The 54,459-nt window shown below is 37.6% G+C and carries 62 protein-coding genes and 4 pseudogenes; 47 read left to right on the top strand and 19 right to left on the bottom strand.

The window, feature by feature from the left end:
• Nucleotides 1-129: 129 nt before the first annotated feature.
• The 6 genes and pseudogenes from J7J00_RS19840 to J7J00_RS19820 form a co-directional block, all read left to right on the top strand.
• Nucleotides 130-388, top strand: a pseudogene (locus J7J00_RS19840) (alpha/beta hydrolase); the annotation flags it as partial.
• Nucleotides 387-1,028 (top strand): annotated as a pseudogene (locus J7J00_RS19835) (sensor histidine kinase); the annotation flags it as partial. The pseudogenes J7J00_RS19840 and J7J00_RS19835, both read left to right, overlap by 2 nt.
• Before the next feature lie 206 nt (nucleotides 1,029-1,234).
• Complete coding sequence (locus tag J7J00_RS19830) at nucleotides 1,235-2,104, top strand: cation diffusion facilitator family transporter (protein ID WP_214793890.1); 870 nt, start codon at nucleotides 1,235-1,237, stop codon at nucleotides 2,102-2,104.
• 453 nt (nucleotides 2,105-2,557) lie between these two features.
• Nucleotides 2,558-3,115: an ATP-binding cassette domain-containing protein gene (locus tag J7J00_RS28310; RefSeq protein ID WP_286201481.1), complete on the top strand. Its 558-nt coding sequence runs from the start codon at nucleotides 2,558-2,560 to the stop codon at nucleotides 3,113-3,115.
• Nucleotides 3,116-3,235: 120 nt separating this feature from the next.
• Nucleotides 3,236-4,186: an ATP-binding cassette domain-containing protein gene (locus tag J7J00_RS28305; RefSeq protein ID WP_286201480.1), complete on the top strand. Its 951-nt coding sequence runs from the start codon at nucleotides 3,236-3,238 to the stop codon at nucleotides 4,184-4,186.
• A gap of 466 nt (nucleotides 4,187-4,652) precedes the next feature.
• Nucleotides 4,653-5,078, top strand: a complete 426-nt coding sequence (locus J7J00_RS19820) for a VOC family protein (RefSeq protein WP_214793887.1) — start codon at nucleotides 4,653-4,655, stop codon at nucleotides 5,076-5,078.
• A gap of 357 nt (nucleotides 5,079-5,435) precedes the next feature.
• Here the strand turns inward: J7J00_RS19820 and J7J00_RS19815 are convergent, their stop codons facing one another.
• Nucleotides 5,436-5,699 carry a ribbon-helix-helix domain-containing protein gene (locus J7J00_RS19815; protein ID WP_309487212.1) on the bottom strand — a complete coding sequence of 88 codons (264 nt, stop codon included), beginning with the start codon at nucleotides 5,697-5,699 and terminating at the stop codon, nucleotides 5,436-5,438.
• 249 nt (nucleotides 5,700-5,948) lie between these two features.
• Between J7J00_RS19815 and J7J00_RS19810 the strand changes: the two genes are divergently transcribed.
• The 6 genes from J7J00_RS19810 (at nucleotide 5,949) to J7J00_RS19785 (ending at nucleotide 10,527) form a co-directional block, all read left to right on the top strand.
• Complete coding sequence (locus J7J00_RS19810; protein ID WP_214793881.1) at nucleotides 5,949-7,277, top strand: PTS sugar transporter subunit IIC; 1,329 nt, start codon at nucleotides 5,949-5,951, stop codon at nucleotides 7,275-7,277.
• Nucleotides 7,270-7,545 (top strand): hypothetical protein, encoded by a 276-nt coding sequence (locus J7J00_RS19805; RefSeq protein ID WP_214793878.1) that lies wholly within the window; start codon nucleotides 7,270-7,272, stop codon nucleotides 7,543-7,545. Before J7J00_RS19810 ends, J7J00_RS19805 begins: the two co-directional genes overlap by 8 nt.
• 16 nt (nucleotides 7,546-7,561) lie before the next feature.
• A complete protein-coding gene (locus tag J7J00_RS19800; protein WP_214793875.1) occupies nucleotides 7,562-8,644 on the top strand; it encodes a DUF871 domain-containing protein in 1,083 nt (360 codons plus the stop codon).
• A 31-nt stretch (nucleotides 8,645-8,675) separates the two neighbouring features.
• Nucleotides 8,676-8,981 (top strand): PTS sugar transporter subunit IIB, encoded by a 306-nt coding sequence (locus J7J00_RS19795; RefSeq protein WP_214793873.1) that lies wholly within the window; start codon nucleotides 8,676-8,678, stop codon nucleotides 8,979-8,981.
• 24 nt (nucleotides 8,982-9,005) lie between these two features.
• A complete protein-coding gene (locus tag J7J00_RS19790) occupies nucleotides 9,006-9,332 on the top strand; it encodes a PTS sugar transporter subunit IIA (protein WP_214793870.1) in 327 nt (108 codons plus the stop codon).
• A gap of 292 nt (nucleotides 9,333-9,624) precedes the next feature.
• Entirely contained in the window at nucleotides 9,625-10,527 is a 903-nt protein-coding gene (locus J7J00_RS19785) for an aldo/keto reductase (protein ID WP_214793867.1), read from the top strand.
• A gap of 282 nt (nucleotides 10,528-10,809) precedes the next feature.
• On the opposite strand, the gene J7J00_RS19780 is transcribed toward J7J00_RS19785, so the two are convergent.
• Both J7J00_RS19780 and J7J00_RS19775 read right to left on the bottom strand, forming a co-directional pair.
• Nucleotides 10,810-10,986, bottom strand: coding sequence for a hypothetical protein (locus J7J00_RS19780; protein WP_214793864.1), 177 nt, complete (start codon nucleotides 10,984-10,986; stop codon nucleotides 10,810-10,812).
• 391 nt (nucleotides 10,987-11,377) lie between these two features.
• Nucleotides 11,378-11,731: a cell surface protein gene (locus tag J7J00_RS19775; protein WP_214793861.1), complete on the bottom strand. Its 354-nt coding sequence runs from the start codon at nucleotides 11,729-11,731 to the stop codon at nucleotides 11,378-11,380.
• A gap of 281 nt (nucleotides 11,732-12,012) precedes the next feature.
• Between J7J00_RS19775 and J7J00_RS19770 the strand changes: the two genes are divergently transcribed.
• The 4 genes from J7J00_RS19770 (at nucleotide 12,013) to treR (ending at nucleotide 17,415) form a co-directional block, all read left to right on the top strand.
• The gene (locus J7J00_RS19770; RefSeq protein ID WP_214793858.1) at nucleotides 12,013-13,125 is read left to right on the top strand and encodes a DNA alkylation repair protein; all 1,113 of its coding nucleotides are present in this window, start codon (nucleotides 12,013-12,015) and stop codon (nucleotides 13,123-13,125) included.
• 342 nt (nucleotides 13,126-13,467) lie between these two features.
• Nucleotides 13,468-14,919, top strand: a complete 1,452-nt coding sequence (gene treP / locus J7J00_RS19765; protein ID WP_214793855.1) for a PTS system trehalose-specific EIIBC component — start codon at nucleotides 13,468-13,470, stop codon at nucleotides 14,917-14,919.
• 80 nt (nucleotides 14,920-14,999) lie between these two features.
• Nucleotides 15,000-16,670, top strand: coding sequence for an alpha,alpha-phosphotrehalase (gene treC, locus J7J00_RS19760; RefSeq protein ID WP_286201479.1), 1,671 nt, complete (start codon nucleotides 15,000-15,002; stop codon nucleotides 16,668-16,670).
• A 31-nt stretch (nucleotides 16,671-16,701) separates the two neighbouring features.
• Nucleotides 16,702-17,415, top strand: a complete 714-nt coding sequence (treR, locus tag J7J00_RS19755; protein WP_214793852.1) for a trehalose operon repressor — start codon at nucleotides 16,702-16,704, stop codon at nucleotides 17,413-17,415.
• A gap of 132 nt (nucleotides 17,416-17,547) precedes the next feature.
• Here treR and J7J00_RS19750 read toward each other — a convergent pair whose 3' ends face one another.
• Both J7J00_RS19750 and J7J00_RS19745 read right to left on the bottom strand, forming a co-directional pair.
• Nucleotides 17,548-17,895: a DMT family transporter gene (locus tag J7J00_RS19750; protein WP_214793849.1), complete on the bottom strand. Its 348-nt coding sequence runs from the start codon at nucleotides 17,893-17,895 to the stop codon at nucleotides 17,548-17,550.
• A gap of 25 nt (nucleotides 17,896-17,920) precedes the next feature.
• Nucleotides 17,921-18,247 (bottom strand): DMT family transporter, encoded by a 327-nt coding sequence (locus tag J7J00_RS19745; protein WP_286201478.1) that lies wholly within the window; start codon nucleotides 18,245-18,247, stop codon nucleotides 17,921-17,923.
• Nucleotides 18,248-18,510: 263 nt separating this feature from the next.
• On the opposite strand from J7J00_RS19745, the gene J7J00_RS28300 reads away from it, so the two are divergent.
• The 3 genes and pseudogenes from J7J00_RS28300 to J7J00_RS28680 all read left to right on the top strand — a co-directional run bounded on the left by J7J00_RS28300 (nucleotide 18,511) and on the right by J7J00_RS28680 (nucleotide 20,165).
• On the top strand, nucleotides 18,511-18,687 hold the full coding sequence (locus J7J00_RS28300) for a hypothetical protein (protein ID WP_286201477.1): 177 nt from the start codon (nucleotides 18,511-18,513) through the stop codon (nucleotides 18,685-18,687).
• 20 nt (nucleotides 18,688-18,707) lie between these two features.
• Nucleotides 18,708-19,237, top strand: a pseudogene (dnaN, locus tag J7J00_RS28295) (DNA polymerase III subunit beta).
• Between the two features lie 784 nt (nucleotides 19,238-20,021).
• The gene (locus J7J00_RS28680; RefSeq protein WP_214793847.1) at nucleotides 20,022-20,165 is read left to right on the top strand and encodes a DUF3956 family protein; all 144 of its coding nucleotides are present in this window, start codon (nucleotides 20,022-20,024) and stop codon (nucleotides 20,163-20,165) included.
• 339 nt (nucleotides 20,166-20,504) lie between these two features.
• On the opposite strand, the gene J7J00_RS19730 is transcribed toward J7J00_RS28680, so the two are convergent.
• Entirely contained in the window at nucleotides 20,505-20,999 is a 495-nt protein-coding gene (locus tag J7J00_RS19730) for an AAA family ATPase (RefSeq protein ID WP_214793845.1), read from the bottom strand.
• A 244-nt stretch (nucleotides 21,000-21,243) separates the two neighbouring features.
• On the opposite strand from J7J00_RS19730, the gene J7J00_RS19725 reads away from it, so the two are divergent.
• A complete protein-coding gene (locus tag J7J00_RS19725) occupies nucleotides 21,244-21,705 on the top strand; it encodes a GNAT family N-acetyltransferase (RefSeq protein WP_214793843.1) in 462 nt (153 codons plus the stop codon).
• Nucleotides 21,706-21,777: 72 nt separating this feature from the next.
• Here the strand turns inward: J7J00_RS19725 and J7J00_RS19720 are convergent, their stop codons facing one another.
• The gene (locus tag J7J00_RS19720) at nucleotides 21,778-22,011 is read right to left on the bottom strand and encodes a CotD family spore coat protein (protein WP_286201486.1); all 234 of its coding nucleotides are present in this window, start codon (nucleotides 22,009-22,011) and stop codon (nucleotides 21,778-21,780) included.
• Between the two features lie 179 nt (nucleotides 22,012-22,190).
• Complete coding sequence (locus tag J7J00_RS19715) at nucleotides 22,191-23,111, bottom strand: aminoglycoside phosphotransferase family protein (RefSeq protein ID WP_214793839.1); 921 nt, start codon at nucleotides 23,109-23,111, stop codon at nucleotides 22,191-22,193.
• 162 nt (nucleotides 23,112-23,273) lie between these two features.
• On the opposite strand from J7J00_RS19715, the gene J7J00_RS28280 reads away from it, so the two are divergent.
• The 3 genes from J7J00_RS28280 to J7J00_RS19705 all read left to right on the top strand — a co-directional run bounded on the left by J7J00_RS28280 (nucleotide 23,274) and on the right by J7J00_RS19705 (nucleotide 25,056).
• Nucleotides 23,274-23,573, top strand: a complete 300-nt coding sequence (locus J7J00_RS28280) for an alpha/beta fold hydrolase (protein ID WP_286201474.1) — start codon at nucleotides 23,274-23,276, stop codon at nucleotides 23,571-23,573.
• Complete coding sequence (locus J7J00_RS28275; RefSeq protein ID WP_309487211.1) at nucleotides 23,558-23,854, top strand: alpha/beta hydrolase family protein; 297 nt, start codon at nucleotides 23,558-23,560, stop codon at nucleotides 23,852-23,854. Before J7J00_RS28280 ends, J7J00_RS28275 begins: the two co-directional genes overlap by 16 nt.
• A gap of 512 nt (nucleotides 23,855-24,366) precedes the next feature.
• Nucleotides 24,367-25,056 (top strand): N-acetylmuramoyl-L-alanine amidase family protein, encoded by a 690-nt coding sequence (locus tag J7J00_RS19705; RefSeq protein WP_214793837.1) that lies wholly within the window; start codon nucleotides 24,367-24,369, stop codon nucleotides 25,054-25,056.
• A gap of 913 nt (nucleotides 25,057-25,969) precedes the next feature.
• Here the strand turns inward: J7J00_RS19705 and J7J00_RS19700 are convergent.
• Complete coding sequence (locus J7J00_RS19700; protein WP_214793834.1) at nucleotides 25,970-26,608, bottom strand: LexA family protein; 639 nt, start codon at nucleotides 26,606-26,608, stop codon at nucleotides 25,970-25,972.
• A gap of 134 nt (nucleotides 26,609-26,742) precedes the next feature.
• On the opposite strand from J7J00_RS19700, the gene J7J00_RS19695 reads away from it, so the two are divergent.
• The 3 genes from J7J00_RS19695 (at nucleotide 26,743) to J7J00_RS19685 (ending at nucleotide 29,397) form a co-directional block, all read left to right on the top strand.
• Complete coding sequence (locus tag J7J00_RS19695; RefSeq protein WP_214793830.1) at nucleotides 26,743-26,967, top strand: helix-turn-helix transcriptional regulator; 225 nt, start codon at nucleotides 26,743-26,745, stop codon at nucleotides 26,965-26,967.
• A gap of 79 nt (nucleotides 26,968-27,046) precedes the next feature.
• A complete protein-coding gene (locus J7J00_RS19690; protein WP_214793827.1) occupies nucleotides 27,047-27,268 on the top strand; it encodes a hypothetical protein in 222 nt (73 codons plus the stop codon).
• Between the two features lie 596 nt (nucleotides 27,269-27,864).
• Nucleotides 27,865-29,397, top strand: a complete 1,533-nt coding sequence (locus J7J00_RS19685) for an esterase/lipase family protein (RefSeq protein WP_286201485.1) — start codon at nucleotides 27,865-27,867, stop codon at nucleotides 29,395-29,397.
• Between the two features lie 359 nt (nucleotides 29,398-29,756).
• Here J7J00_RS19685 and J7J00_RS19680 read toward each other — a convergent pair whose 3' ends face one another.
• Nucleotides 29,757-30,044 carry a hypothetical protein gene (locus J7J00_RS19680; protein WP_214793821.1) on the bottom strand — a complete coding sequence of 96 codons (288 nt, stop codon included), beginning with the start codon at nucleotides 30,042-30,044 and terminating at the stop codon, nucleotides 29,757-29,759.
• Nucleotides 30,045-30,424: 380 nt separating this feature from the next.
• Between J7J00_RS19680 and J7J00_RS19675 the strand changes: the two genes are divergently transcribed.
• Nucleotides 30,425-30,847 carry a glycoside hydrolase family 73 protein gene (locus J7J00_RS19675; protein WP_214793818.1) on the top strand — a complete coding sequence of 141 codons (423 nt, stop codon included), beginning with the start codon at nucleotides 30,425-30,427 and terminating at the stop codon, nucleotides 30,845-30,847.
• A complete protein-coding gene (locus J7J00_RS19670; protein ID WP_214793815.1) occupies nucleotides 30,844-31,038 on the top strand; it encodes a LysM peptidoglycan-binding domain-containing protein in 195 nt (64 codons plus the stop codon). Before J7J00_RS19675 ends, J7J00_RS19670 begins: the two co-directional genes overlap by 4 nt.
• A gap of 231 nt (nucleotides 31,039-31,269) precedes the next feature.
• On the opposite strand, the gene lexA is transcribed toward J7J00_RS19670, so the two are convergent.
• Nucleotides 31,270-31,893 (bottom strand): transcriptional repressor LexA, encoded by a 624-nt coding sequence (gene lexA / locus J7J00_RS19665; RefSeq protein ID WP_098372919.1) that lies wholly within the window; start codon nucleotides 31,891-31,893, stop codon nucleotides 31,270-31,272.
• A gap of 155 nt (nucleotides 31,894-32,048) precedes the next feature.
• Here lexA and yneA point away from each other — a divergent pair, with 155 nt between their 5' ends.
• The 10 genes from yneA (at nucleotide 32,049) to J7J00_RS19615 (ending at nucleotide 39,934) form a co-directional block, all read left to right on the top strand.
• Nucleotides 32,049-32,360 carry a cell division suppressor protein YneA gene (gene yneA, locus J7J00_RS19660; protein WP_098372920.1) on the top strand — a complete coding sequence of 104 codons (312 nt, stop codon included), beginning with the start codon at nucleotides 32,049-32,051 and terminating at the stop codon, nucleotides 32,358-32,360.
• Between the two features lie 19 nt (nucleotides 32,361-32,379).
• Nucleotides 32,380-33,036: a YneB family resolvase-like protein gene (locus tag J7J00_RS19655; protein ID WP_141995055.1), complete on the top strand. Its 657-nt coding sequence runs from the start codon at nucleotides 32,380-32,382 to the stop codon at nucleotides 33,034-33,036.
• A gap of 65 nt (nucleotides 33,037-33,101) precedes the next feature.
• A complete protein-coding gene (locus tag J7J00_RS19650; RefSeq protein WP_076368840.1) occupies nucleotides 33,102-33,335 on the top strand; it encodes a DUF896 domain-containing protein in 234 nt (77 codons plus the stop codon).
• A 234-nt stretch (nucleotides 33,336-33,569) separates the two neighbouring features.
• Entirely contained in the window at nucleotides 33,570-35,573 is a 2,004-nt protein-coding gene (tkt, locus tag J7J00_RS19645) for a transketolase (RefSeq protein ID WP_214793812.1), read from the top strand.
• Between the two features lie 298 nt (nucleotides 35,574-35,871).
• Complete coding sequence (gene sirA / locus J7J00_RS19640) at nucleotides 35,872-36,312, top strand: sporulation inhibitor of replication protein SirA (RefSeq protein WP_214793809.1); 441 nt, start codon at nucleotides 35,872-35,874, stop codon at nucleotides 36,310-36,312.
• Nucleotides 36,313-36,396: 84 nt separating this feature from the next.
• On the top strand, nucleotides 36,397-36,612 hold the full coding sequence (locus J7J00_RS19635; RefSeq protein WP_034312934.1) for a YneF family protein: 216 nt from the start codon (nucleotides 36,397-36,399) through the stop codon (nucleotides 36,610-36,612).
• 847 nt (nucleotides 36,613-37,459) lie between these two features.
• On the top strand, nucleotides 37,460-37,879 hold the full coding sequence (locus tag J7J00_RS19630) for an RrF2 family transcriptional regulator (RefSeq protein WP_214793806.1): 420 nt from the start codon (nucleotides 37,460-37,462) through the stop codon (nucleotides 37,877-37,879).
• 99 nt (nucleotides 37,880-37,978) lie between these two features.
• Nucleotides 37,979-38,365: an IDEAL domain-containing protein gene (locus J7J00_RS19625; protein ID WP_214793803.1), complete on the top strand. Its 387-nt coding sequence runs from the start codon at nucleotides 37,979-37,981 to the stop codon at nucleotides 38,363-38,365.
• A 47-nt stretch (nucleotides 38,366-38,412) separates the two neighbouring features.
• Nucleotides 38,413-38,739: a thioredoxin gene (trxA, locus tag J7J00_RS19620; RefSeq protein ID WP_214793800.1), complete on the top strand. Its 327-nt coding sequence runs from the start codon at nucleotides 38,413-38,415 to the stop codon at nucleotides 38,737-38,739.
• A 73-nt stretch (nucleotides 38,740-38,812) separates the two neighbouring features.
• Nucleotides 38,813-39,934 (top strand): NADH-dependent flavin oxidoreductase, encoded by a 1,122-nt coding sequence (locus J7J00_RS19615; protein WP_214793797.1) that lies wholly within the window; start codon nucleotides 38,813-38,815, stop codon nucleotides 39,932-39,934.
• Nucleotides 39,935-40,937: 1,003 nt separating this feature from the next.
• On the opposite strand, the gene J7J00_RS19610 is transcribed toward J7J00_RS19615, so the two are convergent.
• The 3 genes from J7J00_RS19610 to J7J00_RS19605 all read right to left on the bottom strand — a co-directional run bounded on the left by J7J00_RS19610 (nucleotide 40,938) and on the right by J7J00_RS19605 (nucleotide 42,492).
• Nucleotides 40,938-41,336 (bottom strand): DoxX family protein, encoded by a 399-nt coding sequence (locus J7J00_RS19610; protein WP_214793794.1) that lies wholly within the window; start codon nucleotides 41,334-41,336, stop codon nucleotides 40,938-40,940.
• A 320-nt stretch (nucleotides 41,337-41,656) separates the two neighbouring features.
• Nucleotides 41,657-41,878 (bottom strand): DUF4183 domain-containing protein, encoded by a 222-nt coding sequence (locus J7J00_RS29065; protein WP_483861522.1) that lies wholly within the window; start codon nucleotides 41,876-41,878, stop codon nucleotides 41,657-41,659.
• 440 nt (nucleotides 41,879-42,318) lie between these two features.
• Complete coding sequence (locus tag J7J00_RS19605) at nucleotides 42,319-42,492, bottom strand: aspartyl-phosphate phosphatase Spo0E family protein (protein WP_098372928.1); 174 nt, start codon at nucleotides 42,490-42,492, stop codon at nucleotides 42,319-42,321.
• A 243-nt stretch (nucleotides 42,493-42,735) separates the two neighbouring features.
• Between J7J00_RS19605 and J7J00_RS19600 the strand changes: the two genes are divergently transcribed.
• From J7J00_RS19600 to J7J00_RS19560, 9 genes and pseudogenes are all read left to right on the top strand, one after another.
• Nucleotides 42,736-43,443 carry a cytochrome c biogenesis protein CcdA gene (locus tag J7J00_RS19600; protein WP_214793791.1) on the top strand — a complete coding sequence of 236 codons (708 nt, stop codon included), beginning with the start codon at nucleotides 42,736-42,738 and terminating at the stop codon, nucleotides 43,441-43,443.
• Nucleotides 43,444-43,558: 115 nt separating this feature from the next.
• Nucleotides 43,559-43,881, top strand: a pseudogene (locus J7J00_RS19595) (response regulator).
• Between the two features lie 141 nt (nucleotides 43,882-44,022).
• Nucleotides 44,023-44,499 (top strand): CcdC family protein, encoded by a 477-nt coding sequence (locus tag J7J00_RS19590; RefSeq protein ID WP_214793789.1) that lies wholly within the window; start codon nucleotides 44,023-44,025, stop codon nucleotides 44,497-44,499.
• Nucleotides 44,500-44,683: 184 nt separating this feature from the next.
• Nucleotides 44,684-45,739: a YeeE/YedE family protein gene (locus J7J00_RS19585; RefSeq protein WP_214793786.1), complete on the top strand. Its 1,056-nt coding sequence runs from the start codon at nucleotides 44,684-44,686 to the stop codon at nucleotides 45,737-45,739.
• A 41-nt stretch (nucleotides 45,740-45,780) separates the two neighbouring features.
• Entirely contained in the window at nucleotides 45,781-46,008 is a 228-nt protein-coding gene (locus J7J00_RS19580) for a sulfurtransferase TusA family protein (RefSeq protein ID WP_214793784.1), read from the top strand.
• A 130-nt stretch (nucleotides 46,009-46,138) separates the two neighbouring features.
• Nucleotides 46,139-46,444 (top strand): DUF3219 family protein, encoded by a 306-nt coding sequence (locus tag J7J00_RS19575; protein ID WP_098372930.1) that lies wholly within the window; start codon nucleotides 46,139-46,141, stop codon nucleotides 46,442-46,444.
• An 80-nt stretch (nucleotides 46,445-46,524) separates the two neighbouring features.
• On the top strand, nucleotides 46,525-46,953 hold the full coding sequence (locus J7J00_RS19570; RefSeq protein ID WP_214793781.1) for a DUF2621 domain-containing protein: 429 nt from the start codon (nucleotides 46,525-46,527) through the stop codon (nucleotides 46,951-46,953).
• Between the two features lie 162 nt (nucleotides 46,954-47,115).
• Nucleotides 47,116-48,261, top strand: a complete 1,146-nt coding sequence (locus J7J00_RS19565) for an exonuclease SbcCD subunit D (protein WP_214793778.1) — start codon at nucleotides 47,116-47,118, stop codon at nucleotides 48,259-48,261.
• Complete coding sequence (locus J7J00_RS19560) at nucleotides 48,258-51,389, top strand: AAA family ATPase (RefSeq protein WP_214793775.1); 3,132 nt, start codon at nucleotides 48,258-48,260, stop codon at nucleotides 51,387-51,389. Before J7J00_RS19565 ends, J7J00_RS19560 begins: the two co-directional genes overlap by 4 nt.
• Nucleotides 51,390-51,613: 224 nt before the next feature.
• On the opposite strand, the gene J7J00_RS19555 is transcribed toward J7J00_RS19560, so the two are convergent.
• The 5 genes from J7J00_RS19555 to J7J00_RS19535 all read right to left on the bottom strand — a co-directional run bounded on the left by J7J00_RS19555 (nucleotide 51,614) and on the right by J7J00_RS19535 (nucleotide 54,306).
• Nucleotides 51,614-51,832, bottom strand: a complete 219-nt coding sequence (locus J7J00_RS19555; protein WP_214793772.1) for a helix-turn-helix domain-containing protein — start codon at nucleotides 51,830-51,832, stop codon at nucleotides 51,614-51,616.
• Nucleotides 51,833-51,842: 10 nt separating this feature from the next.
• Complete coding sequence (locus J7J00_RS19550) at nucleotides 51,843-52,325, bottom strand: DUF2975 domain-containing protein (protein WP_214793769.1); 483 nt, start codon at nucleotides 52,323-52,325, stop codon at nucleotides 51,843-51,845.
• Nucleotides 52,326-52,572: 247 nt separating this feature from the next.
• Nucleotides 52,573-53,160, bottom strand: coding sequence for a hypothetical protein (locus J7J00_RS19545; protein WP_214793766.1), 588 nt, complete (start codon nucleotides 53,158-53,160; stop codon nucleotides 52,573-52,575).
• A 236-nt stretch (nucleotides 53,161-53,396) separates the two neighbouring features.
• Nucleotides 53,397-53,648 (bottom strand): hypothetical protein, encoded by a 252-nt coding sequence (locus J7J00_RS19540; RefSeq protein WP_034670468.1) that lies wholly within the window; start codon nucleotides 53,646-53,648, stop codon nucleotides 53,397-53,399.
• A 250-nt stretch (nucleotides 53,649-53,898) separates the two neighbouring features.
• A complete protein-coding gene (locus J7J00_RS19535; RefSeq protein WP_214793763.1) occupies nucleotides 53,899-54,306 on the bottom strand; it encodes an Hsp20/alpha crystallin family protein in 408 nt (135 codons plus the stop codon).
• Nucleotides 54,307-54,459: the final 153 nt, after the last annotated feature.

Below are 54,459 nucleotides of genomic sequence, written 5' to 3'. Positions count from 1 at the left end.
CGCCTCCTCCTACTCGATTAATGAAATTCACTATTATTAAAAGTAAAAGTGAAAATATACAAAGAAAATTAATTAGAAATTTATTTTTAACATATATCCTTTCAGTATCACTTGAAAGGAGTTTTCTCTATGAGGAAAATGTTGAAAGTATCAAAGAATATATTTTTTACCTTGATTGCTATTATCATATTTGTAGCAATAGCTGTTTTTATTTACCATAATTATCAAAAGGGCAAGGAGTCTTCATTAATTAGTGAAGGAATATCCGTTAATTTTAATAACAAAGAAATTAATTAATGTATATACGGAAGGCAGCGGTGAGGATACATACGTTTTTATGTCCGGTTCCGGGATTGCTGCTCCTGTTTACGAATTGAAAGGATTATATAGAAAGAACGACCTATCGGGAATTGGAACTAAAACAACAGGAGGAAATGAAAAAGGAACTCTTAAATAAATTAAGGCATGACATCAATACACCTTTAACAGCAATAAGATTACAATTGTTTTATTTAGAAGGTCAATATACGGATCAAGTTCCACTTTTACAATCACTATATCAACAAATTGATTATATTTCCGAATTAACAAATGAATATAATATTCAATCCACAGATGCGTTAGATAATTCTTATATCTTAAATGATGAAGTGAACATGCACGATTTAATAGAAATGATGATTTAAAAATGGGGTTATTTGTATAACATGCATGGTATTGAATTAATTTATCATCCATTAAATGGAGAGTAGGAATGGATAAGTAATGACTTGTGGCTTCAAAGATTATTCGATAACGTTTTCCAAAATGTGTTGAATCACTCGAGGGCTGATAAACTTGTGATAACCATTGAAAATAATGGAGTCAGTATCAAGGATAATGGAATTGGTTTTGATATCGATAGTAAAAGTAAGGGGCTTGGCTTAAAAATAATTGAGGATATAGCTAAGACACTACATATAAAATATAATTTGCAATCAAACGAAAGCGGAACTTTATTTAGTTTTACAGTCGAAAAAACGATATAAATCTCACTTAATTCGTTATTTTTGCGGCATTAACATCCGGGGATTTTGTCAAGGATTCATCAATATTATTCTTTTCAGATAGTTTGCCTTATGCAACATAGTTATATATCACTTACTTATATAAAGCGATACAAAAAGGTTGCTATAGACCCACCCATTTTTAAGTTGTTATGATATTCAGGTACTTAATTGTGGGGGGAAGTTGAATGGAAGAACAAAAATATAATGACCTCAAATTAGGCGAACGTGGTGCAATCATTAGTATAATTGCTTATATTTGTCTATCAATAATGAAACTGGTTATAGGATACATAAGCGACTCAGCGGCCTTGAAAGCGGATGGTTTGAACAACACGACTGATATTATCGCGTCCATTGCCGTGCTGATCGGTTTAAGGCTAGCTCAAAGACCCCCCGATAAAGATCATGGTTATGGTCATTGGAAAAGCGAAACGATTGCTTCGATGGTAGCTTCATTCATCATGTTTGCTGTTGGTGTACAAGTTTTAATAGATGCCGTTGCTTCCATGCTTAAAGGTGGGAAGGAATCACCTGACATTATTGCAGGGTATGTAGGTGTTTTATCAGCAATAGCCATGTATTTTGTATACCGATATAATAAAAAGCTTGCAATAAAAATTAATAGTAAAGCCGTTATGGCAGCTTCAAAAGATAATATCTCGGATGCTTGGGTAAGTATCGGAACAGCTATTGGGATTTTTGGTTCCCAATTAAATATGCCTTGGTTGGATTCCCTTACTGCCATCATTGTTGGATTATTAATATGCAAAACAGCCTGGGAGATTTTCATTCAAGCCTCACATGAACTTTCTGACGGATTTGATGAAAATAAAATTCATCTATATAAAGATGTAATTACAAATGTGGATGGAGTCAAGGGGATAAAAGAAATTAAAGGGAGAAATTACGGGAATAATGAAGTGATTGATGTTGTCATCCTTGTCAATTCTACCTTGGATATTAAAGAAGCACATGATATAGCGACGCATGTAGAGAAAGTGATGATGAAAGATCATGGAGTATATGATGTTCATGTCCATGTTGAGCCCAATTAATTCTCTCTCTTTTTTATGAACATTAATAAAAAAGGAATAAAATGGCTTTACAAAAATATGAATAATATGCAATCATTAATTCATTACATTGGAAGGAAAAGGTACCTTATACAATGAAGCAGTAATCTTATCAAATAAACAGTAAATCTAAATCTATATCAATGGGTTTAATCGGCTAATTATGTTCAATGAAAATACGCGTTACTTTGTTTGCTTACCGGATTTATTGGTGAGTAAAGTGAATCACTATTTCATTTGAACAAGACTCTTTTTAGATACCCTTGTGAGATTTTATATGATTATGTTTAGAGATGGGATTCGTCTGTTCGTTTATAGGTACTAATTTATATACAACTGCTTTATCTGTTATCAAATCAGGTGAGGTATATTTGGTTTTGTATATTAATTTAGTAACAGGCGATCTCTCTCTAGAAAAATAGAGGGGGATTTTTCATGTTATTTTTAAAAGCGAATGATTTAAAGAAAAGTTACGGGAACCGTGAAGTTCTTTCCGTTGATTCACTTCATCTTTACAGCCATGACCGTGTTGGTTTGGTTGGTAGGAATGGAGAAGGTAAAACGACCTTGCTTTCTATTCTTGCGGGCATGAGGGAACCCGATACCGGTCATATAGAGAGCTATGGAACAGTCGGCTATATCCCGCAAATTGAAGAAACTGAACAAGAAATAAGCGGGGAGTTAACGAGCATATGGAAACTGCCCAATGAGAATCAAGAAATCATAAGCGGCGGCGAACTTACCCGAAGAAAAATCGCCGCAGCACTGTCTTCCAATGCGGATGTATTAATTGCGGATGAACCTACCAGTCACTTGGATATATATGGAATTCGACAATTGGAAAAGGATTTAAAGTCTTTTAATGGCGCTATTTTGCTTACTTCACATGATAAAGCTTTCTTAAATCACCTGTGTACAACAATATGGGAAGTCGAGCAAGGCAAGGTAACTGTATATGAAGGGAATTACGAAGCGTATATCAAACAAAAGTAAGCAAAAACTGAAAAAGAAAATAAACTATATGAAGAGTACAACCGTGAAAAGAATCGGTTAAAACAGGCTGCCCAAAACCTCCAAGCCAAATCTGATTCGATTAGGAAAGCCCCTAAACGAATGGGCAATTCAGAAGCAAGGCTCCATAAACGGAGCTCCGGGAAACAGAAGGCGAAATTGAACCGTTCCGCTGAAGCAATTGAAACTAGAATCGAAAAATTAGCAAAAAAAGAAAAACCGAGGGAAGATCTCCCTATAATCTTTGATATTTCAGAATTTCCATCTTTGCATAGCAAAAAGGCCATTCGATTTAATGGCTGTTCCCTGAAAGTCGGGTCAACAATGCTGAAACAACATATTTTTGGAGATGTCCCCCTAGCTTGCAGACTCGCCATCAATGGTCAAAATGGTTCAGGAAAAACGACATTATTGAAAAAGATAGTGGAACGGCACCCAGATTTATATGTCGCGAAGCCAGCAAAGATTGGATTTTTTGCGCAAAAACAAGAAAATTTGAATGAAAGTAAAACGGTACTTGAAAATATATTGGAGGACAGTCCCTACAATCAAGCCTTTATTCGTACGTTATTATCACGATTAGCTTTTAAAGGAAATGATGTTCACAAACAAGTAGCACTTTTAAGCGGTGGGGAAAGAGTCAGGGCTTCCCTAGCAAAAGTTTTTTTGGGAAACTATAATGTATTGGTTTTGGATGAACCTACAAATTACCTGGATATTCAAACTAAAGAGGCTTTAACCGAAGTGTTAAAAGCATATCCAGGAACCATCGTTTTTGTGACTCATGATCGTTCATTGATCCAATCGCTTGCAACACATTCACTTACATTTGAAGATGAACCTCCGAGAGTATGTGCCATCAATCAGAAATCAACTAAATCGGTTACGCTTAAAGATGGTATTCAAGATAAACAGGCTGAACTTCTTATGATTGAAGTGCAAATCATCGAGACACTTGGGAAGCTGTCCAGTGTTATGAAGGAAGAGGAAAAAGAGGAATTGGATAGGGAATACCTCCAACTCTTGAACAAGAAAAAGGAGCTTGAAGATTAAGTGCCATCCATAATTAAAGGCCCTTCTTAATCAAGAGGGGCCTTTTGATGGATAAAGAGCGGTTAAAGTAGGTGAAGATAAAATAGCAATAAAATGGATTAATCCTAATTAATCTTGATTGGTACTAAATGGAGATTTTATCAAATGGCAGTTTTTCCGACGAACAATCCCCATCCCGGACTTCATAGTAATATACTTTCGATGACGCTATAGGGGAAAGGAGGAAATTACGAATAAAATCAGTAATCCTTATCCTGCCACGGCTAGACTTGTGATCAAAACAACTGAAGAAAATCAATACATAGAGGAATAAAATCAAGCTCGATATCAGGATATTTCAGTTAATTATTCTACTATACAAGAATTCCTATTAGATTGACAAAAAAACATATTAATTTTAATCTGGTATGAACTAAAAGCGTTGGTAACCAATAGAAGGTGAAAGTAAGTAAGAAGGAGGTCAATCATGAAACCACGTATTACTGTCATAACATTAGGTGTGGAAGATTTGGAAAAATCGCTGAAATTCTATCGGGATGGCCTGGGATTTCAAACAGAAGGAATAGTGGGCAAAGAATTTGAGCATGGAGCTGTTGCCTTTTTCGACCTGCAAGATGGCTTAAAGCTTGCCATATGGAATCGAAGGGATATAGCTCATGAGGCCAAGGTTCCTTTGTCTCCGATAAGTCCTACTGAATTTACCCTTGGTCACAATGTAGGTAGTAAAGAGGAAGTGAATATTGTGTTGGAAAAAGCAAAAAAAGCTGGCGCGATCATAACCGATCCGGCACATGACACTTTCTGGGGGGGATACTCTGCACACTTTCAAGACCCTGATGGACACCTTTGGGAAGTTGTTTGGAATCCGCAGTGGGACATCATGGAATCATGAATGTGATCCATTTCAAGTTGATCTCGCTGAATAGCATCATGTTTTAGAAAGCATCCACATCACCTCAAGTTTAATCATTCTGTTTTAATATAAAAAAGACAGTAGGCAATAGGAGTTATATCCAAATGTTAAGACAAAGTTGATTGGAACGGAAGGTGCGAGACTCCTGCGGGAAAAGCGAGTCCAGGGGAGACCCCACAGGCGTAAAGACGCCGAGGAGGCTCCCGGACCGCCCGCGGAAAGCGCGTGCCTGGAGTGAATCAACGTTTAAATTGTAAAAGCCATAAAAAAAACTGTAGGCAAACTCGATTTTCTTCGAGTTTGCCTACAGTATGAAGAAGCACTTTACCTAGGGGTTTAGTGCTTTTTTTTATTAATGAATTCTTTACTTTTTTCAATCATTTCTTTATTCTTTTCTATCGCTTCGTTATTACTGTATTTCACCTGATTAACGGTCTCATTATCTTCCATGTATTCAAGCAACAAGTCTACAGCTTTATCCATCAGTCTTTCGATGGGGATACTTCTTTCTTCAGCCAGATTAGCGAGTCTATTAGACAAGTACGGGTTGAGAGTAATGTTTATTGGTTTTCTCGTTTCAGAATTAATAAGTCGTTCCACCTACAGTCTTTTTATCTATCATATACCTTTGATCGAAGTTAAACAAATATGTATAGGCTTGTAAGAGGCAGGGAGCTTTCTTTTTTGCTGTTCTAGGTGAAGCAAGGATTTTACACTACTAGATTTAAAAGTTTGTAACATAAACCATATTTTCAATAAAAATATTGACATAATCAATATAACGTTATAATGTTTATTTGTTGGAATTGTTTGTTTTTTTGGACTCTTATTCAAAAGGGGGAAAGGTTATTGAATAATTTTATGGGTTTACTCGAAATGAAAGTGCTTCCAGTTGCAAACAGGATTGGTTCACAAAGACATCTGCTGGCAATCAGGCACGGTGTTCTAGCAACACTTCCATTGACGATCATTGGATCATTCTTTGTTATTTTGTTGAATTTTCCGATTGATGGATATGATGAATGGATTGCACCTTATCGTGCTGCTTTGGATGTTCCGTTTCGGTTTACAGTGGGAGCAATGGCTTTATATGCAGCTTTCGGGGTGGGGTCAGCGCTTGCTGGCCATTATAAATTAGATCAGCTCAGTGCAGGCCTTCTATCAGTCCTAGCATTTCTGATTACATGTGTTGTGCCTACCCAAGTCATGGAATCAGTTCCAGGGGTGATAGAAGCGGGTCGCTGGTTACCTATCAGCTCTTTGAGCGCAGCCTCTTTATTCGGTGCAATCGTAACATCGCTGATTTCCGTTGAAATTTTTCATTTTTTAATTAAACGCGATATAAAAATCAAATTACCGGAAAGCGTTCCGCCAATGGTTTCGAATTCCTTTGCAGCCCTTATTCCAACATTGGTAGTGGTCCTTCTTTTCTGGGGTATTCGTTATGGTTTAGGCTTTGACATTAACTCGATCATCACTACTTTGGTGTCTCCTCTCAAAAATTTATTGGTAGGCAATAGTTTAATAGGTGGTCTGCTTACAGTCTTTCTCATCGTTTTCTTTTGGTCGCTGGGCATTCATGGGCCGGCAATATTAGGTCCGATCATACGGCCAATGTGGGATTCGGCAATTCTCGAAAATATGGATACATTTGCAAGGACGGGTAATGCGGCAAATTTGCCCAACTTATTTACCGAACAGTTCATTCAATGGTTCGTTTGGATTGGTGGGGCAGGATCGACTTTATCGCTTGTTGTACTGTTCTTATTTTCAAAATCGAAGTATTTGAAAGAACTGGGTAAACTTTCATTTGTTCCAGGGATTTTTAATATTAACGAACCTATCATTTTTGGAGCGCCAATTGTCATGAACCCCATTTTAATGGTTCCGTTCATTGTTGCCCCCTTGGTAAATGTCATAGTTTCCTATACATTCTTTCAATTAGGGTTGATACCGATGATAATGGCTAAGCTGCCGTTTACAGTCTTTAGTCCAATTGCGGCTGTCATCAGTACAAATTGGACGATCATGGCCGGGGTTCTGGTTTTATTGAATTTCGTCATCTCATTAATGATCTACTTTCCATTTTTTAAGATGTTCGAGAAGCAACATTTACGTGATGAAAATAAAATAGAAGCTGGACCAGAGGATAAAAAGGCGGGCATTAAATATGCTTGAAATAATTTTCGCAACCCTATCATTTGTAGGGGCCCAAATCATTTTTTCTCGTACCGGTCTAGGTGAAAAATTAACACCATGGAAAGCGGTTGGCCTTTCTATTGTAATCATTGGCTTTTCAATCATTCTGTTTAGCGCAATGGGATCAACTTATTATTTAATTGTCATTGTACCGACAGTTATTTGTTCTGTAATGGTATCCTCACGCTACCGTGACTATTTAATGGGTTTACAGGCCAAGAGGGCTCAATGGAAAGAAAGTAAGTAAGGAGGAATGATAGGTTATGAGAAGATTGGGTATTTCAATTTATCCGGAACACTCCACACCGGAAAAAGACAGGGAATATATTAAACTTGCCCATGGTTATGGTTTTGAACGAATTTTCACATGTTTATTATCGGTTTCAAAACCTTATGAAATTGTTATGGAAGAATATAAAAATATTATTTCTTATGCGAAAACATTACATATGGAAGTCATTCTTGATGTTGCTCCAGCTGTTTTCGACAAGTTTGATATCAGTTATGATGATCTGAGTTTTTTCGCAGAAATGGGAGCTGACGGTGTTCGTCTAGATCTTGGTTTCGATGGCTTGAAAGAAGCTAAAATGACATATAATCCTTATGGATTGAAAATCGAATTGAATATGAGTAATGATGTTGATTATTTATCGAATATTCTGACTCATCAGGGGAATAAAAATCAAATGATTGGCTGTCATAATTTCTATCCCCAAAAATTCACAGGTCTCCCTTATGACTTCTTCGTTTCCTGCAGTAAACGTTTTAAAGAACATGGCATTCGTACAGCTGCCTTTGTTACTTCACAAACTGGTGATATAGGTCCTTGGAGTATTAATGATGGATTATGCACATTAGAACAGCACCGAGAACTTTCAATTGATGTACAAGCCAAGCATCTATGGGCAACTGGTTTAATTGATGATGTCATTATCGGAAATGCTTACGCGAGTGAAGAGGAATTAAGTATGCTAGGATCATTGCAGCGAGACATGATCGAGTTGAAGGTGGAATTCCATTCGGATGCGTCACCAATTGAGCAAAAGGTTGTATTGGATGAATTACACCTTCGCCGTGGTGATATCAGTGAATATATGGTCCGTTCAGTGGAGGTTAGGAAAAAATATGCGAACGAAGACTTTGCAATCCGGGAAAGTATCCCACAGCGAAAAGGGTCCGTTTTCATCGGCAATGATTCTTTTGGTAAGTACAAAGGGGAACTTCAAGTCATTTTAAAGGATATGCCATTGGATGAACGAAAAAATGCGGTCGCCCATGTAGTAAAAGAAGAACATTTTTTATTGGACTATATTAAACCATGGAGCACATTTAAATTGATTAAATAACCTGTACCTAATTTTTAAAGGAGGAATACGGATGAATATACTATTATGCTGTTCTGCAGGAATGTCCACTAGCCTATTGGTCAATAAGATGGAGAAAGCGGCGGCGGAAGAGGGATTGAACGTGAAAATTCAGGCGATTGCCACTATGGAAGTAAGAAACCATATTGACGAGGTGGATGTTATTCTTTTAGGCCCTCAAGTTCGTTATTTACTTAATGATATAAAGAAAATAGGGGATGAAAAAGGAGTGCCGGTAGATACGATAAATCCAATGCATTATGGATCATGTAATGGCAAGGAAGTATTGCGTACGGCCCTCCAATTAATTTCAAAATAACATACTATCAAAAGGGGTGTTAATATGGCGAAAACAAAAGAGGATTTATCTGAATTATCATTTCAATTAATTCTTCATAGCGGGAATGCCCGCAGCTGTGCAATGGAAGCCATCGCCTTGCAAAAACAAGGTAAATCAGGCGATGCCCAGGATAAATTAAAGGAAGCGGAACATGAGTTTGTTGCTGCACATAAAATCCAAACCGCATTGATTCAACAAGAAGTGAACGGTGAGAAATTCGAAATTCCAATGCTCCTGATCCATGCTCAAGATCACCTGATGACATCCATGACAACAAAAGATTTAGCGATAGAAATCGTGGAATTACACGAGAAAACACAAAGGAACTAATGAAGTGATTCATGCTGGTAGGGGGGGGGGGAAGAGGTTGCTACGGCAGCCTTTTTCTTATGGACAAAACGGATGAAATTGCATGACAAGATTTCTTCAGCATAGGTTCATGAACCTATGCTCCGGGATATAAGGGTCACTCAAGATTAGGATTCTCCGAAATTTTAAATTATACTAATGTTCATGGCAGTAGCAATGATACTGACATAAATTAACGAAGGATAATCATGATGGAAAACTGAACAAACAACTGATTAGTAAGATTAATCATGGTATAAAAGGGGAGAAAAACATGCAAAGAGTCAATCTAACTGAAGATTTTAGTCTTTCACGCATTGTACACGGTATGTGGAGGTTGGCAGATTGGAGATTTCCTACAGAGGAAATCCTATCTCTTATTGAACATGGAATGGAGCGGGGCATCACTACATATGATCACGCCGATATATATGGCAGCTATACGTGTGAGGAGATTTTTGGGAAAGCCCTTTCATTAAAGCCATCTTTACGCGATAAAATGGAGATCGTTACGAAATGTGGCATAGTTCTTAAATCAGAAAACCGTCCTTCTCATAAAAGTCACCATTATGACACTAGTAAAACCCATATAATAAAGTCTATTGAACAATCTCTTATGAATCTTAAAACGGATTATATTGATTTATTGCTTATCCATCGTCCGGATCCCCTGATGGACCCGGCGGAAACAGCTGAGGCGTTTAATCAATTAAAAGAATCAGGAAAGGTCCGTAACTTTGGCGTATCGAACTTCAAAAAAACGCAATGGGATATGCTTCAATCTTACCTTGAATATCCCCTTGTGACGAATCAACTGGAACTTTCCGCATATAATCTTGAAAACTTCGAGGACGGAACCGTTAATCTATGTCAACAAGCGGGCGTGGCTCCTATGGCATGGTCACCTCTTGCAGGAGGAAGCATCTTTGAGGAATCGAATGAAAAGGCTGTCCGCTTAAGGAAAACGTTAGAAATCGTAAAAGAAGAAATCGGTGCTAACGGAATAGATGAAGTGATGTATGCATGGCTATTGAGACATCCTGCAAAAATCATTCCGATTGTTGGATCCGGTAAGAAAGAACGACTGGACAGCGCCATTGATTCATTAAACCTAAGCATGGAAAATGAACAATGGTTTAACATTTTAACCAGCTCGATGGGACATGATATCCCGTAATGATCATACAGTTGATTCAAAAAGAATGGGACGAGAGCCCATTCTTTTTGAATTATAAGAATCATTGGGAATCAAATAAGCAGTAAACAAGAGGGTGTTTATACCAAATTTCTAATGACATTTCTCCGAACCGTTCCTCAAAGTCTAACCTTAATGGAGCAATCAATTCAAGAACATTTCCGTCTGGGGTTATTAGCGAGAACTAAGGTTGTTGTAAATTAAAGAATGGCAGGATGTCAATTCCTCTATATTTCAGCCAATCTTTTACCGATGGCATGTCACCTAATCAATTTGTAAAGCCGCATGACGGATGGAAGGACGATAGGGAATTTCCACTTGGTTTGTTTTCCTAGGACCAAGCCCACTTTTCCCTTTCTCTAGCCAGAAGTAAACGACCCTCCCGCTTCGATAGGCAAGCTCTAAATCAAGTTTACAGTAAAATTCAATTGACCTTGGCATATGAATCTGGTAAATGCGCTTCAGCCTCCCGGAGTGGGAGGTGGTGGGGTAGATCTTTCTATGGCCAACCAAGGGTCCGGTACTGTTGACAGACGCCCAAAATAGTTCTCTACACTCTTTTTATTGTAACGTAATTATATAAATACAGAAAAATCAAAGCAAAGAAAGCTAAAATGAAGCTCTCAAAGTCATTTGGAGATTGAAAGTTATATATTTGTTGAAAAAAAACTAAAAAACAAAAAGGACGCTGTGCTACATAATCATCTATCTTTTATTCCTCATACTTTGATTTCGATCTTTCACGATTTGTCTTCACTTCATTTTTAACTGCATTTTTATATTTTTTTATTCTTTAGAACATACAATTTCACTCTTTTTATTTACATCTATTTCAATTAAACTTTATAGTTCCTACAGAAGATGTAACGCCAGCTGTTTGACTTACTTGAGAGTAATCAGATATTTTGACATCTTGTATGGTACTTGCCGTATCCTTTCGAATAACCCCTGATTTATAGTTATTCCACACGGAAACTCCTGAGGTGAAATTTGTTGAATATTTTGAGCTACCGCCCCAATCCATATGTCTTCCTGAATCCACTAAGTCCCATGTTAATGTTTTAACAATTACAGTTGCAGCATCTGGTTCTTTAGATGATATAGAAGCGAATATTGAAAATGAAATTATGATCAGTGCAACTACAACAACAGTTATTTTTTTCTTTAAAAGTATGTATGTTTCCATAGGCTACCAATCTCTCCCTTATAATTTAATAATCTATCAATTCCATAACAAACAAACTTTATTCGTAAAGGATTCCAAATATGGAATGATTTATATAGAAAATGATTCTCCTTGATTTAAGGGTGGAGAATGACAAGGGAAGCTAAAGGATTATTTTTGATATGATTATCAAGGATGTTATGTGTTCAGGGTATTGCGTTAACTCCTTGTTATATGATAGGGGAAAATGCTATGGTTGAGTTACATTAGCAAGTCCAATATGAAGAAAAGATGTGAAATAAATGGCTGAGCCCTTAAAGGATCTATATAATGAAACGTTCATTCGTGAATTCGGTGAAAAAGTAAAGCGTGTCCATCCGTCCTTCACTACTGAATCGTTTGTAGAGGAAGTGATTGATGAGGATTGGGACAATAGAAAGTTAAAAGAACGAATTAGACATATTTCGATTACCCTTGGTATGCATCTTCCTGGTGATTATCAAGAGGCATTGGATATTTTGTATCGAATTGATAAGGATTGTGAAGGGTTTAGATATTTATTTTTCCCGGACTTTGTCGAGGTGCATGGATTGAATAAGGAAGATTGGCCGTTATCGCTAGATGCGTTGGAGCGTTTTACTGCAAGGTCATCTTCTGAATTTGCAATCCGTGCTTTTATCATGCTTGATCCCGTTTTAATGATCGAGAAGATGAAGGAATGGACCAAGCATGATGATGAGCATGTCCGCAGGCTGGCAAGTGAAGGATGCAGGCCAAGGTTACCTTGGGGACAAGCTTTACCGATGTTCAAATCCGATCCGACACCTGTATTGGAATTGCTTGAGAACCTGAAAAGCGATCCGTCTCTTTATGTACGAAAAAGTGTGGCAAATAACTTGAATGATATAGCGAGAGATCATTCAAATGCCGTAATAGAAACTGCCAAGCGCTGGCATGAAAGCGGAGATCCTAACACGATTTGGATTGTCCGACGGGGATGCAGGACTCTAGTTCGTCAGGGAGATCCAGAAGTCCTTTCAATATTTGGATACACGGATGTATTGAATAATCCGAATATCATTACAAACGCATTTGTTAGAAATGAACCTGACTCGATTTTTATTGGGGAAACCAGTGAACTTCATTTCGGCTTTCAAGTGCATGCGAAGAATACAGCGAAACTTCGCATTGAGTATGCCATCGATTTCGTAAAAGCCAATCAGAAAACGTCCCGTCAAATTTTCCTTTTGGCAGATAGGGATTTCTCAGATGGTGAAGGAGTTGAAAGGGTGAGGATTCACAATTGGAAAGACCTGACGACTCGTCGACATTACATGGGAATCCATCGAATCTCCCTTCTCATAAACGGAGTGGAATTTGCAGAAACGCAAGTCAAACTAAACGCTGATGGATAAAGGATCTTAAAAAGTATGGGAGTTCTTAATTAATTACGGAGTACCAGCACTTATAACTAACAAAAACGAGGAGCTGAGAGCTCCTCGTTTTTATTTATTTCCTGATAGTGAAAGATTGCAAATCATTCATTAATGCAAGGAAAACGTTTATCACAGCAACAGTTAAAACAGGTGAAACATCTATATTGTCAATAACAGTTGATAATCAATCCTTTTAATGTGAGGGAAATAGTTCTTGACAGAACCTGTACGTACAGGATAATATGAAAGCGTATACAGAACCTATACGTACAGGTTATAAAAACAACTATATTTTGCTTTCTAGGGAAAGGAAGTAGTGAAATGGGTAAATACACAGAACCAGCAACGGATTTGCTTCAACATGTCGGAGGGAAAGAGAATATTGCGACGGTTACGCATTGTGCGACAAGAATGCGTTTTGCTTTGAAAGACCCCTCCAAGGCGGATGTAACGAATATCGAATCGATTAAGCTTGTGAAAGGAACGTTTACACAAGCTGGCCAGTTCCAGGTCATAATCGGGAACGAAGTATCATCGTTTTATAATGAATTCGTTTCCATAGCTGGACTTCAGGAAGCGTCAAAAGAAGATGTGAAAGAAGCAGCTAAACAGAATATGAGCTGGCTGCAGCGTATGATTGCCCATCTTGCGGATATTTTTACCCCGCTGATTCCTGCCATAGTCGTTGGCGGACTCATTCTTGGATTCCGCAATATCATTGGCGATATTAAAATGTTCGATGATAGCACAAAGACCCTTGTGGATATTTCACAATTTTGGTCAGGAGTACATGCCTTCCTTTGGCTGATAGGTGAAGCGATTTTTCATTTTCTTCCTGTTGGGATCACATGGTCAATCTCGAAGAAAATGGGCACGACTCAAATTCTCGGCATCGTCCTTGGTTTGACCCTGGTTTCCCCACAACTTCTTAATGCATATGCAGTGGCAAACACAAAGGCAAGTGACATACCTTTTTGGGATTTCGGTTTTGCCCAGGTCAATATGATCGGCTATCAGGCTCAAGTCATCCCAGCGATACTTGCAGGGTTCGTCTTGGCATATTTAGAACGGTTCTTGAGAGATAAAGTGCACAATTCCATTTCCATGATCGTCGTTCCATTTTTTGCTTTACTTCCAACTGTTATCATTGCCCACACCATTCTGGGGCCTTTAGGCTGGAAAATCGGTTCTGTCATTTCTACGGTTGTATATTCCGGATTGAATTCATCAGTTGGCTGGCTATTTGCTGCAGTTTTCGGCTTTGCCTATGCACCGCTTGTCATCACGGGACTGCATCACATGACAAACGCAATCGATCTTCAGCTTATGAGTGAACTTGGCGGTACGAACCTATGGCCGATGATCGCATTATCCAATATTGCACAAGGAACGGCAGTGCTTGCGATGATTTACATCAACAGAAAGGACCAGGAGGAAAGACAAGTTTCCATACCCGCTACGATTTCATGTTATCTCGGTGTAACCGAGCCAGCCATGTTCGGGATTAACCTGAAATACGGCTTTCCGTTCTTAGCCGGTATGATCGGTTCACTTTTCGCAGGCATCGTTTCAGTCGGATCTGGAGTAATGGCAAATTCCATCGGTGTTGGAGGGATCCCGGGTATCCTATCCATCCAGCCACAGTACATGGGAATGTTTGCACTCGCGATGTTGGTTGCTTTCGTTGTGCCATTCATTTTGACTATCGTATTCTCCAAACGTCCTAAAATGAATTTGAAAACAAGAACGAAAACAACGAAATTAAATGCTTAATAACGTGGAGGGAGAGAATTCTCCCTCTTTTTTACCATACTTGCAAAAGAGACATCAGGGATAGCAGAGGAGGAATCACAATGAAGGATTTTAAAAAAAGTACCATCTATCAAATTTATCCGAAGTCATTTAAGGATTCGAACGGTGACGGCATCGGGGATATAAATGGCGTTATTGAAAAACTTGATTATCTGAAAGAACTGGGAGTGGATTATATTTGGCTTACCCCTTTTTATCGTTCACCTCAGAATGATAATGGATATGATGTAGCGGATTATACATCCATTGATCCTGTTTTCGGGACGATGGATGATTTCGAAAGATTGGTGAAGGAAGCTAATTCGCGGGATATCCAAATCATGCTGGATATGGTATTCAACCATACATCAACAGAGCATGAATGGTTCCAAAAAGCATTGGCTGGAGAGAAAGAATATAAGGACTATTATATTTTCAAGAAATCGAAAGATGGAGAGCCCCCTACCAATTGGATTTCGAAATTCGGAGGCCCTGCATGGGAATATGTAGCGGAACATGATGAATACTACCTTCACTTGTTCGATCGGACCCAAGCTGATCTTAATTGGGAAAATCCCAGAGTAAGGCAGGAAATCTTCAATGTAGTAAACTTCTGGATGGATAAAGGTGTCAAAGGATTCCGTTTGGATGTGATCAATCTTATTTCGAAACCTGACATCTATGAAAATGACAATGATGGAGATGGACGATGCTTTTATACAGATGGTCCCAAAATTCATCAATTCCTTAAAGAGATGAATGAAGAAACATTTGGGAAGGATGTAGAGGTGATGACTGTAGGGGAAATGTCATCGACGACCATTGACCATTGCATCAAATATTCTTCTCCAGTTGAAAAGGAGCTGTCCATGGTATTCAGTTTCCATCATCTAAAGGTGGATTATAAAGATGGGGAAAAGTGGTCACTTGCAGATTTTGACTTCAGGCAGTTAAAGGAAATCCTAAGTAGCTGGCAGTATGGGATGCAAGAAGGAAATGGATGGAATGCCCTGTTCTGGTGCAACCATGACCAGCCGAGGATCGTATCCAGGTTTGGGAATGATCAAGAGTATCATAAGGAATCTGCCAAGATGCTGGCAACAGCCATTCATATGCTTAGGGGAACCCCTTATATTTATCAAGGGGAGGAAATAGGAATGACCAACCCGAAATTCAATGATATTGGAGAATATCGGGATGTGGAATCGATTAATTATTATAATATTTTAAAAGGGGCAGGCAAGGATGAAAAGGAAATAATTGAAATTCTTCAAGCTAAATCCCGTGATAATTCTCGAACTCCCATGCAGTGGGAAGATACGGAGAACGCAGGCTTTACCAAAGGGACACCATGGATTTCAGTGCCTGATAATGCTAAGATCATCAATGCTGAACACGCACTGAAGGATCAGGATTCCATTTTTCATCATTACCAAAAACTTATATTCTTACGCAAGAAACATGATATCATTGCATATGGGGACTACCAGGAAATTCTTGGCGACCATGACCAATTGTTCGCTTATGTTCGCAGTTATGAAGACGAGAAACTTTTGGTCATCAATAACTTTTATGCAAAAGAAGCGTCCTTCGAGATTCCAAAAGATATTGACCTATTCGGATACAACTCAGAGCTCTGGCTCTCAAACTATATCGATTCGAAAGAACTCGCAGGTGATTTAATCCTTCGTCCCTATGAATCGGTTGTCTATTTGTTGAAAAAGGACAAGTAGCAGACTAAGAAAAATATATTGTGGTGATGAAATGAACAGCAAATATCTATCGCTATATGGTGATATCGTTTCAAAAATTGAAGAAGGAATTTTTCCGACAAATTCAAAGCTTCCTTCCGAAAGTAACTTAATGGAAGAGTATGATATATCCAGGGATACTGTGAGAAAGTCATTACAGTTGCTTGAACAAAATGGATATATTCATAAAATCAAAGGCAAGGGTTCATTTGTCTTGGATTTCAGCAAATTTAATTTTCCTGTAGCAGGGTTGATTTCCTATAAAGAAATGGTGGAAAAGTTGAATTTGCATTCCAAAACGATCATCCATAAGTTGGAGCTTGAGACCCCCGATTCAAACATGACCAAGCTTCTGGACTTAACGGATGGTGGTAAAGTATGGAAAGTGTTTCGGGTACGGCAAATCAATGGCAAGAAAATCATACTGGACAAAGACTATTTCAAAAGCGAGTTCGTAACTAACTTGACGAAGGAAATTTGTGAGGATTCGATTTATGGATATATCGAAAAGGAAATAGGGCTCCAGATTGGTTTTTCCAATAAGGAAATTACCGTGGAGCCATGCAGTGAAGAAGATAGACAATTATTGGACATAGAAGACTTCGATATGGTGGCAGTTGTGAAAAGTACGGTCCATTTAATCGATGGAAGCTTGTTTCAGTATAGTGAATCCAGGCATAGACCCGATAAATTCAAGTTTACGGACTTTGCACGAAGGACTTGGTGAAGGCTAAAGGTGTTTAAAAAGAGAAGGTCGCCGTGGCGGCCTTTTTTAATGCTGTTCAAAGGATCAATTTTTCTTATAGATATCAAATTGGACTCTTTTTATTTTTGAACAAGCGGAAGGATCGTCAAACCATTAGTTTGACGATCCTTCCGCTTGTTTGGGAGTATGGGAAGCATTTAGTAAAACCACTCCACCAATGATTAATACTAAGCCACCTAATGTTGTGATACTAAATGGCTCACTCCATAATAGTAAGCCAATTAATGCCGTTAAAGCCGTGCCTATTCCTGACCAAATGGCATAAGCTAAGCTTAACGGAATTGTTTTAAGACATATAGATAAGCTATAAAATGCAATTCCAAAGCCTATTATAACCCCAAATGAAGCGAATAAATGCGTGAATCCTTCAGACAACTTAAGCATGGTCGTACCAAATACTTCGCTTATGATAGATATTCCTAAAGCTATGTATCCTTTCATACTATTACCTCCGATTACTAAATTGTTAATTGCCTCCACTTGAGAGCTTCAAAACCACCACTCCTCCAATGATCAGGACTAAACCTAAAAATTTTTTCATGTTAAAGCTTTCTTTATAAACGATAACTCCGACTAAAGCCGTTAAAGCTGTGCCTATTCCCGACCAAATGGCATAAGCCGTTCCAAGCGGTATGGTTAGTAATGATAACGATAGGCAATAAAAAGCCAAACCCATTCCAATTACCACACCAATGGAAGGGAATAACCTTTTAAACCCGTTTGATACTTTTAACAATGAACTGCCAAACACTTCACTTAGGATGGCTATTGCCAAGAATGCATAAGGATTCAAGATGAACTCCTCCTAAATATTGATCTATTTTTCAATCACTTTCCCCAAGAATCTTATCATCTAAAGGACTCATATAAAACTAATACCACCTATAGTTAGTTTTATATTTTCTGTCATAGCAGTTCACGCTCAATATTAGGCTGAAAATGATACAATAAGCCGGTTCATCGAACTAACAGCAACATATAAGAAGGGTGAACAGGGGTTTTTAGGGATTTTGTCGAATTATTCCTTAAACGATTATAATGGGGTGAACTTATTTCATGGAATTTATAATAAACAAAAAATGCTTCAATAAGGCGATTACAGATGTCAGCCATGCCGTTTCCATAAAAACACCTATACCCATTTTATCAGGAATAAAGATAGTGGCTAATAGTGATTGCTTAACCCTTCTTGGCAGTAATTCAGATATTGTCATTGAAAAAACATTCCTTTAACGATTGATGGTGTAAAGGAATTGGAGGTTTATGAAAGGGGCACGGTTGTATTATCGGCAAAATATTTAAGTGAAATCGTTAAAAAATTACCTGATGTCATCCATGTAAAGCTGAACGAAAATCAATCAGTTACTATTAAATCAAATGAAATAGTAACAAACCTAAATGGATTACATTCCGGGGAATACCCAAATCTTCCTCAAATAGATGGAGCAGGTTATTTTAATATCCCAAGTGTTGAATTATTGGAAATCATAAAACAGACAGCGTTTGCCGTTTCTAAAAGCGAGGTCAGACATGCTCTGACAGGAGTCAATTTGTCAATCAAGGAAAACAAGCTTACTTGTGTTCAACAAATTCCCATCGTTTAGCGTTAAGAGAACTTCCGTTAGAATTGAAGGTGAATGGGTCATTCATCGTTCCAAGTAAATGCCTTTATGAGTTAACCAAGTTAATTAATAATGAAGCGGGTATCATACATATTTTCATCACAAAAAGCTATATAGTCTTTAAAATTAAACACTATCTCACTGTATTCAAGGCTGATTGAAGGTAATTATCCGAATGTATCAGGATTGCTGCCAAAAGATTTGAAAACGATCATCGCCATGGATACCAATGCACTATTAAAGGGTATTGATAGGGCCTGCCTTTTTGCAAGTGAATGGAGAAATAACAATGTTCATTTAGAAATCTTGGATAATTATGTGATAAATAGTCATTTTGACTGCTTGAGTACTGTCGGAAAAATCTCTTTTGAGAGGTTTATTTTAAGATAAACCTCGATAGAATATATAATATTAATATGACCCTATAATAGCTAAATACTCACGATTCGTTTTTCAGTAGGGATTATTCTCCTAGGACCAGTAAGGATCGCACCAAGTACAATACCTGAGCATTTAAGTCAATGGGTCTTCATTTTATAACACGGAAAAATAAAAAGATGAAGATATGCAGCAAACCCATGCTAGGCTTTGGAATAAAATAAGAAAGAGGGAGAACAAGTCATACATATGACTTGTTCTCCTTTTTGTTCTAAGGAAACCGCCACTTCAATCATACAGTAAGGTCGATAGGTGCTGCTGGGTAGTTCAATGTTCGCATCAAGCTTTTCTTATGAATCCAATTTGGCTAAGAAGTATGCCTTTTTCCAAATGCAAAACTAATACAATAACTGCTAAAACGCCCTACTTTCATATGCTCTGATTGTTCTTTATCTACATAGTAATTCAAACATACTATTTCCTCTTAGAAACAAACTATTAACCTATTTCACTATCATATATCTTTCATATACTACTATATCTTTTAATAGAAAGGGGGAAGAAAGAGTGCAATCACCTTGTATTTTAGAAGTTAATGGTCAATTCTTTTTAGTCACTGAAATTGATGATGTAGCTACACTTAGAATCCGTATTTCCGCTCTATTAGCATCAACTTTAATAGGATTAGGATTCCCAGTCTGCGGCGAATAGGTTACTTTCCCAACATTTATTAGGTATCCCACTTCAATAATGCTAGTGCATAAACTATACAAAACTAGTTAATATAATAAGATGTTATCGGCATGTAATAAGGGATTTTCTATAGGAAGATCCCTTTTTACTACTTCTTCAATAACAAAGTTCTTCATCTTCATAAGAATATCAGTATGAACATATGTGCCCGTAAATTAAGAGCTAAACAAAACCACTGGTTATACCGGCACGTTTATTTGGCTAAGAAAGCCAGCAGCAGACAAGAGTGGCTTTAAGAAAAAACGTACGCATTCCATCAGAAAGCTTCATATCTGCATTTATAGAATTAATCTTCCTTTACTTAGGCAAGTTCTCCATTATCCATTGTTTAATTAACTTAGCGACTTGGGGCGGCGAAGTGGTAGAGGTGTCTAAAGTAGGTATTGGTGGAACTGATGTTTTGGCTTCTTGAACTAACTTCTCAGATAGTGCATTCATATATTTAATGCTGTCAACCGTCCATTTGCCACGAGACGATAATCGTTGTGTACGAGCTTCACCGTTACAATAAAGATGTAGGTAATGAACTGGATTAAAGAAAGGGAAATGGTCGCAAATTTCAACATTATATGGATCGGGTACATTACCGAATAATACGGAATTACGTCCGGAATATGCACTATAATAGGCAACTTTCAACCAATTATCACAAGCTGTTTGATAATCGTCATTGTTAACGATAAGGTCCATATCAAATACATTGAAATCCACCATGATTTCCTGCAATTCCAGTGAGGTTGCTGATTTACCTGAGCCACTAATGCCAGTTACAATAAAAAGAGGGTAAGTCATGAACATCACCTTCCATTATGTTAAGGAAATAGGTTACTAATATCATAAATATTCTCACTTTATTTATTAGTATGTTGAAACTGTTGATTCGCGCCTTTTTTAGCCAGATGAAAAAAGAAACTTGAATGCATATTAGTTTTTTTAAGTATGGGATTCTTCTTTACGGCTAGGATTGTACTTTTGGAATGTGGACGTTTCTTTTTTGTAATATAAAAATCCACAGGATGTAGACAGGGGGATAATTATGAATGTTAGTCAAACCTGGGATCATGAAGTTATTGCAAAATTAAATCAAAATGTTCACAATCTGCATGCAAAACTATATCCGAGTTATTTTAAGGAATATAATTATAGTGCAATGAAAGAAACTTTCAAAAGCTTGGTGAAAAATAACAGTTTTGTTTTTTTAGTTTTAAAAGATTATGAAGAACCAATCGGTTACGTATGGATTGAAATTAAAAACTATCCAGAAAGTGCTTTTAAAAATGAGTATAAATCAGTATATGTGCATCAGCTTAGTATCGCTGAAAGTCAGACCCAAAAAGGTTACGGTAAAAAACTAATGAATGAGGTCTATGAAATTGCTAAAAAGAACGATATAGATTTAATTGAACTGGATTATTGGTGTGAAAACATTGCTGCAAAAGAGTTTTATAAGAAACAAAACTTTAAAAAGTATAGGGAGTTTGCATTTAGACAGTTGTAAATCCTTTTGAATGTCAATTTTCAAAGGTTGATAGCAAGAATTAATAAAAACCCCGAATCGGGGTTTTATTAATTAATATCTTAACATTCTCCTCGAAAGACTGGGGGGCTGAGGAACTCCACAAACAAAGCTTTGGGTATAACACTCTTTCACGATACTTCGGGTATGCGGTATATATGTGGTGAAATGTTTATTCACGGTAGTTGTATGTGTCGGGTGAAAAACCGGAATCACATTGTTAATGACATTAGTTTTAACATATTGCTTTGTCGGGGAGGTTTGAGGTGGATTATACTGAGTAGGCATTCTGTGAGGTGGGCAATATTGTGGTGGATATTGACCGCCTTTCGGATGCCCCCAGGGCTTATTATACATTTAAACACCTCCTGGATATTTTTTGGAAGTCATTGTTAGTTTATGAAAAAAATTGATAAAGGGACTGGTATAAATGCCTTTATCAAAAGTTCATGGGCATATCAGATCTTTCACTCATTACGAATTTGATTAATTGCTTGACGAACAAATGACTTGTGTCTTTTCTTCCAGCTATTTTCCTTGCTTTTTTCCAAGCCCCATTCAGGGAATGTAGATAACCGTAATGCGGCAAATAATTGCCAGAAGGGTAAATTTGTAAAATCCAACTCCGGCATCATGGATTTATATCGATGGGTGAAGTCATTCATTGCTTGCATTCCAAAATGATATGAAATTTCGAGTTGACTATTGGCAAGGTCAGCCAAAGGGTCCCCTAAGCCTGAGTCTTCCCAATCAATTATGGAAACTAGTTTATCCTCTTTCCATAATATATTTCCTGGCCAATAATCACCATGAAGGATTACTTCTTTATTCTTGGAGGGGAATGGAATGGAATATTTTAACAAATCCCTAATCGTGCTCAGATTTAATGTTTCGTCCAGGCTTACCCTTTCTTTATTATTTAACATCTCGACATATGTATTTTCTACTTTAGGCAGGAATGATAAAGATAGATCTGCACAATTAACACGATGGATTTTTGCTAGATTGATTGCCAATTGTAATATATGATGATTAAGATTTGAGGGGGTGAATTCTGACTTACCCTCAATAAACTCTAGAAGTATGCATGGCTTGGAAAATATCTCGCAGGATTGCTCGAAGTAATATGGCATCGGTACAGGCAAACCGGCAGCTTTCAATATCCCTAAGAGCTTGTGTTCATCTGCTGCAATATTTGGATTCCGTTTCAAGTCATTATCACCATGCTGACGAACGATCATTTTTACGATCCTGCCTGACGATTGTAATATTTCAAGTCCTGTCACCTGTGCAGAAATACCGCCTTTTAATTCCCATACGCGAATTAGCTTGTTTCCTTGATCAAAATTTTGAACCAATCGTTCAAAATTACCATATTCGTTCATCATATGTCATCTCCTTAATCCCGTTCAATGTTAAGGTATTTAAGTTCACATTTTCCTATAACTTTCGTGAAAAAATTCAAAGGCCTCATATTTGGAATTTCAATAAATGAAACCAATAGCTTGTTACACACGCAAAGTAATTTAAACAAGTAAGGTGTGCTGACATTGAAAATTGAAAAATATAAAGTGGATACACCAAAAGGGACGTTACAATATAATATTAGTGGAAACGGCAAGCCAAATATAGTTTTGATTAACGGTGGTTCTGGACCGATAGAGGGTTGGATGAAAATCCACCCGGTAATTTCGGAATCTGCATCAGTATTTTCCTATAATCGTTTTGGTGTTGCTGGCAGCGATAAACCGAAGGAAAGCCAAGACGGGATAAATATTGTTAACACTTTACGTGAAGCATTATCAATCGTGGTTTTGAACCTCCATATTTATTGGTGGGACATTCCCTAGGCGGCTTATATGCTAATTTATATTCCCGACTTTACCCAAATGAAGTAGCGGGAATTGTTTTTTTAGAATCCAGTACTGCGAAAGATATCAGCCTTAATGAATATCAAGGCAAGGCAGTAAAAACCATTAATAAGATGTTCAAGGTGTTTGATTCCTTGTCTTCACATAAACAATTCAATGAAGGTAATTTTGTGGAAAAAACTGTGGATCAAATCCAGCAAACTGATACATTTCCCGAAATACCTGTATTTGTAATTACTGGCGGACAAAAAATCGAATGATGCCGGAGAAAATTCGAAAAAAACGACTTGAGAATCAATTGGAATTACTTTCGATGTCAAAAAACAGCAAACACATTATCGCTGAAAAAAGTGGACATTTTCCACAATTATCAGAACCCACCATAGTGATTGACTCAATCAAAGATTGTGCAGAAGCAATAATTAAAATAAACCATCACCAATAAATGCTAAGCCTTTTGTTAGAGCATTATTGTTAATGTTGACTTTTTCTTAAATCTCTCTATCTCATTCCAACTATATTTATAGATGGGTTATCTCCAATAATTCCTGATGCCAAAGTGAAAAAAAAGAAGATAACTTTTTCAAAAAATTTTCGTCCATTGGGCGAATGTCATAATATAATATGCCAAAAAACACCTTTTGGGGTGTGTTTTTTTTGGAACGGCAGGCGAGATGAAGAATTCTATATTATTTTGAAATTTCTTTAATCCGATAGTTATGTGTACAAGCATTTATTCATACATAACATAAGATTAATAGAGGTGATAGAAATGGTAAAAGTATTTATTGATCCCGGCCATGGAGGTACGGATCCAGGCTCTGTGGGGAATGGATTAAGAGAAAAGGATTTAACTTTATCCATTGCAACTCGAATTAAAGACATCTTATTAACAGAATATAATAACGTTTATGTGAAAATGAGCAGGACCCAAGATACGTACCCCTCCTTAAACGATCGTACGAATGCAGCGAACGCGTGGGGAGCTGACTTTTATCTCTCCATCCACATTAATGCTGGCGGCGGAACTGGGTACGAGGATTACATCTATACGTCCACTAACCAAATCTCGAAAACGTATCAAGATCATATTCATTCAGAGGTTATGAAGCTTATCAACATCCAAGACAGAGGACAAAAAACAGGAGATTTACATGTACTCCGTGAAACGGACATGCCTGCACTCCTGTCTGAAAATGGATTTATCGATAATGTCAATGACGCAGCCAAATTGAAAACAGCTTCCTTTATCGAATCACTGGCTCGCGGACATGTAAACGGTTTAGTTAAATGCTTCAATCTTACAAAGAAAAGTACAGCTGTATACCACACTGTCGTTAGTGGGGATACCGTATACTCCTTAAGCACCGCTTATGGCAGTACGGTTCAGCAAATTAAAGATTGGAACGGTCTTGACAGTCAGTACACCATTACAGTAAACCAGAAGTTGCGGGTTAAATGAATAATTAATAATTGACTGGTTAAATTATTTATAACTTCCAGAAGCACTCCACGCAAGAAGCCCTTCTTAAAAGAGAGGGGCTTTTCCAGGTTCAGGAATATGTATGTGATGAAATAATCATGTACATTCTACTGTCCTGATTTGTCCATTCCCTGGATAATAGTGGAGGGAGTGAAAGGAGAAAAATAATAAATTTGCACAGAAGGCACCCGCACTTTCGTAAGCATAGGCTAGGGGAGAACACGCTTCCCTACGGATTTTCACCGGCAGGAATTCCACCTGCCTCAGCGTATTTGCTTTTCGGTACTTCTGAAACCCTTACCTTGCGACCCGGTGGCTACAATGTTTTCCGGCGCTCTTCCCTTCTAGAGCTACAGAGGCATATGCTTATTCTCCAATTATAAGATTCTTATATGAAGATGTGAATCGAATAATAAAAATGAGAAATTTGATTGCACAATATAGACAATTTCATTCTTTTTGCATGAAAGGAAAATTTACTGAAAAATGCGTCCTGGAACGCATATAGTTTCCAAATGCATTCACTTAATGAAAAAGTAATCTGGGGAAAACGGATATGATATTTTAAATCGCCGATTGACAATTGCAGGTGATTCAATGTTAAGATAGTGATCGTTTTTTTAAATTCATCAGTAAATGTCTAAGAAAACTGGTTCTGTGGGAATTGTATATGTTGGTTATTCCACTTCTTAACTAATGTAAGCTATGTTTTATTATAGGCTGACACAAATTTAACTGGATTCTTTGTAATGACATATAAAAAGAACAATACTAAAAAGCACAAACCATAATGGCTTGTACCTAAAATGTATCAGCAAATAAATTGAATCTATGTATTGTTGCTCATTATTCCTTTATTTTCCTTTGTGTAAAGAAATCCTCGAGTTGGATATTAATCGTATATTTTAATGGCTTGAACCACTTTTCCTAAAATACGGACTCTATCATTTTTGATGTTATAGGTTTTTTCTTCATAAAAAGGATCCGTGCTGCAGGGAGTAAGTATGATGTTTTCTTCATTGATATTCACTTTTTTGACTGTAGCATCGTGACCATTTACTAAAACCACACCAATTTTTCCGTTTTCGACGTAGGTTGTTTTTTCAACGAGAATCAATGATCCGTCTCTGAATTCTTTGTTCATGCTATTGCCACTCACTCTAAGGAAAAAATATTCTTTATTCGAATTTAGCATCGAATTTAATGTCGGCATATAGGCTTCAATATATTCATTGGTAAAATTAGGATCTCCAGCAGGGATATTTCCGTAAACACCAATTAATCTTACATTCTTTTCATTTAGGAATTCCATTCCAGGATTATTTCTAACGACTGGTGCTCCTTCAATGAGGTGGGATAGCGGTATTTCAAAGCATGTGGACATCATGCTCAATTTATCCATTAAAGGTTTATTCCGTCCGGATTCCCAGGCCGATACTGCCGTTGGGGCCACTTTTAATATATTTGCCAAATCTTCTTGTGTCATTTTTCTTTCTTTTCTTAACATTTTAATTCGTTCACCAATGTGCATATTTCTTCACCTCTTACTTGAATATACACTATGAGTGAAAGTGAGTAAACTTAAAGTGCGTGAATTTTGCGAAAAATTGTTGGAAACTATACTTCAAGTGTGATATCATTTTTTTAGACAGGTGGTGACAAGATATGACAAACGTTAAGTTCACACTTAAACAAGCGAGGAAGTATAAAGGATTAACTCAAGATGAAATGGCTAAAGCGCTGAAGATGGCCAAGAGGACTTACATTGACTATGAGCAATATAAGATTCCTTTACGAATCGATAAGGCTTATTTATTTGCTGAATGTGTAGGATTCTCAATCGACGATATCATTTTTTTTGACCCTCACCTACACTTCAAATGTAGTTGAAAGTTCAAGTGTACCAGCGTTTCTTCAACAGAGTGGCCATTCGGATTGTAAAGTCTAATCAATTACAATTCTAACTTCCATGGGACAAGATTCAAGGAATGATGGAAAGAGGGTGAACAAAGTGGAAAGGGAAGTTGCAGTAGGAGCTGCTGCCGTTAGCACATTTAAGATTGGAAGGAAATTCGTGGAGAGGTCATTGAGGATATTATCGTACCCGACGGTGTTGTCAAATTGGCTTATCACTGAAATTATTGATCCTGTTCTCAGGATGAAATACGCGTATGTAGGAGGAAGTACTTAAAGGAGTAAAAATCCAAACTTCTTGGGTGTTACTTAATAAAAGGGCTGTATGCTGATATTTAATATAAAATAGACGATTGATACTGAAATCCCAATGAATGACAGCCAATTGCTGTGAAACATTTTAATTTACTTAATGTTTAGGACGGATTTTCAAAACACCATGAATAGGAGCAATTGGACAATGGCAAATTCGAAGGAAAAGTTAATATGGATGAACAAGCCCTTATCCTTTGCAGGATAAGGGCTTGTTCTGATTTTTGTGAACTTGAAGCATCCCGATTTCCTCCGTAAGTACGTCTTCATCAAATGAAAAAGACTGCATCCCAAAATGAAATGAAAGCGAATCTTCATACTTTATCTCCATTTTTAATGGACTTCTTCTAGTTTTTTTCTCCCATCTTTATGAAGATGGCAGGTAATGGTATGCAAAAGTACAATTATATAATAATGAAGGCTATGGAAGTCCTGGGAAGGAGGGCATTGACAATAGAATGAGTACGAAAAAATACTATAGGATATTGGAGGAGATAACAATTGAAAAGGAATGTTATCAATTATGTCGTTTTTCTTGTCCTTATTCTAACCATATTAATTATGGCTAAGCCAGACATTTCCTCAGCAGGGAAATTGAAGCCGCCCTCCGAAACTTTCAGTCCAGGAGATTGGTTTCTTGGAAGCATTCCTCCCAATCTTGACAAACAGAAACCACCGATCGTGTTTGTTCAAGGGAGAAACAGCAGTTCAACCAGCTGGTACGGTGAAACGGAATATCATGGGATCAATGATATGTATACCAAGGCGTATGAAGCAGGCTACCAAACGGTTTTTGTTCAGCTTCATGATTCAGCTGGAAATGGATCAGTAAGCCAATATGCTAATGGAAGGCTTTTAGCTCAAATGCTTTCAGAAATCAGTAACCATTTCGGGGGCGAAAAAGTAAATATTATAGCTCACAGCAAAGGGGGTGCAGACACCCAAGCGGCTCTAGTACATTATGGAGCACACCAATATGTTGGAAGGGTCATCACTTTAGCTTCCCCTCATCATGGTTCTTACCTTGCTGATTTGGCTTATAGCTGGTATGCGGGCTGGCTTGGTTCCCTATTAGGTCAAAAAGATGATGGAACTTATTCGTTACAAGTTGGTAAAATGGCGGAATTTCGTTCTGTCACGGATAACCATATTAACTCCCGTAAAAACATGTATTTCACTGTGGCAGGTATGAACAGAGGCCCGGTTCTTTCAGCTTTATCAATGGGTGGACAATATTTATCTTCATATGGCGAAAATGATGGTCTAGTAAATGTATGGAGTACAAAAATACCCTACGCAACACATTTATTTACGGATCCCAACTTTGATCACGACAATATCCGAGTCGGTTCAGCTGTATTTTCAAGAATTGAACCCTATTTAAGGAGTACTTCCACCGCTGGGATTCCTGGCTTTAATGTCAATTATAAAGAACGAGTTGAAGATGATGTCATTACAACCGCACTCGCTCAAACTGTTCTTGGTGATGTCCTGAAACAAAATGTTTGGATTGAACAAAGTTTCCATGTAAATGAATCAGCCCCGGGTATTATAACCATATATACAGCCTCAGATGATGTCGAGGTTGAATTGATTTCTCCATCCAATAAAAAATATTCACCTTCCTTAAAGTTTGATTCAGCCAAAAATGAAACTTCCTTTTTTAATGGTGCAACCATCCAAACATTCAATAGAAACAACCTCGAAATCGGTGACTGGAAAGTGAGGATGAAGACTAAATCGCCAAAAGATGCCTACCTGTTCACAGCACAATTTAACGAAAAGAATCCCATAACATTAAGTATGGCCGGAAAAGTTAAGCAAAAAGATGCAAAATTTTTAATAAAGAATCCAATGAATGATAAAAAAACGCCAATCAGCACAACATTTTTGGTTCATTTAGTAGATGAAACCGGTATTGAAATTAGTGGGAAAAGCTCAATTAAGGTACTTGAGACCGAAAATTATACTGGTACCCTTCCAGAAGTGCCTAAGTCAGGTGTTTATAATGTAACAATTGACGTTAAGGAAAAAAATGTGGATGGCACTGAGAGAACCCGGACGCTAGTTCGTTCGGTCTATATCGAGAAATAGTGAAATGCCTTCTCTCATTGAGAAGGTACCAAATTCGAAGAAAAGTCAGTTTTCCGGCATGAGCGTCGTAATTTTCTTCAATCATGTAGGGTTTCATCCAGTAAAATCATGGTTCGGGATAAGAGTATTACGAACCTCCTTTTTTTACCAAATGGATACCTTTTCTTAATTGAAAAGGTATTTTTGGGGTAATGTTTAATGGTATGGTTAACTTGGGAGTTGGTGATTCAGCCAAAGGAAACATTCAGGTCGTAATTGTTATTATAGATATTAATTTAACGGATGATCGATGGGGATAGAAGCGAGTCGGGCTCTTTGCAATACAAGAGATTGATGAATTGCAGCGAGAGACAAAGGGTTTAATCTGTCTTATGATAAGTGTTTCTATAAGACATTATACCAGTTTTAAGTGCAGCATAATTGCCAATGCTTGCATAGCCATAAAACCAGCCCATGAAAATCCCTGCAACCAAGTTATGACGATGACTGATGAAAATGGAAATGAATAAGCCAAGACCCAAAGCGATGGTAGGGATGAATTTTGGACGAATATGAAACATGACCTTTATAAGTTGAGTAAGAATCATGATGATCGGAATGGCTATTACCGCATCCCAAAAGTTTGTATGGATGGTTGGAAAGTCCATAATTTCACCACCTTAATTGAAGTTTTCAAAATTAATTTTCACTTTTTATCAAGGCTTTATACCATAATAAATAAATTCATATTTAAAACTAATAAATAAAAGGTTATGCAACCAGGTTTTGAAGATTTTCAGAGTTCAATTTTAAAGCCATCAATCCATATAATTATATGGATTGATGGCTTTTTCTGGTTGGCAGCGGGAATGGTTTTCATAATACACGGAGCGAGCCAACATAAGTATGTTATCTATAGTAAAAATAATGAACGAAATATCGGACTCATTTTTGATGGACAAGCTGTAACCTTTCTCATGGTTAAGAATACGATATGAATGACGATAAACAGTAAAAAATAAATAATACCTATTAATGGGAGGTTTTAATGAGCAAGGAAACATTTATTAAGGAAATTGCTCCTTATACCCAGAAAATTCAAAAGGAATTTAATATTTTACCTTCTGTTGTCATTGCACAAGCTTGCTTGGAGAGTGGATATGGGACAAGCTTATTAGCAAATCAAGGAAACAATATATTCGGTTCAAAGGGTGACTTTAAGGGTGAGTCTGTCATTATCCAAACATTGGAATACATCAACGATTTGCCCGTTCAAGTATGGAACAAATTCAGAAGATACCCTTCTTGGGAAGAAAATCTTCGAGATCTTGCCAATCTATACGTAAAGGGGACGTCATGGAATAGAAGCCTATATACATCTGTCATTGGAGAAAAAGATTACAAAAAAGCACTCAAGGCAATATTCGATGCGGGGTATGCCTCGGATCCGAAATATACAGAAAAACTGTGAGCCTAATCGAAACAAGCGATTTGATTAAATATGATGCAGGCAACGATTATGTTTATCATATTGTCAAAAAGGGGGATTCCGTCTCTGCGCTTGCAAAAGCATATGGGTTCTACACAAGTGCAGATTCAGCAGTGGAATGGCTTGGTCGATTTAACCTTATTAAAGTGAACCAAAGATTAAGAGTGAAATGAATTTTAACTGGAAGCGGTATTTTAACGCTCTCCTTTTTTATTTGAATGAGCTTCTTACCAAAGTATTTATACCAAGAGGGATAGTGTACCTAACATCCGTTATAAAAGATGTAAAATTCCCATGAAAATGGATTCTATTAAAAAAAATATATCAAAACCTACTCTTCCATATGCATATTGAGAGAATTCAAGACATAAATTAAACAAACAAAAAAAGCGCGGTTAGCGCTTTTAGTGTATTTGTCTATATAAGCCTATTACTTTTCCAAGTATCGAAACATCTCGTAAAATAATTGGTTCCATATTTGAGTTCTCAGGCTGAAGCCTTATGTAATCCGGTTCCTTAAAGAATCGTTTTACAGTGGCTTCATCATCTTCCGTCATGGCCACGACGATATCTCCATTATTGGCATTGCTTTGTTGTTTGACGATGACATAGTCTCCATCATGAATTCCAGCTTCGATCATACTTTCACCCATGATTTCCAGCATGAATACATGGTCATCATGTGGAACCATGCTTTCGGGAAGCGGAAAGTATTCTTCTATGTTCTCGATAGCCGTTATGGGCATGCCCGCTGTTACTTTTCCAAGTAACGGCACGTTCACGACATTGGCTTTGGGAATATTGTTCGCTTCCTCCGAATTCATTATTTCAATGGCCCTTGGCTTGGTTGGATCACGTCTAATCAGACCTTTACTTTCCAGGCGGGATAAATGTCCGTGTACTGTTGAACTTGATGCAAGTCCCACTGCTTCGCCAATCTCCCGTACGGAAGGTGGATACCCTTTTTGGCGAACCTCTTCTTTAATGAAATCAAGAATATCTTGCTGCCGTTTTGATAGTTTAGTCATTTGTGCACCTCTTCCCCAATGTTCTTTGCTATATTATAGCATGGCCCCCAACTCTATACAAACATAAGTTCGAATTTTGTTGTTGACTGAAACAAACGTTCGTATTATAATTTGATCATAACATACGAACGAACATTCGCTTTGGAGGGATATTTATGAAAAAATTATACAAAAATTATATTTATACGATTCTATTAGCGGGATCAGTATTCATCTTTTCAATTTTATTCTCTTGTACATTGAACAATGATCAAAAAAATGATTTCCTTTCTATAGAAGTAAGTGAAGGTGACACCCTATGGGAAATTGCCGAAGAATATGAAGAAGCAAATTTGACAAAAAAAGAATTCATTGGTTGGATAGAAGAGCATAATGGAGTCAGGGCGGATTCGATTAAACCTGGTCAAGTCATCGTCATTCCGGTTAAAGGGGAAGAACTTGTCCAGAATTTGGCGAGTGAGCAGTAAGCAGTGAAGGTAGGGTATTATGAAAGCGGTAATCTATTGTAGGGTCAGCACAGAAAAAGAGTCACAGGAAACATCATTGGCAAGGCAGGAAGATGAATTAGTCAAATTGGCAGAAAAGATGGATGTTGAAGTCATTTCCATAATAAAAGAACAGGCAAGTGGTTATGAGTTGAATAGGGATGGCATTTTTGACATGCTCGAACTATTTAAAACCAAAGAAGCTGAAGTACTATTAATCCAGGACGAAACAAGACTGGGAAGAGGAAATGCCAAAATAGCCCTTTTCCATGTCATCCTTAAAGAAGATGTGAAAATTTATACGCTCTCACACGATGGCGAACTTGAGCTATCGGATTCGGATGCGATGGTCATCCAGATAGTCGGAATTGTAGAAGAATATCAAAGGAAACTACATAATCTAAAAATAAAGCGCGGGATGATAAGGGCCGTGGAAAAAGGGTATCGTCCTCAAAAAAATCTTCAGAATCAAAGGAATTCCACTGGAAGGGACCGTAAGGAGATTCCTATAGAGGAAATTATTAAACTTCGGGCCAATGGATTGACATTTGCAGAGATCGCAGCAACTTTAAGGGGCTTTGGATACAATGTATCTAAGGCTACTGTGAACAGGCGTTTCCTCGAACATCAACTGAATACACTGGAAAGTCAATCATAGAACTTGTAATTTCGCTATTTTTTTAATACCATGACAATATCCGCAGATTATGAAGGAGCGAAATTATGTTATCAAAAGAAAAATTAGCCCGTATTAATGAACTTTCTAAAAAGGCAAAGGCTGAAGGTTTGACGGAAGTTGAAGCGAAAGAGCAAACCCAATTGAGAAGTGAGTATTTGGAAACATTCAGAAAGTCCATGACCAATACGTTGGAGCATGTGAAAGTCGTGGATCCAGAAGGTAATGATGTCACTCCTCAAAAGATAAAAAATATAAAAGAAAAAAGAAACTTACATTAATAAAGCTTGGATTCTTCTGATGGAACATTCCATTTGAGGATTCTCTTAGCATTTTGAAGTAAAAAGAGAGTGCATTCATGTATGTATTCTCCTATTTAGTTTAATCTAAATAGGGACTTCTCTTATTTCTAGAAAATTGTAATATTGGGGCAGTAAATAGTGATTTTAGTTGTGATATTAAGCTTGTCACTATAATATAAAGAGGTACATTACAGGAAGGGATGTTTTTACGATATGTTAGATAAATTAGATGCACTTTCTATTAATACGATTCGTACATTATCGATTGATGCAATTGAAAAGGCTAATTCTGGCCATCCAGGTATGCCAATGGGTGCAGCGCCGATGGCGTATAAACTATGGACAGAATATATGAACCATAACCCGAAAAATCCAGATTGGTTTAATAGAGACCGCTTTGTTCTTTCTGCTGGTCATGGGTCTATGTTGTTATACAGCCTTCTTCATCTATCGGGCTATGGCTTATCTATCGATGATTTGAAAAGCTTCCGCCAATGGGGCAGTAAGACTCCAGGACATCCTGAATACGGACATACGGCTGGTGTAGATGCAACTACTGGGCCGCTTGGACAAGGTATCGCTATGGCAGTCGGAATGGCAATGGCAGAACGTCACTTGGCAGAAAGCTATAACCGCGATTCTTTTAATGTGGTCGATCATTATACATATAGCATTTGTGGAGATGGGGATTTAATGGAAGGTGTTTCTGCAGAAGCCGCTTCATTAGCTGGACATCTACAACTCGGAAGACTTGTTGTTTTATATGATTCTAATGATATTTCCCTTGACGGAGACTTAAGTCAATCATTTAGTGAAAGCGTAGCAGACCGGTTCAAATCTTATGGATGGCAATATATCCGCGTTGAGGATGGGAACGATCTTCAGGAAATTGCTAAAGCGATTGAAGAAGCGAAAACCGATGATGCACGCCCAACATTAATCGAAGTGAAAACGGTTATTGGTTACGGTTCACCAAACCGTTCAGGTAAATCTGCTGTTCACGGCGCTCCGCTTGGTGCAGATGAGCTGAAATTGACAAAAGAAGCATATAAATGGACATTCGAAGAGGACTTCTATGTTCCGGAAGAAGTGTATTCACACTTCAATGAAGCTGTTGTTGATGCAGGCGCTCAAAAAGAAGAGGCTTGGAATGAATTGTTTAAAAATTACAAAGAAGCACATCCTGAGTTAGCAGAGCAATTGGAGCTTGCCATCAAAGGTGAACTGCCTGCAGAATGGGATCAGGAAATTCCAGTCTATGAAGAAGGTAAGACATTAGCTTCCCGTGCTTCAAGTGGGGAAGTACTAAATGCGATTGCCAAAAAGGTCCCTAGCTTCATTGGGGGTTCTGCAGATTTAGCCGGATCGAATAATACTGCCATAAAAGGTGAGACAGATCTATTACCTGGTAATTACAGTGGCCGTAATATATGGTTCGGTGTACGTGAATTCGCTATGGGTGCGGCTTTAAATGGAATGGCACTTCATGGTGGATTAAAAGTATACGGAGGAACATTCTTTGTATTCTCTGATTATCTACGTCCTGCCATCAGAATGGCAGCACTAATGGGACTGCCTGTAAACTATGTGTTCACACATGACAGCATTGCTGTAGGGGAAGACGGACCGACTCATGAGCCAATCGAACAATTAGCATCATTGCGCGCAATTCCTAACCTAGGGGTAATACGTCCAGCTGATGGCAATGAAACGGCAGCAGCCTGGAAAGTGGCAATGGAGTCTACAAATAAACCAACTGCTCTTGTACTGACTCGTCAAGGGTTGCCAACAATAAAAGACACTTCCGAAACTGCGTATGAAGGTGTTTCAAAAGGTGCTTACATCATCTCTGCTTCTAAGAAAGAAGTAGCCGATGCATTACTTCTTGCGACTGGTTCCGAAGTGAACTTGGCTGTGGAAGCACAGAAGGCTTTAGCGAACGAAGGAATTGATGTTTCGGTAATCAGCATGCCATCATGGGATCGTTTTGAAACTCAATCTAAAGAATATAAACAAAGCGTAATCAATCCGGCAGTGAAAAAACGTCTAGCTATCGAAGTAGCTTCACCATTTGGCTGGGATCGTTATGCAGGTGATGAGGGTGAAATATTGGCCATCAATCATTTTGGAGCTTCTGCACCAGGTGGTAAAATCATGGAGGAATTCGGTTTTACTGTAGAAAATGTAGTTGCTCGAGTTAAGGAAATGCTTAAATAATAGTAATGGGGAACTGACACCAACTGGATTGGTGTCAGTTTTTTTACCAAAAACAATCCTATTTTATATTGAATGTGATCCTATTCTAAAGGAAATCTTCCATTCGACAAAAAAAGAAAAAAATTTCTCCAGCAAACAACATATCTTTTTAGTTTGTCAATATATAATGAGAATAAATAAATTTCGTTTAAATGTGTCAGTTAAAGGGGAAAGTTATCAATAGTGGAAAATAGTGGAGAGGGTCCTAGTGGTTAGATGTTTTCGTGACCAAAATAGGAGAGCTAGGAGGCATTGGCTGATGAGAACCTATCAAATTTATTTAATCGAAGATGAATTTGCCCATCATTATTATGGAAGAGAAAAGCTATTTTTCAATTTGTTTTTGGAGTATATTCAAGCAAGGGGCAGACTGAAGAGTATTTTGCAAAAACAAATCGAATATGTCACCAAAACAGTCCCGATTAACCAGTTGCAGGTAGCTATTGAACAACGTTTGCAAAAAAAGATGAATTATTGGGCACAAAATGGAAAATACTATTTAGAAAAAACAAACGGAACAAGTAAAGCCGTTTTAATCATTCAAAATGAGTCCATTACTCTTAAAGCTGAAGGAGATTATGAAGCGGAGACCGCTTTCTTTGAAAGTATTCGAAAATATGAAGCGAGTTTTCTGGCCATTGATTTCGAACATGAAAAATACGGTTGGTTAAAACCAATAAAAGAAAGAAAATTTGTCTAAATGGGGGACTTTTCGGTAGCGGGTATTGTATAATAACCTTTGGTCTAGTACACTGATGTTAGACAACATGAAGGAGGAAATAGTATGTGGGTTTACATTCTAGTTGGCGTACTGGCATTGATTGCTGGAGTAGTGCTGGGATTTTTCATCGCTCGTAAATACATGATGGATTACTTAAAGAAAAATCCGCCAATTAACGAACAGATGTTGAAAATGATGATGATGCAAATGGGTATGAAACCATCCCAAAAGAAAATTAATCAAATGATGAGCGCCATGAATAAACAACAAACAAAATAAGATAGCATGAAACTTTGATATATCAATGTTCTTGGAAGATTGGATGCAAAATTTTATATAATATCGAACTGGTTGATCCTTTAGACTGAATTCTTCCACCGATTTTATATAAAATTTTGGTTTATCTTTCATTTTTGTTTCTTAAGCCACTTTTTCTGAATGAATGATTCAGTTAAGGTGGTTTTTGTTTTGGAAGGAAATCTAAATGTGAAAAATAAAAATCTTTTCTATTAATCTTTTTTATTTAAGCACTTAGCCAATAGAGAGTTAGTTAATATATAAAATTGATTAAAGGTAAGCATCCAAGTAATCAGGTTTTTTTGTGTTGAATGAACTTTATAAATAGAAAAGCAATTAACCTGAGTGGTCGAGTGGTTATTTGGATATTTTTTACACCAGGACCTACTTCCTCGACAGCCCCCATTGGCTTATGGTTAATAACATAATCCGTGGGTTATTTGGAATCTTTTGATGAATCAAGCTCAAGTCAGAACCGCAAATGGCTGAAGTTTTAACTTTTACGATAATATCATCTGAAGTTTTGGTATAGGGGTATTTAACTTCTTTTGGGTTAATTAGGTGATAATATGGTTTCAAAAGGTTTTTATCATCCTCAGGATAAAAGTGAGCAATCTAGGTTAATCTAATATCGGCATATACAGCATTGAATCTTTCTCAAGCATGAGATATCTCTCTAAAAATCATTCCCTCTTTCCTTTGTGTAGGGGGAATTTCATTACAACAATAAATTAATCAACACAGTTGAGGAAGCTGTCGAGTTTTTTGACTTGACTTTATCAACTGTAAATATTATTATTACAGTAATCTTCTTGAGGAGGATGCGAAAGTGAATAGTGATTTTACAATAGCTGTGCATAGTTTGGTCTATTTAGCTTATCTACCAGATCATATGGCAAGCAGCGAGTCGATCGCAGAAAACGTTTGTACAAACCCGGCAAGGATTCGAAAGATGATGAGCTGCTTAAGAAAAAAAGGATTTGTAAAAACTAAAGAAGGTGTTGGCGGAGGCTACATTCTAGACTGTAACCCTGAAGAGGTAAGTTTGGCGGATATTTATATAACTGTTTCACATGGGACTTTGAAACCAAAGTGGTGTACAGGTGATCCGGATAAAAAATGTGTCATATCTTCCAATACCCAGATAGTCATGAATCAAATCTTCGATGAAGCTGAATTATATTTTGAAAAATATTTAGAAGATATAACTCTCAGCACTTTTTTGGAAAAAATTAGACAATGTCCGTGATATTGATTTAGTTTTTTTCTGCATTAAATGTATATTTTATTATTACAGTTAATAACTATAGTTTAAATATCAAATGAACATAAAAGGGGTGTTAAGGAAATGGTTGAAAACGATCAGTTCAAAAATGGGGATTGGGTACAAGGAAAATCAAGAGATGGGGAACTTATCCATGGCTTCATTGAAACGGTAAGTGATAATCGAGAAATCGTTAAAGTGAATGTGGTGGAAAGTGACAATGAAAAAGCGGTTGGGAAATCGATTTGGATTCCGAGTAAATGGACTGAAAAACTGCAGGATTTAGAAATCAGTAACGAAAATCATCTTTTGGCCTTAATTGATTTAGCATTACTTTCTAAAGATGAAACATGGTTTATGGAGTTATCCGGTAAATTGGAATCCATCAAAATCCATCCGAAAATAAATTCGAGGAAATCAGAGTTCCTTATCCCGGGAAATAGAATCGCTAAACTTGATTTAAATAGATGATGAGTAAAGACCATAAATATTTCGGATAATACAAGGAGGAAATGATCATGACGATAGAACATGTAACAGATGATAATTTTGCTAGTGAAATCAAGGAAGGTTTAGTATTGGTTGATTTTTGGGCACCATGGTGCGGTCCGTGTAAAATGATTGCCCCAGTGCTTAATGAAATTGATGTGGAAATGGGTGATCGGGTTAAGATCGTAAAAATTAATGTGGATGAAAATTCAGATACGACAAGCGAATATGGAGTGATGGGAATTCCAGCTCTAATTCTATTCAAAGATGGAGAAAAGGTAGATCAAGCTATTGGCTTCCAGCCAAAAGAAGCCATTTCGGCATTAATCACAAAACATGCAGAATCATTATCATAATATGCGGATGTATATTGTGAATTAAGGACTTATACCACCCAACATGGTGGGTAACCAAATGGAGGATTACTAAATGAATTCTAAATATACACCATTATTTGAATCGTTTAATATAGGAAAGAAATTAGAAGTGAAAAATCGATTGGTGATGGCGCCTATGACAAATTTCTCTTCTAATCCCGACGGGACTGTAACCGACGCCGAAGTTAACTATTATGAACGTAGGTCAAGTGGGGTCGGCATGGTTATAACGGCATGTACTTACGTGACGGCTAATGGCAAAGGTTTTCTTGGGGAATTTGGCGGAGATCAGGATGAATTGATACCTAGTTTAAGTCGTTTGGCATCAGCGATTAAAGAAAAAGGTGCAAAGGCAATTCTTCAGATTTTTCATGGCGGACGTGAGGTACCACCGGAATTAGTAAATGGCGATGTTGTCAGTGCAAGCAATATCCCCTCGGGAGGCGAAGGGAAAGCAGTTCCGCGTCCACTAGCTGAAAAGGAAATAGAATCGATCATTCTCGACTTTGGTGAAACCACACGACGGGCCATTGAAGCGGGATTTGACGGTGTTGAGATTCACGGTGCAAATGGTTACTTGCTTCAGCAATTCTTTTCGCCGCATTCAAACCGGCGTGAAGACAAGTGGGGCGGTTCACTTGAAAAGCGACTGGCTTTTCCATTAGCGGTTGTGGATGAAGTGAAAAAGTCTGTTGCTGAACACGCCACGGATCCGTTCATCGTAGGATATCGTTTTTCACCGGAGGAGCCTGAAACACCAGGAATCACCATGGATGATACACTCGCATTAATTGATGGGCTTGTAACAAAAGATCTTGATTATCTTCATGTATCATTAATGGATTTCTGGTCGAAAGCAAGAAGGGGAGCCGAGGTTGACAGACCTCGGATAGAAATTATAAAAGAACGTATTGGAGATCAAGTACCTGTCATTGGTGTTGGTTCCATCTATACAGCGGATGATGCGATCAAAGCACTGCAATCGGGTGTACCGTTAATCGCATTAGGCCGTGAAATCATTATCGATCCTGAATGGGTACAAAAAGTGGAAGAAGGCAGGGAAGCTGAAATCGTGACAAAAATAAACAAGGATAATCAGCAGCAACTTGCTATTCCAGACCCATTATGGCAAGCGATCATCCACTCTCCAGGATGGTTTCCAGGGATTGAATAAATAGACTTTCATATATTAGTGAAATATAAAATGCATAATGGTGTTCAAAACCATTATGGAATGAATATACTTGGAAAAAATAACCCCAGACAACGGACACACATATAAAAGTGTTCCTTGTCCGGGGTTTTTATGTTTATGGAAGGATCATTTAGATGAGTGAAGTATTTTCAAATTCAATCCTTGAAAAGAATGAGTAACTGAATATTCTATTTCCAATCTGTTTCGGAAAATAACAAAGGGGAAAGACTTACGAATTTTCATTACCAGCAATTAAGTCTTAAGGTCAGATACAATCGGAAATTTTGGCGAGGAAAGGGGCTTTATTTACGGAACGCTTGGAAAAGGAAGGAGGACACCACTCTTCCAGAATCCAGCTTTAGAGGACTAACTTAGGAAAGCCTCCACGCCCAGAAGAGCCAAAGGGGGCTTAAGAAAATGACAATACCGGGACCACCTATTTGCTTCATAGGCACTTTCTTTATATTTTCCGTAAATTGGGGCGCAGTTCATCTATACGACGATGTCTTTATATGTTAGATTATTTTTTTGTCTTTTTCTCTCGTATTATAGAGGGCAGATTAAATACAAAATGGTAACCTAAGTAGAAGTATATTTAAAAAAATAATGTGTACTGCCATCCGGAAAACACTACATAGAATCTAATAAAAAAATATACTTCTTTTCTTAAGAATAAATGCTTTCACAGAACCAGCAGCTACTCCAAACACTGCCATGTCCAATAATGGATAGAAGAAAAAAACTGTATGAGAAGACTCTGATAAAAATTGATATGAACTTTAATAGTATATGTACTTGATTTTAAGGGGAATTTTAAATCGAAAATCACTTGTTGGAAGTCTGATCCTTATACATTCGTACCAAAGGTTAGAATCTGGAGAAAATACGTCCTGGTTTTTCTAAGGAAAAAGAAAAAACACGGAGTGGTTTTATCCAACTCCGTGTTTTTCATAATGTAGGGATTATAAAACCGAAGCTTTCTTTAAAATAGAAAAGAATCAAGTGAGTAAGGGCCAGCTCCGGTTAACGCAACGCCAATCGCCACTGCAAGAACGGCAAGATTATATTCATAACCATTTTGAGTTGCCCAGTAGCCATTTGATCCATGGACTTTAACGATCGCAACGAGCATTGTAAGTGCAATTAATATACCGGCAAAGGGTGTAAGGAGACCTAAAGCAAATAAAGCTCCGCCAATAAGCTCTGATAGACCTGCAAATAGGGCCATGGTAACTCCTGGCTTCATGCCAATCGAATCGAACCAGCCCCCTGTACCTTTTAAGCCATGTCCGCCAAACCATCCAAATAATTTTTGAGCTCCATGTCCAACAAACGATAACCCAATTACCACACGTATATCTAATAAACCTATACCAATCATTTATGATTCCTCCTGGAATTTATTTTTAATTTAGATATTTTTAATTCGAGATTTATATTAAAAAAAGTAAGATTGTTATCTCGAATTAATTTATCTTTAATTAAAGATAATATTTTTTGAGCGATTTGTCAAATATAATTTTCTCATTTTAATCTGAATGATTGCCGTGGAGAAAAAAGGAAACAGGTTCTGTACTAAAGGGAGATGAGCCCGTTTCAGAAAAAGAGGAGGAATGTTCACTGTGTCAGCTACTACAATTACAGTGTACTGCATGAAAATCTGGATGGGAGGAAGTTTTGCTTTTTGAGATGCTACTGTCTTCAGAAACCGTAACACATTCCTTTATCATTCTGTAGGTAGACTTCGTCATGAATATTTTGGGTGTAACAGTCACAATTAGGGTCTTCAAACGAATGACCTCCTGCTATATCTATGTTACTCGTGAAATTCGCTGATTTACTCGTGAGTTTCGTACTTTTACTCGTAATTAAAATGCCATTTATGAATAAATTCATAAAGGATACCTTTGATGGATCCGGCATTACCTGATTCGGGTCACCCGATTATTTTATGAGGTGACTGACGCATCGACTGGCCCAACCACGCTTTCAATTGATCCAGCAAGCTTTTTCTCAGATACTGGTGATTCAGCGACTATTCTGCCTGCATTAAGTACCGAAAACAGTACATAGGAGGTGTTTATTAGTGGGGTGCTGCAATTTCCGGACAATTCTTATCTTAGCTGGATCTCCTATTATTCTTGTTGTGACAAACTATGCACCGACATCCGATGTTGATATTGGAACATGTCATTTGCATTATTTTAAATGAAAAAACAGGCAGCGCACATAGCGCTTGCCTGTTTAGATATAGCAAAGGTCATGTCTAAGTATTCAAATGAGAATGAATGCAAAAAGGGGAGTTTGACAGCAAAATAATTCATATAATAACATATGTGGTTATCTATGGGAGATGAACTGAGTTAAAAACCTGAACCAGTTTTATAAAAAAGTTCATTATATTTATTTAATAATTGATCGAGTTGCTGGCTATATTCAACGGCAACATGCGAGTTTAAACCATCTTTAGCGACAATCTTGATAAGTTCATTTCTCTTTAATTCAATCTGTTCGAGAAATTCATTCTTTTTAGCCATTATATTTCCTTTCTGGCCCCAACATTTTTTCAAGGTACCCTTATTATGTGTTCGTTGTAAAATATGTATGAATATAACAATTATATCGGCTTGGACAAATGAATTCAAATAAGTTAACCTAATCCGTGCCCCATCCAGTTATAAGCAATTGGTTGTCATGAAATATTCAAAGTTCCATAAATGTATTTTTTTATCTAATTTGTTACAATGTTTATAGGTTGACATACATAGGAGTGAGCTTATTTGGATGATATTAATATTTTTTTAGCTTTTGGGGCGGGATTTCTGAGTTTTATTTCGCCATGCTGCTTACCGCTATATCCGGCCTTTTTATCTTATATCACTGGTATGAGTGTTGGTGAAATCAAATCCGAGAACGCCATGCTCCAAAGAAGAAGCATGTTGCATACTTTATTCTTCCTTCTTGGGTTTTCTCTGGTTTTTATTGCAATAGGGTTTAGCACATCATACCTAGGTTCTTTTTTCTCGAATTATAAAGAACTAATTCGTCAGATTGGAGCCATCCTGATTATCATTTTTGGTTTATTCATTGTAGGAATCTTTCAGCCGAAATCTTTGATGAAAGACAGTCGTTTTGAATTTAAGAACCGACCTAGCGGATATATAGGCTCCATTCTTATCGGACTTGCCTTTGCGGCTGGATGGACCCCTTGTGCAGGTCCGCTATTAGGTGCTGTCATTTCACTGGGTGCAACTAATCCTAGTGCGTCCATGAGCTATATGACTGCCTATATTTTAGGATTTGCCATACCGTTTTTCATATTATCCTTCTTTGTCGGAAAATTGACATGGATCAAAAAGTACAGCCAGTACATCATGAAGATTGGCGGATATTTAATGATTGTAATGGGTGTGATTTTGTTTTTTGATTGGATGACCAAAATAATCGCAGTCCTGTCTAGACTATTCGGTGGCTTTACCGGGTTTTAGTCCATAATAAGCTATTTTTTCAATAAAATTCAAAATGGATTGTCTTTAATTAGGTTTTATGATGTGATTTTAAAATTATAGGATTTATCATGCTGTTGTGTGAGGAAGAACGGCTATGGCCCGAATATTTATCGTTGAAGATGCAAAGCTTATGAGAATGACACTTTCAAATATTTTACCTAAGCAGGACAATGTAGTGGTCAGTGAGGGCGGGAATGGACGAGAAGCCATTGGATGATATCGAAAATTGGAATCCTGACCTTGTAATGATGGATATTCCCATGTCAATCTTGAGCGTTCTGGATGCCGTTAAAGAAATTAAGAAGGAATTTCAGGCTAATGTGCTCTGCCATGGGTCAGCAAAAAATGGTTGTCGAGGGTATAGAAGCTGGGGCGCAAGATTTTAACGTCAAGCATTCTGACGAGGGATTGGTATAGGATGACATAAAAACGGCGCTTGATTAACAACACTCTCCTTGTTTATCTCAAATAGGTAATATATACTTTGTTTATAAATTGAAGTCATATATAATTTATAATGGTACTTACCTATTTTTAGTTTAAAGGGATGGTTAAGAGATGATATATATATCAACAGGTATAGCGATTGTGATGGCTATAGGTGTTTTCATGTTACGGATGAAGGAAACGAAAAAACCAGTGAATGAAAAGAAAATCATTTTACCGCCGCTGTTTATGAGTACGGGTGCTTTGATGTTTATTTTCCCGATGTTCCGGGTGACTCGATACGAATTGTTGGAGGCTCTTGTTGCAGGGATGCTATTTTCCATCTTATTGATAAAAACATCTAAATTTGAAGTTAGAGATGAAAAAATTTATATTCTGCGCTCTAAAGCATTCATATTCATATTGATCGGTCTCATGGTGATTCGACTGGTGGCAAAACTGATGCTGGGAAGCACGATTGAAATCGGTGTATTGAGTGGAATGTTTTTCTTACTTGCTTTTGCGATGATCGTTCCGTGGAGAATTGCCATGCTTTACCAATATAAGAAAGTTAAAGCAGCCAGTTTCGACAGAAGTAGCATGGTGTAATACATGTACTGTAGGATTTAATCAAAGAACAATCAATAAACCTGAGTCGATAAATGACTCAGGTTTTTCATTTGCCTGGGAACTTTTTATGAGGGGGAAAAATTCATCCTAAAACCTAGTAATTTTATCCGGATTATATTATATTAGTATTATTATAATATTTTACTTAAGGAGGAAACGGTTCATGTTACAAATGATTATGTTCGGGATTATTTGTGGTTTACTGCTGGGATTTGTGCTTCAAAGAGGCCGTTTCTGTGTTGTTGGTGCATATCGTGATTTGATTTTAGCTAAAGATGGACGGATGTTCTTAGCTACATTTATTGTAATAGCGATACAAAGTATTGGTGTTTATGCATTGAATGATACAGGGGTCATTCAGTTTGGAAATGATGGTTTTCCATGGTTGGGAACAATCGTGGGTGGCTTTATTTTTGGCATTGGTATGGTTCTGGCAGGAGGTTGCGCCACTGGAACATGGTATCGTGCCGGAGAGGGTATGATCGGAAGTTGGGTTGCTCTTTTTGGATATATGCTAGGGGCAGCAATGACGAAATATGGTGTATGGAAAGTGGCTGGAGATAATCTGTTATCTTATCGTACAAGTGATACGTATATTCATGAAACATTAAATGTTTCACCATGGGTGCTTGTTATTATTGTGACACTTTTGGTTGGCCTATTGGTGATTCGTGAATTGAGAAAACCGAAACTTCCAATTTTTAAAATGAAACCGAAAAAAACGGGATTGGCCCACATCTTATTCGAGAAACGGTGGCATCCCTTTGTTACAGCATTATTGGTCGGCCTTATTGCAATCATGGCATGGCCGCTAAGCGCAATGACAGGCAGGATGTTCGGACTTGGAATTACAGCGCCTTCCGCGAACATTCTAACCTTCCTTATAACAGGAGATGATGCGTTAATCGACTGGGGTACGTTTTTAGTATTGGGTATTTTCCTCGGCGCTTTCATTGCTGCCAAAGGAAGCGGGGAATTCCGTTGGCGTTTGCCTGATATGAAAACGTTACGTAACAATGCAATTGGCGGTGTAATCATGGGATTTGGTGCAAGTGTTGCCGGGGGATGCACTATCGGAAATGGTTTGGTGAACTCGGCGCTATTTGCTTGGCAGGGTTGGATTGCTATTGTCTTTTTCCTGCTGGGTACATGGGTAGCAACTTATTTTACGATTATCCGTAAGGAAAAGCTGACAGCAGCTGCATCCAAATCGGCATAAGATACGAGTCAAAAATTTTTAATTCAAGGAGTGGAATATAAATGGCAAAAGTATTGGAAACGACTGGAATGGTATGTCCATTCCCTTTAGTGGAAGCAAAAGAAGCGATAGTGGACATGGTAATAGGAGAGGAATTGATCATTAATTTCGATTGCACACAAGCAACGGAGAGCATTCCGCGTTGGGCTGCTACCGAAGGTCATGAAATTACGGAGTTTGAGCAAATCGATGACGCTAAATGGCGTATAATCGTGAAAAAGGGAAAGTAAATTGATTTGAAGAAAACGTGTTTGGGTTTCCTATGCACGTTTTTTTATTTTTTTCGGGGTTGAATAATTGGAAGCTGAACGTTTCTAGTGATAACATGTCTTTAACCAATTTATTAAGGAGATGTTGATAATGGTAGACAAGGTCATTTTAAACGATGTTCCACTGCATGTCACTGACTTTCTTTCTGAAACTGTAAAGGATTCTGAAGGAAAGGGAATTAGAAAAGTCAGTTTCAATTTCAGGGTTACACATAGTGAATATCATGATATTACAACACTGCTTTATCAAATGGTATTTGATTTAAAGATTCCACAGTCAAACGAGGAGTTTCGAGCAGAGATCTTTAACTACGCAACTTCGGTCACGAATCTATATGAAGAAAATGCGGTGGGGGAATTTTCGCTTGTCTTGCTGGAAGTGAACGGTCAGGAATGATTACATTGCCAGTCTTGTAAAGATATGGGTTACTGTCTATAATAATAGTGACGATCATTTTATACATATGAGGTGGTACTTTGCTTAGTGGATGGTTTTTATGGTTTATTCTATTTTGGGTAGCCCTTTTAATTATATTGATGAGCATAGGTGGCTTTTTCATGTTTCGGAAGTTCCTGAAAAGATTTCCGAAAGAAGATGGGAAATCCGATATGGATTGGGAAGAATACTATTTGGAACAAACAAAGCACTTATGGTCAAAGCAGCAAAAGGAATTACTGGAAGATTTAGTGAGCCCTGTGCCAGAACTTTTTCGTGATGTTGCACGTCATAAAATCGCGGGGAAAATCGGTGAGTTGGCGTTAAAGGAAAAAGCGGGCGATATTACGGAAGATTTAGTGATACGCGGCTATATCATTGCCACACCAAAACGTGACCATAAATTTTTACAAAAAAAATTAACTGAAAGAAAGGTGAATATGGTTCCATATGAACACTTATTCAGCTAATGATTAAAAAAGCAGACTCTTTTGGAGTTTGCTTTTTTTATTCTGAATCTTTCAAAAGAATGGGGCAGTGTGGTAAAAATCAGAACGTTTGTACCCAAACCATGCTATTCGTAAAATTTTTGATATAATAATAGTAAGTAAAAATTAGGACGGAGTGAAACTATGAAATTTATCCATACGGCTGATTGGCATTTGGGGAAAATCGTTCACGGGGTACATATGACAGATGACCAAAGGCATGCACTCTTGCAATTCATAGAAATTGTCGAAGAGGAAAAACCGGATGCGGTTGTGATTGCCGGTGATCTATATGATCGGTCCGTTCCGCCGACTGAAGCGGTGGAGCTTCTTGATGAAATCCTTTATACGATTAATGTGAAAATGAATACTCCGATTGTTGCGATATCGGGAAACCATGATTCTGCGGAAAGACTCGCATTCGGTTCATCGTGGTATCGTCATAGTCAGTTATACATTCATGGGAAATTGACAAAAACATGTGAGCCGGTCCGTATCAAAGGCGTGAACTTTTATTGTGTTCCATATGCAGAACCTGGGACGGTCCGCCATCTGTTTGAAGATGATAGTATCCATTCCCATCAAGAAGCGATGAAGCGGATAACCGGAACGATTGCCGAGAATTTCAATAAGGGTGAGCCGAATGTCTTCGTAGGACATGCTTTTGTATTAGGCGGAAAAACGAGCGATTCGGAAAGGGTCTTGTCTGTAGGTGGCTCAGGCTGTGTTTCATCCGACATATTCGATGCGTTCGATTATACGGCACTTGGGCATTTACATAGTCCAGACGCAATACGTCATCCTAAGGTGTTTTACTCTGGATCACTATTAAAATATTCTTTTTCCGAGGCCAAGCAAAATAAGTCGCTTTCCATCGTCGATATGCAAGAAGATGGAAGCTTTGATATACGCTATCGTTCTTTGGCACCCAAGTTCGATATGAGGGAGATATCCGGAGTTATGGAAGAGTTACTCGATCCGGCATTCTATCAATCGCAAAAAAGGGATGACTATTTGAAAATAACATTAAATGATGAGGGGGCACTCATTGATCCTATTAACCGCTTGCGCCAGATTTATCCGAACGTACTACATCTAGAGCGTAAATGGGATTTGACCGACCTTAGAAGAAAAAAATCTTTCTCCTCTGTAAAAGATGAACGGAAATCAGAATTGGACTTGTTTGAAACGTTTTATCAAGAAATGACAGACCGGGACTTTGATTCTCAAAAGCAGGATTTGATGGTTTCGGTAATTGAGGCTGTTAAGAAAGAGGAGGCTTTGAAATGAGACCGGATATATTAACGATGCAGGCATTCGGACCATATGCAGGAAGGGAAACCATTGACTTTAATTCCCTTGGAGAACGGACGATGTTTGTCATTTCTGGAAAGACAGGCGCAGGGAAAACAACGATATTTGATGGTATTAGTTTTGCGATATATGGAAAAGCCAGTGGTGAAGATCGAAGCGGGCAAGATTTACGAAGTCAGTTTGCCGAAGATGATATATTGACGGAAGTCTCGTTGCAATTTACACTGCGTGGAAAAACGTATTTGGTGACCCGGTCCCCGCAGCAGGAACGCAAGAAAAAAGCAGGTGAAGGAACAACAACGGTTGGAGCAAAGGCTGAATTATATGAAATATTGGCCGAAGGAAAAAAATTGCTGGGAGCAAATGTACGGGAAGTTGAAGAAAAAATCAAAGTACTCATTGGACTTGACGCTAATCAATTCCGGCAAATCCTGATGATTCCACAGAATGAATTTCGAAAACTGTTAACTTCCGACAGCAAGGATAAAGAACAGATTCTCCAGAAATTATTTCATACTGAACTTTATAAACGAATAGAAGAAAAATTAAAAGAAGAGGCTTCCATCCTAAAAAAGGAAAGTGAAAAAAGTGCTCAGCGGCGAATTGAATTAATGAAAGGCATCCAGCCTGGCAATAATGAAGAATTACAGGCACAAATACAAGGGGAAGAGCCTAGTGAACAACAGATCTTACCGCTGTTACAGGAAGTCATTTTGCAGGCGGCAGAAAAAAGTGAATATATAAATAAACAAATACAAGAAAAGCAGAAAGCTCGTGATCAAGTAAATCAAGAACTTTCAAAAGCTGTCGATTTATTAAATCGATTTTCGGAAAAAGAAAAACTGCGGAATGAAAAGGAGGCCCTTGAAGCAAAGCTGCCGGAAATGGAATTAGTGAAAGTCCAAATAAAAATGGCACACAAAGCGGCTTCGCTTGAAAAGCAGGAACAATACTATTTGCGAATTGGCAAACAAGTACAAGATGCGAATGCCGAACTTAAAAAGTTAAGTGAGCAGTCCGAGAAGTTACGGATTGAGCGCATTGAGAAGCAGGATTCCTATGATAAGGAAAAGTTGAAGGATAATCAAAGAGAGCAGGCAGTCCGAACTGTTCATCAGCTTGAGCAGGTAAAAGATGCTGTCATGACTTTTGCAAGCTTAAAAGCACAGGTTACTATAGATGAAAAAGAGTGGCAAACTAGCAAACGACTTCGTGAAAAAACTGTTTCGGAACATCTGTCGATTGAAGCGGAAACAGAGAAAGTCGTTCAAGAAAAAACAGAAGCAGAAAAAGCGGCTGTTCTTTATCGTGATCAGGAAATTGAAGCAGAAAGAAATAATCAATCGTTATCTAAGATTAAAAAGCTTCAAGAAGTTCTTTATGAAATCCAGAATACGAAACGAGTTCTGGATGAAAAGAATAATCGGTTCCAAGAGTTACAAAGAATACAAATTCAGGAGAAGGAAAAACTGGAAACCCTGAATCGAAACTGGAGATCTGGCCAAGCGGGTATGCTTGCTTCCATGTTGCATTCTGGAGAAAATTGTCCTGTGTGCGGTTCGCAAAGTCATCCAAAACCAGCGCAATTGCATGAGCATATGCCGACGGATTTGGAACTGAAAGAGCAAGAAAACAAGCTGAAAACTGCAGAACAACAAAAAAGCCAAGCGGAAAGTGACTATTATCAAGCGAAATCAAAATATGATGCACTGGTAGAGTCTTCACAAGAAAAGCTTAGTGACATACAAAATGACATGCCGGAGTTTAGGTGTGAAAATATTGATGGGCATTTGCTACAGTTTGTACAAAAAGGAAAAGTGCTTCAAGAGCAGCTAAAAGAATTGATGCGGAAAAAGTCTGTACTCAATGATCTGGAAAAAAGGTTGCAGGAATTAAAAGAGAAAGCATCCCAGCTTAAGGATAATATGATCTCTTTAGAGAGAAAAGAGGACCAAGGGAAAACGAGGTATATTGAAAACTCTACAAAACTAACAGGATTAACCGATTCCCTGCCAGACGGAATACGGACTGAGGAAGAATATAATGATGCTTATCAAATGGCTGTAAATACACAGAAACGCTTACAATCGGCCTTTGATGATGCACAAAAAAACCTCCAACTGGTGAAGGAAAGAGAATCGGCCATCATTGCAAAAAAAGAATCCCTAAGTGGAAATATAGAGGCCTTAAATACAGAATTGAAAGAGGAGCGGGAAAAGTTAATTACGGATATGACAAATCAAGGCTTTTCCAATTATAAAGAATATACGGCAGCAAAAAAATCGGAAGCGGCTCTGGGGAATTTGGAGGACCAAGTACAACAGTATAATCAAAATTGGCAAAGTGTTTTAAGTCTGTTTCATGATTTGGAAATGAAATTAAAAGATGTGGCCAAACCAGATCTTGAAGGATTGAAAAAGACTTTCGATTTCATAGATGGAGAATTGGAGTCGTTACGCCAAAATCAGAATGTATTACAGGCTGAAATTCGGACTAACGAAGAAATCGAAAGGAAATTGGCGCAAATCAGGGAAAATCAGAAAAGTTTAGATGAAAGGTACAGTATCGTCGGTCATCTGTCTGAGATTTCCAAAGGTCAAAACTCCTTCAAAATAACTTTTGAACGATATGTACTGGCAGCCTTTTTAGATGATATCTTAAAAGAAGCCAATTCAAGGCTGCTGAAAATGACAAGCGGCAGATATCAGCTGTTGCGAAAGCTTGATCCTACACGCAGGAACATCCAGAGCGGTCTGGAGTTATCTGTGTATGACCAATATACAGGACATGAGAGGCATGTCAAAACCCTTTCGGGAGGCGAGAGCTTTAAGGCATCCCTTGCACTTGCTTTGGGACTTGCGGATGTTGTCCAGCAGAATGCTGGCGGTATTTCACTCGAAACGATGTTCATCGATGAAGGTTTCGGTACGCTCGACCCTGAATCTCTTGATCATGCGATTGAAGCATTAATGGATATACAAAGCACCGGGAGATTGGTCGGGATAATTTCCCATGTGCCGGAATTGAAAGAGAGAATCGATGCACAGCTGCAAGTCATATCGACACAAAATGGAAGTCGAACGTCCTTTTATTTTGCTGGATAATCAAGAAAAAAGAATGGCTAAGGGGGATGTGGTTCCCTAATAATGGGTTCCCTTTTGAGGTGCAAACATTGCAAATCACATCATGTTTTTTGTCAATACAATGAAATTCTCAATGGAATTCTCTGAGTAAATAACATCAATAAACGCAAAGAAGGGATAGCTTAATGGCTATCCCTTAAATTCTCTATCGACTCCTGTTAGTTAAATAAATTTGTTGTCTGTTTTTATTGAGTGTCCTCCTCGCTTTTGTACTCCAAAATATCACCCGGCTGACAATCCAAAGTCTTACATATCGCTTCTAATGTTGAAAAACGAACCGCTTTTGCTTTCCCATTTTTCAGAATGGAAATATTCGCCATGGTAATTCCAACCCTCTCCGAAAGCTCCGTTACGCTCATTTTTCGTTTTGCTAACATCACATCAACATTAATAATAATTGCCATATCCTCCACCTCAGACCGTCAAATCATTTTCTGATTTTATGTTAATCGCTTCTTGTAGAAGCCGTTGGAGGACAGCAGCAAAAACGGCGATAACCAACGAAGCAAAAATGATGACCAATCCGAATGGTATGAAACTTGGAGGGTCAACTTTCTTCCCCATGAGATAGTAAAGTGGCATGCCTAGCAGGTACAAGGTACTGATTGTGATGGCACAGTTTTTGATTTTCTTTAAAGCTTTTACCGATAATTCCGAGAACGCTTCGTTCTTATCAATATAGCTTAAAAGTTTAAAAGCCTGATACAGAGCAAAGTAAAAAGGAATCGCTGCTGCGTACATATCGATTAAAACGAGAGGTTTCATATAAGCCATTTCTGGATATAATTCTCCAGCAAAAATCCCAATCTTAGGCACTAAAAATATGCACAAAGCGAGAATTGGGATTCCAATAAGAATAACAGCCATCTTCAAAAAGAGTGTTGTTCCTTGTTTCATAAAGTGCACCTCACTTATTTAATGTCAGTTTTGACTTTATCACATAATTTATCGTTTAACAATAAATGCGTATTGTTTTATATTATATTATTATTGTTATTGAAATATCATTGTAATTTTAACAAAAATAAAAAGCATTTCTCATTGCAAAGGAATGCTCTTACTTTAACATGTTAAATTTACAACTTGTTCAACAAAACTTCCAAATAGTTTAATAAAGTAAATCAACAACAATAGATAACGGAACCTACTTAAAATAAATAATATCCTTCATCGTAAATTGTTTATCGGCAATCCCCAATCTTTGAGCTGGTGTAGCCTTCACTTTATCCCATGAATTGTATGGCAAACAGAAGTTGTAGAAAGTACGAAGGATGGTTAAAGCATATTGGGCATACTTAGGGTTAAAATTAGCATATATATAGCTTTTTCCTTCCCCTCTTGCAGTAACCAACGGACGCTCCAAAATAGACAATCTGCGTCTAATCTGTTGCATGAATGCACTTGTAGCCTTGTCATTTACCTTAACCAACGTGTTAGCCACATGCTCAATTTCATAAGATGATAAATCAGTAGTACAATCTACCAAACGCTTTCCTTGGTCAATTGAAGGAAGTGGATGTTCGATAGGATTCTTAGCCCGCTTTCGATGTTGGCTACCATCCTTCTTGACTGTTTCATAAAACTTATGATAGCGGAGGATAGAAATTGATTTTGCAATGGCTAACTTTGTAATGGAGGCTTCATCGCTCGAACCGCCACCGCCCCATGATTTCAATTCTTCCCTCGCATCTACATATTCTCGATAAGCCTTTGCGGATCTTATTTCGGTCAATTTTAGAAAGGAAGTATAGCGAGGAGATGCCCATCGTACAACGATTAAATTGAATGAGGAAGGGTTGACCTTTGAAGTGAAATTTCACGTGTTGAAACAGCGGGTCACGATATTTTTTTGCAAAGTCTGAGGAAAAAAGGAGAGGATAATCTTTTTCACGCTCCGACAACTCGGTGCGAGTGATGGGACTTTCAATAACAACAATATTATCTTCTTTGGTAGCAAGTCTTTTCAATTTAGACAAGTTGTTCTTCTTCCTCCTCAACATTGATTAAGAGCTGGTCTGTAATTCGTTTGTTAAAACGCTTCTTCTGAATCCACTCCATAAAATCTTCGTCCTTGAGTAAATTCTTTAAAAATGTATCCACAACTTCATCTTCACTATATTCAGTGTATTGAGCATAGTATTTAACGATTGCTCTAGTGTGTTCAGACACTATCCAATTAACCTTTCGTCCTTGGGTTTTCTTGGGTTTAATAAACTCCATATCTGTTCCTCCTTCATAATTCACAGTTAAATTCACACTGTACAATAATTATTTCCATATTAGATAATTGGTATGCGAAATCCTGCTTTAATTTTAATAAAAACATCAAAGAGTGTAGTAATTTCAAGGAAATAAAAAACGTGAATTCATGTGTGAATTCACGTTAAAAATGTATTGTGCAATTGATTTTTGCACCCCAAAAGAGAACCCGTTAGTTCCCTAGGCCATTCTTTTTATTTTTATGAATGAACTACTCAATGTCAATATCTTCAGCCGTTTTTCCGGGGGAAAACTTATGGATGCGAATCACCAATATCGGATTCGAGAATTCAGCGGTAATTCTTCGAGAGCAAATCGAAAAGGGGAAAGGGATCTTTCTCTGTGTGGGCAGTGTATCTTCTTTTTTTTCAAGAATTGGCTTATCAGTATCGTCAACGATGATCGATAGCTCATTATCACATAGGCAAACTTTTATATCTTTAACATCATGATTTTCTAAAACTGCTTCCACCATATACTCATCGTCACTTTCGTATATATCAATTGAAAAAAGTTGATGATCCAACGCACAAGTTTCCGGATCCAGAAAAAAACTTTTTACCCATTCATCAAACTTTTCAACCTCATTCATTTGCGATCCATGTTGATTGTCTTGCATGTTGATACCCCCGGTTTTCCTTTGAGGTATTATATGTTGGAGCATGAAGAATGGTGATTGAAAAAGTGAAATAGACCAATTCTATATGAGTTGGTCATTTCTTTATAATCGATCATGTTTTCTATTAAGCTCGTCCCTATTGCTATCTTATAT

The organism is Bacillus sp. ISL-4 (genome assembly GCF_018613275.1).
GTDB classification, from domain to species: Bacteria; Bacillota; Bacilli; order Bacillales; family DSM-1321; genus Peribacillus; species Peribacillus simplex_E.
Note: the sequence above shows the minus strand (reverse complement) of the source record. Positions and strands in the feature narration are given on the sequence as shown.

Coding starts and splice junctions, on each gene's coding strand:
- J7J00_RS19830 (WP_214793890.1), top strand. CDS start 1,235: ATGGAAGAACAAAAATATAATGACCTCAAATTAGGCGAACGTGGTGCA.
- J7J00_RS28310 (WP_286201481.1), top strand. CDS start 2,558: ATGTTATTTTTAAAAGCGAATGATTTAAAGAAAAGTTACGGGAACCGT.
- J7J00_RS28305 (WP_286201480.1), top strand. CDS start 3,236: ATGGGCAATTCAGAAGCAAGGCTCCATAAACGGAGCTCCGGGAAACAG.
- J7J00_RS19820 (WP_214793887.1), top strand. CDS start 4,653: ATGAAACCACGTATTACTGTCATAACATTAGGTGTGGAAGATTTGGAA.
- J7J00_RS19805 (WP_214793878.1), top strand. CDS start 7,270: ATGCTTGAAATAATTTTCGCAACCCTATCATTTGTAGGGGCCCAAATC.
- J7J00_RS19800 (WP_214793875.1), top strand. CDS start 7,562: ATGAGAAGATTGGGTATTTCAATTTATCCGGAACACTCCACACCGGAA.
- J7J00_RS19795 (WP_214793873.1), top strand. CDS start 8,676: ATGAATATACTATTATGCTGTTCTGCAGGAATGTCCACTAGCCTATTG.
- J7J00_RS19790 (WP_214793870.1), top strand. CDS start 9,006: ATGGCGAAAACAAAAGAGGATTTATCTGAATTATCATTTCAATTAATT.
- J7J00_RS19785 (WP_214793867.1), top strand. CDS start 9,625: ATGCAAAGAGTCAATCTAACTGAAGATTTTAGTCTTTCACGCATTGTA.
- J7J00_RS19780 (WP_214793864.1), bottom strand. CDS start 10,986: ATGCCAAGGTCAATTGAATTTTACTGTAAACTTGATTTAGAGCTTGCC.
- J7J00_RS19775 (WP_214793861.1), bottom strand. CDS start 11,731: ATGGAAACATACATACTTTTAAAGAAAAAAATAACTGTTGTTGTAGTT.
- J7J00_RS19770 (WP_214793858.1), top strand. CDS start 12,013: ATGGCTGAGCCCTTAAAGGATCTATATAATGAAACGTTCATTCGTGAA.
- treP (WP_214793855.1), top strand. CDS start 13,468: ATGGGTAAATACACAGAACCAGCAACGGATTTGCTTCAACATGTCGGA.
- treC (WP_286201479.1), top strand. CDS start 15,000: ATGAAGGATTTTAAAAAAAGTACCATCTATCAAATTTATCCGAAGTCA.
- treR (WP_214793852.1), top strand. CDS start 16,702: ATGAACAGCAAATATCTATCGCTATATGGTGATATCGTTTCAAAAATT.
- J7J00_RS19750 (WP_214793849.1), bottom strand. CDS start 17,895: ATGAAAGGATACATAGCTTTAGGAATATCTATCATAAGCGAAGTATTT.
- J7J00_RS28300 (WP_286201477.1), top strand. CDS start 18,511: ATGGAATTTATAATAAACAAAAAATGCTTCAATAAGGCGATTACAGAT.
- J7J00_RS19730 (WP_214793845.1), bottom strand. CDS start 20,999: ATGACTTACCCTCTTTTTATTGTAACTGGCATTAGTGGCTCAGGTAAA.
- J7J00_RS19725 (WP_214793843.1), top strand. CDS start 21,244: ATGAATGTTAGTCAAACCTGGGATCATGAAGTTATTGCAAAATTAAAT.
- J7J00_RS19720 (WP_286201486.1), bottom strand. CDS start 22,011: ATGCCTACTCAGTATAATCCACCTCAAACCTCCCCGACAAAGCAATAT.
- J7J00_RS19715 (WP_214793839.1), bottom strand. CDS start 23,111: ATGATGAACGAATATGGTAATTTTGAACGATTGGTTCAAAATTTTGAT.
- J7J00_RS19705 (WP_214793837.1), top strand. CDS start 24,367: ATGGTAAAAGTATTTATTGATCCCGGCCATGGAGGTACGGATCCAGGC.
- J7J00_RS19700 (WP_214793834.1), bottom strand. CDS start 26,608: ATGCACATTGGTGAACGAATTAAAATGTTAAGAAAAGAAAGAAAAATG.
- J7J00_RS19695 (WP_214793830.1), top strand. CDS start 26,743: ATGACAAACGTTAAGTTCACACTTAAACAAGCGAGGAAGTATAAAGGA.
- J7J00_RS19690 (WP_214793827.1), top strand. CDS start 27,047: ATGGGACAAGATTCAAGGAATGATGGAAAGAGGGTGAACAAAGTGGAA.
- J7J00_RS19685 (WP_286201485.1), top strand. CDS start 27,865: ATGGCTAAGCCAGACATTTCCTCAGCAGGGAAATTGAAGCCGCCCTCC.
- J7J00_RS19680 (WP_214793821.1), bottom strand. CDS start 30,044: ATGGACTTTCCAACCATCCATACAAACTTTTGGGATGCGGTAATAGCC.
- J7J00_RS19675 (WP_214793818.1), top strand. CDS start 30,425: ATGAGCAAGGAAACATTTATTAAGGAAATTGCTCCTTATACCCAGAAA.
- lexA (WP_098372919.1), bottom strand. CDS start 31,893: ATGACTAAACTATCAAAACGGCAGCAAGATATTCTTGATTTCATTAAA.
- yneA (WP_098372920.1), top strand. CDS start 32,049: ATGAAAAAATTATACAAAAATTATATTTATACGATTCTATTAGCGGGA.
- J7J00_RS19655 (WP_141995055.1), top strand. CDS start 32,380: ATGAAAGCGGTAATCTATTGTAGGGTCAGCACAGAAAAAGAGTCACAG.
- J7J00_RS19650 (WP_076368840.1), top strand. CDS start 33,102: ATGTTATCAAAAGAAAAATTAGCCCGTATTAATGAACTTTCTAAAAAG.
- tkt (WP_214793812.1), top strand. CDS start 33,570: ATGTTAGATAAATTAGATGCACTTTCTATTAATACGATTCGTACATTA.
- sirA (WP_214793809.1), top strand. CDS start 35,872: ATGAGAACCTATCAAATTTATTTAATCGAAGATGAATTTGCCCATCAT.
- J7J00_RS19635 (WP_034312934.1), top strand. CDS start 36,397: ATGTGGGTTTACATTCTAGTTGGCGTACTGGCATTGATTGCTGGAGTA.
- J7J00_RS19625 (WP_214793803.1), top strand. CDS start 37,979: ATGGTTGAAAACGATCAGTTCAAAAATGGGGATTGGGTACAAGGAAAA.
- trxA (WP_214793800.1), top strand. CDS start 38,413: ATGACGATAGAACATGTAACAGATGATAATTTTGCTAGTGAAATCAAG.
- J7J00_RS19615 (WP_214793797.1), top strand. CDS start 38,813: ATGAATTCTAAATATACACCATTATTTGAATCGTTTAATATAGGAAAG.
- J7J00_RS19610 (WP_214793794.1), bottom strand. CDS start 41,336: ATGATTGGTATAGGTTTATTAGATATACGTGTGGTAATTGGGTTATCG.
- J7J00_RS29065 (WP_483861522.1), bottom strand. CDS start 41,878: ATGCCGGATCCATCAAAGGTATCCTTTATGAATTTATTCATAAATGGC.
- J7J00_RS19605 (WP_098372928.1), bottom strand. CDS start 42,492: ATGGCTAAAAAGAATGAATTTCTCGAACAGATTGAATTAAAGAGAAAT.
- J7J00_RS19590 (WP_214793789.1), top strand. CDS start 44,023: ATGATATATATATCAACAGGTATAGCGATTGTGATGGCTATAGGTGTT.
- J7J00_RS19585 (WP_214793786.1), top strand. CDS start 44,684: ATGTTACAAATGATTATGTTCGGGATTATTTGTGGTTTACTGCTGGGA.
- J7J00_RS19580 (WP_214793784.1), top strand. CDS start 45,781: ATGGCAAAAGTATTGGAAACGACTGGAATGGTATGTCCATTCCCTTTA.
- J7J00_RS19575 (WP_098372930.1), top strand. CDS start 46,139: ATGGTAGACAAGGTCATTTTAAACGATGTTCCACTGCATGTCACTGAC.
- J7J00_RS19565 (WP_214793778.1), top strand. CDS start 47,116: ATGAAATTTATCCATACGGCTGATTGGCATTTGGGGAAAATCGTTCAC.
- J7J00_RS19560 (WP_214793775.1), top strand. CDS start 48,258: ATGAGACCGGATATATTAACGATGCAGGCATTCGGACCATATGCAGGA.
- J7J00_RS19555 (WP_214793772.1), bottom strand. CDS start 51,832: ATGGCAATTATTATTAATGTTGATGTGATGTTAGCAAAACGAAAAATG.
- J7J00_RS19550 (WP_214793769.1), bottom strand. CDS start 52,325: ATGAAACAAGGAACAACACTCTTTTTGAAGATGGCTGTTATTCTTATT.
- J7J00_RS19540 (WP_034670468.1), bottom strand. CDS start 53,648: ATGGAGTTTATTAAACCCAAGAAAACCCAAGGACGAAAGGTTAATTGG.
- J7J00_RS19535 (WP_214793763.1), bottom strand. CDS start 54,306: ATGCAAGACAATCAACATGGATCGCAAATGAATGAGGTTGAAAAGTTT.